This window comes from Thiobacter subterraneus (assembly GCF_055379455.1).
The window spans coordinates 1,576,440-1,634,110 of record NZ_AP042402.1; the positions used below are offsets into that span (position 1 = coordinate 1,576,440).

The following is a 57,671-nucleotide window of genomic DNA, read 5'->3' on the forward strand; positions in this document are numbered from 1 at the left end:
CTCCGAGATCGCGCGCAAGCAGCAGGAGCTGGAGCGCAGCCGGCAAGTCGCCGCCGACGGCAAGAGCGAGAATGATCGCCTACGCGCCAAGGCTGACGTGGCCAGGCTCGAGGCCGAGCTGATCACGCTCAACAATCGCCGCACCGACATTGAGCAGGCCAATGCGCGCAAGGCAGCGCAGGCCGAGCGCGAACTGGCCGATGCCTTGGCCACCGCGCGCGAGGAGCTGGCGCAGCTCACCGGCACGGCGACCGACGCCGACAGGCGTGCCGCGATCGAGCGTGGCTACCGCGACCTGCGCGCGCGCCTGCTGGCCGAGAGCGATGCGGACGGCGTGGCGATCATCGACCGGTTGATCGACGTGAAGGCCGCGCAGGCGAACCTGGCGGCGCTGGAGGCCCAGTGGCGGCAGGTCACCGAGCGCTTGCGCAATGCGCAGGACGCGATCGGCATCCAGCAGCAGGCAGGGCTGTTGACCGAGCGTCAGGCGCGCGAGCAGATCGTGGCCTTGCAGCGCGAGTCCGCCACCGAGATGGAGCGGCTGTTGCCGGCGATGGAGCAGGCCGCCGAGGCCATCGGGCCGGAGGCGGTGCTGCGGGTGCAGGCCTGGCGCAACGAGCTGGAACGCACGCGGCTCGTCACCGACGAGCTGGCCCCGGTGTGGAACCGCATCGGCGAGGCCTTCGGTCAGGCCGTGCAGGGCATCGTCAGCGGCGCGCAGTCGCTTCGGGAGGCGCTGGCCAACATCTTCCAGGCCATCTCCAACACGATCCTCCAAGAGATGGTGCTCAAGCCATTCCAGCAGTGGGTGGCGATGCAGGCGCGCATGCTGGCCATGAAGGTGGGCTTCCTGCAGCAGGAGCAGGCCGCAGAGACGGCCGCGGCTGCGCAGTCGGTGGCGGTCAAACAAGCCGAGGCGGCCGCCAAGGTCAGCGCCAACGCCGCCGAAGCCGGCTCCGGCGCGGCCGCCTCGCAGGCGGCGATTCCGGTGGTCGGACCGGGACTGGCCATCGCCGCGATGGCGGCGATGGTGGCCGCCGTGATGGCGCTCTTGGGCAACATCAAAAAGTTCGCGGCAGGCGGTCTCGTCACCGGCCCGGGCACTTCGACGTCCGACTCGATCCCGGCGCGGCTCTCCGCCGGCGAGTACGTGGTACGGGCGGACGCCGTGCGGCGGGTGGGCGTCGCGTTTCTCGATGCGATCAACGGCGGCGTCACCCCGCCGCGCATCATCGGACGCGAGCTGGTATTCGCCGCCGGTGGGCTCGTGCCGCAGGTCCAGATGCAGCCGGCCGCGCCGCAGGTCAACACCGCCGTGCGGATCGTCAACGCCATCGACCCGTCCGTCACCCACGACCACCTGCAAACGCCCGCCGGCGAGCGGGTGATCCTCAACATCATCGGCCGCAACGCCCGCGCGGTGCGCGCCGCCTTGCAAGGATGATGCCATGGCGCTCCTCTTCATCGACGGCTTCGACCACTACGACCCGCAGCAACTGGAGGACTTCGGCCAGCCGTGGCTGGCGCGCGGCAAGGCGGCATATCTGTCGCCTGACGCCACGCGCATCCAGGGCAGGCGGCCTTCGTCCTACGGCTTGCGCCTGCCGGCTGGCCCAGGCAGCGGGTACGTCAAGAACATCGCCGCCGCCAATACGAGTCTGATCGTCGGCGCGGCACTGCGCTTACCGCCATTCCAGAATACAGGGCAGGAACCGGTGCTGCTCGGCGTGCGCGACACGACGGGTAATGTCGCGCATCTGGTCAAGCTCGGCGAGGATGGCCGGGTGAAACTCTACCGCAGGCAGTCTGGCTATGACACGCCGCTCTCGACATCGATCGTCACCGCGCCGGCGCGCGGCTGGCACTATGTCGAACTGAAGGTCGTGCAGGGCACGAGCAACGGCACGCTCGACGTGCGCGTCAACGGCATCCTCGCCATCCAGCTCACGGCGCAGAACACCACCCAAGGCGGCGGTCAACTGGTCACCGCCTTCGTGGGCGCGGTGCCTGGGCAGCCTTGCCCCGTCACGATCGACGTGGATGACTTCTACATCGCCGACACCAGCGGCACGATCAACGACACTTTCCTCGGCGACGTGCGCGTCGATGCGCTCTCCGCACAGGCCAACGGCGGCCTCACCCAGTGGACGGTCGATGGCGCGGAGAGCGCCTGGCAAGCCGTCAGCGATGGCAATGAAGCCAGCGGCATCCGCGCGATGACCGCCGGCCTGCGCCAGAGCTTCGACATCCAGTCGCTGCCGGCCATGAGCAGCCCGGCGATCTACGGCGTGCAGGTCACGATGCTCGCCAGGAAGACCGATGCGGGTCTGGGCAAGGTCAAGGGGCTGGTGGTCAGCGGCGCTGCGACGACTACGAGCAGCGACATCATCCTGCAAGAGCAGCTGGCCTGGCACACGGCGCTGTTCGAGCGCAACCCCAACGGCAACGTCCCGTGGACCGAAGCCGCGTTCAACGCGGCGGAATTCGGGGTTGAGTCCGCATGACCGATCGCGTCGTCGTCGAGGACATCGCGGAAGTCGGCGCCGCGCCGACGCCTGGAAGCGCACTGCCCACGTTTCAAAGCGAGGTGCTCGCTCGCGCGGCCTTCGGCACGGGTGTGGCCACAGTCTCACCCGAGACGGCATCATCCCCGCTTCCGCCAGGGCTTGCGGCCGGTCTGCTGGCGGAATCCCTGGCCCATCCCTGGCCGCCCATCGAGGCGATGACATTCTTGGTCGAGGTACTGCGCCGGGATACGGCTGCCGCTGGCATGGTGGCTACCGGCATGGACGCCTTCGGCGATGCACCTTGGCCGGATGCTGCGCGCGGCGTGTTCGCTTTTCGGCACGACTGGGCCGAGCCGCTCGTCGAACGCCTGGAGTGGAAGACCCGTGTCACCCGGCTTGCGAGCGGCAACGAATCTCGCCAGGCCATGCGGCTCGTGCCGCGCCGCACACTGACCTATTACGTCGGGCATGGGCGGGCGACTGACGCGCTGGTGGCCGACTGGCTGGCCGATCATCTCGGCAAGACGGCGCTGTGGCCCTTGCCACAGTATGCCGTGCCCGTGACCGAAGCCCGCGCCAGCGGTGCGCTGGCGCTGCCCGTCTCATCGGCGGATGATCGCCGGTTCGGGCCGCTCGCTGCGGATTTGCGTGTGCTTTTCGATGGCCTGCACGGCTGGGACGGCGATGCGCGATGGGCGCTGATCATCGCCTCGGATGGGTGGCAGGTCGTCTCGCTCTCGAACGTTTCCGGTAACATGCTGTGGCTGGCCGATCCGCTGGCGCGCCCAATCGACGCGGGCAGCCTGGTGATGCCGCTGGTGCGTGGCATCGCGGTCGATCCTGCGCAATGCGCGCAATGGGTGCCTGGCGTGATCGGTGGCCGAGTCAGCGCCGAGATCGCTTTTTCCCGCCCACCCGAAGTCGAGCCAGGCGACCCGCTGCTCGATGGCATCCCGGTCTGGCCGGATGGCAACTGGAGTGATGATCCTGCGGCGACCGCGCAAGGCGTCGTGACCCGGCAAGACTTCTCCATGGCCGAGCCGTGGGTTCGTCGCGACGATCCGTGGGCGACGACGACTTTCAAGCGCAACTATCTGGCCGGCACGGCCGCGGAGATCGATCTCTGGCGCGCGCGTTTATTCCGCGCCCAGGGGCGGCTGGAGTCCTTCTGGCTGCCGGACGGCCTGGCGCCGATCCTGTGGGTGAGGGCCGACGCCCATCCCGATGATGGCTTCTTGCGTGTGTCGGGTGAGGACGTCTCCGCGTTCTGGCATCGCCCGGCCGCCTGCGTCATCGTGCATCCGGACGGCAGCCGCCAGCACGTGCTGACGGCCGCCTCCCACCGGGACCAGGGCGGCGTGCTGGTGCTGCGGTCGGGCCTGGATTACTCGGTGCCCGCCGGCAGCCGCATCATTCGCCTTGCGCGCTGCCGCCTCGACCACGACGCCATCGACCTCTACTGGCACGGCCCCACATTGGTCGAGATTCCCATCACCGCGCGCCAGTTGCCAGAGCCGCGCTGCAACGATCGTCCACTCTGGATGCCGAGTTAGTCATGATTCCGTTTGTATATGGCTGCCGTACCGGGGCGATCCCCCTGCGCGAGGCCGAGCTCTACGACTTCGCCAGTAGCAGCGGTCAGTTCCATCTGACGCCGCATGAATTCGACGTCGATCTGGGTGGCGTGCTCTATAAGAGCCTGCCCATCGAGCGCAATGCGCTGTCGTTGGGGGCGGAAGCCGCAAAGGCCGCGCTGGAGCTGAAACTGCCGCCCGACTGCGATTTCGTCCGTCATCTGCTTAACAACGCGCTGACCGGTGAGGCGACATCGGTCACCCTGCGCATCGCCCTGCGCGATGAGGTGAACGACAATTGGTGGATTCAAGGCGCGCGCTGGATGGGCCGGGTGCTGGGTATCGAGATCGCAGACGACGTAGCGCGCATTCGCTGCGAGTCCGCGCAGGTGAGCATGAAGCGCATCGGCCTGCGTAGGCTCTACAGCCGCGCCTGCTCGCATGTGCTCTACTCGCCTGCCTGCGGTGCGACGCCGATCACGGCCAGCGCCACCGTGAGCAGCGTCGACGGCCGCAGCATCTGGTTCACCGACGTCGTGCCCGCCACTGTGGCCGGCGGCCTCGCTGGGGGCTGGCTACAAACTCAAGCAGGCGACCGCCACATGATCGTGCGAGAGTTCGCCGTCGGCATCGAGTTGCTCTATCCGGTGGCCATCCCGACCGGCGCCGAGGTGCTGCTGACGGTCGGCTGCGATCACAGCACGGCCACGTGCGCATCACGCTTCAATAACCTCGACAACTACGGCGGGTTTCCCTTCATCCCGACCAAGAACCCGTTCTCGACGGGGGTGTTCTGATGAATTTTTTTCTGCAGCTCTTCCTGTTCGTCGTCACCACGCTGATCCAGTTGGCGTTGCGACCGAAGCCACCCGAGCCCAAGCCGGCCTCGCTCGCAGAAATCGATGCCCCCACAGCCGAGGAAGGAAGACCCATTCCCGTCGTCTTCGGCTCGGTGATCATCAAAGGCGCCAACGTCGTCTGGTATGGCGATCTGGAGGCCGAGCCGATCAAGAAGTCCGGAGGCAAGAAATGACCACCAAGCTACGCATCACCATCGATCACGTGCGCGCCGCAGGGCTCTGCGTGCACGGCACACGCGTCTGGTTTGCGCGCCATGGCATGGACTTCCGCGCATTTCTGCGCGATGGGTGTGACGCCGATACCTTGCTCGCCACTGGAGACGCCATGGTGCAGCGGGTGGTCGAAATCGCCAGCCGTGCATCCAGCCAGCAGGATCGAGTCTGATGGGTGGCCGGAAAAAATCACAAACCGTCGGCTATCGCTACCGTATCGGGCTGCACCTGGTGCTCTGTCAGGGGCCGGTAGACATGGTGCAGGAAATCAAAATCGGCGACCGCACGGCATGGGGTGATGCCAACCGACTGATGACGCCCATACCATGGTTCGTGCCTGGGCGCGTATCGATCAACAAGCCGTCGCTCTTCGGAGGCGACGAACGTGAAGGCGGCGTCGTCGGCGAAATCGACATCATGAACGGCGAGGCTACGCAGGCGCGCAACGACTATCTGGTGAGCCGCCTCGGAAGCGCGATCCCAGCCTTCCGTGGCGTGCTCTCACTCGTGGCGCGCAAGATCATGTACGCCGCCAACAACCACTACCTGAAGCCATGGGCGGTACGCGTGCGGCGCTTCAACGCCGGATGGTCGGTCGTGCCACCTCCCATGGGCAGCGGCTACATGGGGATGGACGGCTATACCGAAGTCCCGGCGTGGGACGACGGTGCCGGAGGGTACATCAGCGTGGGCATGAACCCGGCCCACATCCTGGTGCAGTGCCTCACCGACCCGAACTGGGGGATGGGCTACCCACCGGGTGTCATTGGAAACAGTCTCTGGGGTTGCGCTGTCCAGTTACACTACGAAGGAATCGGGCTGAACTTCATCTGGACGCGCCAGCAGCCGATCGAGCACTTCATCACACAAGTGCTGGACCACATCAACGGCATCCTCTACCTCGATCCATATTCAGGCTTGTTCGAGCTTAGACTCCTGCGTGACGACTACTCGATAGATACATTGCGCACGATTGGGCCTGACCAGATCGTGCGCATGGAGCGCTTCGAGCGGGCCCAGTGGGGCGAACTCCCCAATGAGATCACCGTGGTCTATACCGACTGGGCCACCGGCGGCGAAGCCACGGTCACGGTCCAGAACCTCGCCGCGATCCAGCTGCAAGGCGGTGTCATCAACCAGCGACGCGACTATCCAGGCGTCAACTACGGACCGCTGGCCGCTCGGCTTGCCTTGCGCGATCTGCGCGCACTAGGCTCGCCGCTGGCACGGATCACCATGCTCATCTCGCCACTGGCATTCGATGGCATCCCGCCCATGCCAGGCGACGTGTTTTTACTGCACTGGCCGCGTCTTGGCATCGAGCGCATGGTGGTGCGCATCACCGGTATCGACACCGGGACGCTGGGCGCGGCCGAGTGGCGCATCGAAGCGGTGGAAGACGTGTTCGGGATGAGCGACACCGTGCTCTCGCCCACGCCGCCACGCATCGAAGAGCCCCCGCTCGAACCGCTGCCCCCGGCCCTGGTGTTGGCCATGGAAGTGCCGTATTGGGAACTCGCCCGGCGCTTGTCCCGCGCCGATCTCGCTCAACTCACGGATACAGATACCTACATCGGCGCACTGGCCGCCGCCGGAGGCCAGGGGCAGCTGAACTGGCAACTGGCGACAGGCGCATCAGCCGGCAACCTCGTGCCCGTCGTGGGCGAAGACTATGCGCCCTTGCTGCGGCTCGATGCCGCACTCCCTCTCAGCGAGGTCGATGCCATCGGTTTGCCGGTGACATCCATCAGCCAGCCCGAGCGCCTGGCCGTGGGCGACTATGCCTACCTGGTCGATGCCACAGGCCAGATCCGAGAAGCGGTGGCGGTGCTCGCCTTCGATGCCGGCGCGGGAACGGTCGATCTCGCCCGTGGCGTGCTCGACACCACGCCGCAGGCCCATGCCTCCGGCACGCGGCTGATCGGCGTGGGCGAATGGCTGGCCGCCGAGACCACCGATCGCGCGCCTGGCGAGGCGGTGTACGTCGCCGCCATCCCGCGCACTACATCCGGCCAGGGCGATGCCGTGCTCGCGGCCAACGGCCAGCCGCTGCTGCTCGCGGGCCGCCAGGCGCGGCCCTACCCGCCTGGACGCATCCGGCTCAACGGCCAGCGTGAGCCTGCCGTGGTGGCAGGCAATCTCGACATTGCCTGGGCGCACCGCGACCGTAAACAGCAAACCGCCTACCTGGTCAAGCAGGACGAGGGCGACATCGGCCCCGAGCCTGGCACCACCTACACCGTGCGCATCCGCGATCGCACCGGCACACTTGTGCGCACCGTCACCGGCCTCACCGGCACCGGCTTGACCTGGGACGTGGCGAGCAGCGCGATCGACGCCGGCGTCGCGGGCGATACCGTCACCGTCGAAATCGAAGCCGAACGCGATGGGATCAAAAGCTGGCAGGCGCAGGTGCGCACCGTCGAGCGCGCGGGTTACGGCCTGCGCTGGGGGCAATACTGGGGCGGGGTGTAAAGCCGCCACGAACGAGATTCAAACGCACTTGCAAGGAGACCCGCATGGCACTCACCGATCCGAACCTTGGCCTGTCCTACGGCTGGACGCTGGGCGAATCCGGCTGGAACACCGACATGGACGCGAACCTCAAGCGGCTCGGCGCGATCATTGGCCTATCCGTGATCAGCCGCGCCGTCACCACCCCTCCGGTAAGCCCTGCGGATGGCGACCGCTACATCATCCCGTCCGGCGCGACCGGAGACTGGGCTAGCAGGACCGACCAGATCGCCGTGCGCATCAATGGCGCCTGGGAGTACCACGCCCCGAAGGTCGGCTGGCTGGCCTACATCGAGGACGAGGCCAAGCTCACGGTCTACAAGACGACCGGCTGGAGCGCCGGCATCGCCATCTGATCGCTATATCACCTCAACCAAACTGAACCCGCCCGTGAGGTGGGTTTCGCATTTTTGGGAGACCTGCCATGACCGAACCCGAACGACAACCGCCTGCGCTCGTCGAGACCATGCTCCTCTTGCGCCGTGAGGACTTCGACGAACTGCTCGACCGTGCCGCCGAGCGCGGAGCGGAGCGCGTACTCGCGCATCTCGGCTTGGAGAACGGTCGTGCGGCTCGTGACATCCGCGAACTGCGCGATCTGCTCGAAGCCTGGCGCGATGCCCGCCGAACGGCGTGGCAGACCATCGTCAAGCTCATCACCACCGGCATGCTGGCCGCGTTGCTCGTTGGCGCTGCCATCAAGTTGAAGCTCATGGGAGGCGGCCAATGATCGAGACCTTGCTCGGCGGGCTCCTCGGCGGGGCCTTCCGTCTGGCACCCGAGATCCTCAAGTGGCTCGACCGCAAGGGTGAGCGCGGCCACGAACTGGCGATGCAGGACAAGGCGCTGGAGTTCGAGAAGCTACGCGGCGCGCAGCGCATGGCCGAGATCGGAGCGAGCGCCGACGCAGCATGGAACACCGGGGCCATCGAAGCGTTGCGCGAGGCGGTGACGGCGCAGGGTAGGCCCTCGGGTGTCAAGTGGGCCGATGCCTTGTCCACCACGGTCAGGCCGGTGGTGACCTACCTCTTCGTGCTGATGTACGCCGGAGTGAAGCTCTCGACCTTCATCGGCTCGGTGCAGGCGGGCGTGGGGTTCGGGCCGGCGCTGTTGGCGGCGTGGTCTGAGGCGGATCAGGCCTTGCTCGCAGGCATCCTGAACTACTGGTTTCTGAATAGGACGCTGGAGAAGGCGCGAGGGGGTCTGTGATGGCGCGCACCGGAAGACCCGAGACGCCGATTCGCTGGCGATTCCTGACGAAGATCGATTTCGATCCAGACACCGGATGTTGGCTGTGGACAGGTGCCACCTGCCAGCAGGGATATGGCTTCATCAAGCGCAAGGATGGTGCGCAGCTACGTGCGCACCGTGTGGCCTACGAGCTGGCTTACGGGCATATCCCAGCAGGGTTGCAAGTCTGCCATCGCTGCGACAACCCAAGGTGCGTTCGGCCGGGTCATCTGTTTCTCGGCACTGCCCGGGACAACGCCGCCGATATGGTTGCCAAAGGCCGAGCGGCAAGGAATGCGGGTGAACGCAATGGCGCCGCGCGTCTGACGCGGCTGCAGGTCGCGCAGATCCGGGCAGCCGCTGAACCCTATGCACTTCTGGCCAAACGGTTCGGCGTGACGCCAGCGGCAATCGGCATGATCAAAAGGCATGAACGATGGACGCACGTGTGATTCGCGTGCCGCCTCAAGCCATCGAACTTGCGAAGCGCTTCGAGGGCTTTCACCGCGTGCCCAAACACGATCCTAGTCGCGCCTATCCATACATCTGCCCGGCCGGCTATCCGACGATCGGCTATGGGCACCTGTGCGATCTAAAACACCCGCCGATCACGGAAGACGAGGCCGAGGCCTACCTCGCCCAGGATCTGAGGGTGGCGCTCGCCGCCACGTTGCGCTATTGCCCGGTGTTGGCAACCGAGCCGGAGGGGCGGCTCGCCGCCATCGTGGACTTCACGTTCAACCTCGGAGCGGGGCGGCTGCAGACCTCGACGTTGCGGCGGCGGGTGAACCAGCGGGATTGGGCTGCCGCCGCGAGTGAACTGCGACGCTGGGTCTATGGCGGAGGAAAGGTGCTTCCGGGCCTGGTGGCGCGGAGAGCAGCCGAGTCGGTACTGCTGATAAGCGGAAGGCCCCTGGACTGATGCGGATCACCGCTCCCGCCCCGCCTCGTGCCAGGCCTTCTGCACCGGCGAGAGCAGGTATTCCGCCACCGTGCGGTCACCCAACAGGATTTCCGCCGTGGTCTGCATGCCCACCGACAATGGGTATTTGACGCCATCCATTTCCAGCGCGTTTGCATCGAGCGCGATGAGGGCTTTATAGCGCAACAGGCGTGGCCCAACCCCTTGCAGACCTTTGTCACGCGCCTCTTCTTCGCTCTGGGCATCGGCGCTCACATATTCCACGGTGCCGTGTCCCATGCCGTACTTCTGGAAAGGATAGGCAGCAAACTTGAGCTTGACCGTCTGCCCCGGCCGCACAAAACCGATGTCCTCGTTCGAGACCCAGACCTCGGCCTTGAGTCTCTCTTCACGAGGCACAAGGCTGGCCAACACGGTGCCCGGCTGCACCACGGTGCCAGCGGTGTGCGTGGCCAGCTCCTTGATTACCCCGTCTTGTGGAGCTTTGAGCTCCAGAAGCTCGCGCCGGTGTTGCTGCTTCTCCAGTTCCTTGGCGAGCTTGTCCAGTTGCGCCTGCGTCTCATAGCGCTCGGCGTGCAACTGCCGCATATAGTCGGCCTCGATCTGTTTGAGTTTCTTGTGCGACTGGTCGATGCTGGCCTGGGCAGAGGCGATCAGGTGCTTTTGCGTTTCCAGCTCCTGCTCCTTCTCGATACGCTCACGCCGCTTGTCCGAGCCCATGAGCGCACCGGCGAAGCCGTCCTTGACCAGTTTTTCGTAGGCCTTGTCTTGTTCGCGGTAATGAGGCAGCACGGCCTCCAGCCGTTCCTTTTGCTGGCGCGCGGCCGCCAGTTCCTGTTGCGCCTTGGCCATGCGACTGCCCTCCTCGGCGAGCGCAGCGGCCAGGGCGTCCCGGTTGGCCCGATACTGCGCAGCGGCCTCGCGCAGAAGCTGCGTCGGAGCCTGAACGTCCGGCTGAAAAGGCTTGCCCGCGAGTTCAGCGTCGATGCGGGCAAGCTGAAGGCGTTTGCGGGCATATTCTGTAGTGATGGCGGTGAGATCAGCCTCGGTGATCAGCGCATCCATGCGCATCAGGGTTTGTCCGGCGCGTACCGTCTCGCCCTCGCGCACCAGGATTTCCTTGACGATACCCGCTTCCGAGGGCTGCACGATCTTGAGATAGCTGGCCGGCACCAGCTTGCCGTCGGCCACCGCCACGATATCCAGCCGGCCGAGCAGCGCCCAAAGGATAAGAAAGGCGACCAGCGCCAGGATGGCCCACAGCACCCGCCGCCCCTGCGGATGCGGCGCGCTGTGCTGCAGACGAATCAAGGGCGGATAAAAATCCCGAGGATCGCTGGAAACGTATCGTGCGATGGAGTTCAATGCAGGCATAACGAGAGGCTCTCCTGGAGAGCTAGACAGGTTGGATACAATCCGCCCTCCAGCCGTTGAGAAACCTGGTCTCAGTGAAAACCAGGCGTTGCTCGATCCCACGCTGGGATGAGCTTGCAAAGGCCTGGGGCGAACACCAGCAAACCAGCCGAGGACAGGCCGCGGGGTGAGAAAGCATTCGAACCGGTGCCAATACCATGGTTTCCTTGTAGGCGATCGCCGCATCCGCCAGCCGCCGGCACCGGGCGCGCCGTCCAAAGGACTCACCCGCTGCCGGCGCGATCAGCACCCGCGCCATGGCTTGGCTCTCGGCGTCACCATGCCAGCTCGCGCACCCCTTCGCGCAGGCCGGCGAAGCCTTTGAGTTGGGTGCCCGCGCAGGCCAGCGACACGGCATCGACACCGCCGCGTGCGCCATGGCCACCGCCCTGCAGCCAGCCCACCAAGCCAGAGAGATTGGCTCCTTGGTTCGCATGGCTCCACGCAGGCGCGCCCTGCCGTTCGGCATCGAGCCGGTTCAGGGCCTGGGCCAGTTCCGCCCAGTGGCGCTCCACATCGTGATCGACCTGGCCCTGACCAGTCTGCCCGTAGGCTTGGCTCGGCTCGCCCCATTGCTCGAACCAGCGGCGATCCAGGAGAGGCAAGCTCCAATGGTGCGGCTGGCCGGACTTGTCATCACGCTTGAACCCCTCGAGGAAGCGCACCAAGGGGTCATCATCACGGTCACTGCCGTGCTTGCGATCCGGCTGGCCGGGCGAAGTAGCCGCCCCGTCATTGAGGTTGGCGCTGTGTCCGGGAGGCGGTGCATCCGCGCCGTTGCCCACGCCTTCGTTGCCCTTGGCGGCGGTCGGCACCACCGTCTCGCTGCCAAAGCTCACCTTGAAATCGTCCGAGGCGGTCGAACACTCGCCATGGCCATCGCTGACGGTGACGCGCACATCGATGCTGCCCCGGGCCGAGGCCGGAGCCGTCCCGCTGAAGGTCTGCGTGGCGGCATCGAACTTGAGCCAGCTCGGCAGCGGCTTGCCATTGGACAGGGTGGCCGTGTAGCGCAGCGTGTCGTTGCGGTCGGCGTCACGGAAGCTGCCTGCGGGCAGCTGCCACGAGAACGCCTTGCCCCTGGCGAGTTGAACGTCCGCAAGACGGCGAACGAGTTGCGGCGCATCATTCGTGCCCTGCACAGCCACCATCAATGCACCGCTGCTGCGCTCATTACCGTCGCTGGCGAGGTAGTTGAAGGTCTCCGTCACCGTCTCGCCCGCGCCCAGGCCTTGCACCTTGGGCAGCCAATCGTCGAGCACATAGGTGTAGGTGCCGTCGGACAGCAGGGTCAGTACGCCATATTCGCCGCGCCGGATGCCGGGGTCGGCCACTGAGAGGCGCGCGCCTTCCGGATCGCGGTCGTTGGCGAGCACATTGCCCCAGGCCAGCAGCTTGCGATCCTCGATCACGTTGGCGGCATCTGCTGTGGTGACCGGTGCCTGGTTGCCGTCCTCGACAGTCAGCGCGAAGGTCTGGCTGGCCGAGGCACCCGCCTGGTCGGTGGCAGTGACCCGCAGGGTGTAGTTGCCTGCCGTGGCTGGCGTGCCGCTGAAAGTGCCGGTGGCCGCATCAAAGGCGAGCCAGTCGGGCAGGCTGCTGCCATCGGCCAAGGTCGCCGAGTACACCAAGGTGTCACCCTCGTCGACATCAGTGAAGGTGTCGGCGTCAAACCGAAAACTGAACGCCTGGCCGCTCTGCGCGGATTGTTCGCCGATCTGGCGCGTCACGATGGGGGTGTCGTTCTGGCCGACCACGGCAAGGTCAAGCACAGAGACAGTACTGGCCACACCGTCGTTAGCCGTGTAGTTGAAGACCTCATGCGCCACTTCACCAGCTGCCAGCGACTGCACCGCGATGCTGTCGGTCAGGCGGTAAGTGTATTGGCCGTTGGCCGCGAGTTCCAAAGTCCCGTAACTGCCGACGCGGCTACCCGGATCACCGACTCGCAAGACCGCGCCATTATCGACATCGCTATCGTTATCAAGCACATTGCCCTGCAGCGGCGTTAGGGCATCCTCGCCGATCATTCCTGTATCGGCGACCACGACCGGTGCATCGTTGCTGCCGACGATCTGCACGACGAGGGTGGCATTGCTCGACGCAAGGCCGTCGCTGACGGTGTAGCTGAAGGTCTCAGAGACAAGCTCGCCGGCACCCAACGACTGAACTGCGACCGACTGATTGTCAAGCGCATAGGCATAAGTGCCGTCGACACCCAACTCTAGCCGGCCGTAGGCGCCTACCCGATTGCCGGCATCCACCACCTGCAGAATGCTGTCATGGTCGACATCCTGATCATTGGACAAAACGTTCCCGCTGACCGAGATCACTGCATCCTCCACAGTCTCGGCATGATCGTCGGCTGCCACCGGTACATCGTTGCTGCCGGCAACATTGATGCGCAGCGTACCGGTTGTACGCGCCAGGCCATCGCTGGCCTCGTAGAGGAAGGTTTCGCTGCTCGTCTCGTTCGCGCCCAGTTGCCGGACTGCTGGCAAGGTGCTGTCGAGCGCGTAACTGTAGGAACCATCGACAGCCATCGTCAGCGTGCCATACAGGCCGACCTGAACGCCAGGGGAGGCAACCGCCAATACGGTGCCTTCATCAATGTCCCGGTCGTTGGCCAGAACATTGCCTCGCGCCGTGCCGCTCGTCCCTGCAGACACGAAAGCAGCATCGTCGACGGTCTCGGGCGCGTCGTTGACACCCTGAACCACGATAGTGATTTCGTTGACCACGCTTGCATCGCCATCGCTCACCATGACGGCAAAGCGCTCAACCCGGCTTTCTCCGGTGCCCAGCGCCTGCACGGCTGAATTGCCATTGTCGAGACGATAGGAGGCTGTGCCGTCCGGCGCCACGTCCAGACGGCCGTAACTGCCGGTTTGTGACCCCGGATCGGCGATACGCAGCGTCGTGCCGTGATCGATGTCGCGATCATTGGCGAGCAGATCCAACTCGAGGGCCGCATGGTCGTCTTCACTGATCACGCCTTCGTCGGCCTGGACCTCGGGCAGATCATTGTGCCCATGGATCCGGATGGAGAGTTCCGCGCCATCGCTTGCCGCACCGTCGGTGACTCGGTAGGTGAAGGTTTCGGTCAGGATTTCGCCGCTCGCCAGGGCCTGAACCTCATCCAAACCACTATCCAGGGCATAGCTGTAACTACCATCGGCGTTCAGCTCCAAGTTGCCATAGCGACCGGCATAAGTACCCGCCGCGACGACCTGGAGATTCGTTCCCAAGTCCACATCCCGATCGTTGGCCAACAGCGATCCCGTCACCGGAGTCGCGGCGTCCTCATCGATGGATGCGCTGTCGGATACCGCCTGCGGGGCGTCGTTGACCGGATCGACATCCAGGGTGAGAACCCCTGCGTTTGCAGAAACCAGACCGTTGTCCACGCGGAATTCGATGCGGCCGTAGGCGGCGCCATGGGCATCCGCGTCCGGCGTGAAGACCAGCAGACCCGCATCGAGTTGGCTACGCAGGACGACTGTGCCGTCGGCAACTATCGCGCCATCTAGGAGCAGGCGTCCAGCCACCGGCGCCGCGACGATGACGACAGCCTGCAGCGCGTCGGGGCCATCGGGATCGGCAAAAGCAAAGTCCGCCGCCGTCAGGATGCGTGAGGAGTCTTCCGCCAAGGCAATGTCACCATCGAGCGCCACTGGCGCGCTGGCGACCTGCACGGGTGTAACATCGATTTGGACATGGGCCGTGGTGTTACCGCCTTGGCCATCGCTGACCGTATAGGAGAATCCGGCTTTCCCGGCATAGCCCGGTGCGGGAATGAAGCGCACGCGGCCGTCCGCCATCAATTCGACGGAGCCGTGCTCGGCATTGCCGACCGCGCTGATAGTCAGCGGGTCGTGGGTCGGATCGATGTCGTAGTCATTAACGAGCAAGGTCTCGCTCGCCAGATCGAGCACGCCATTGGCGTCCAGTGTGTAGCTTTCTCCTGTGGCCACCGGCGCATCGTTGACGTTCTGCACGGTCAACTGGAAGATATCCGAGGCGGTGCCGCCGTCCGGCTCGGTCGCGGTAATGCGAACCTGCAGGGCGCCGATATCACCATTGCCTGGCGTTCCCGAGAACGTGGCGGTGGCGGCATCGAAAGATAACCAGGCAGGCAAAGGCCGGCCGTCCAAAAGAGTGGCCGATAGCGTCAAGCCGCCGCTGGGCTCCGGATCGGTGAACACGCTGGCGGGCAGGCTCAGGCCGAACGGCTCATCTTCGAGCGCGATCTGGTCCGCCACTGGCGTGGAAACCACCGGCGGCAAGGTCTTTTCGTCGATGCCGATCGAGAAGACATCGGTGGCTTCCGCGCCCTTGGAGTCGGTCGCCACGATGCGAATTTCGGTCGGCGCCCGTTGTCCGGCGGGCACATGACCCGAGAAGGTCAGCGTGGCTGCATCGAACTGGATCCAGCTGGGCAGCGGGCTGCCATTGTCTTGCAAGGCACGGTAGCTCAGGGTATCGCCGGTGTCGATATCGCTGAAGGTATTGCGCGGCAACTGGAAGGAGAAGGTCTGGTCGCGTCGATAGATCTGGTCTGCAACCGGCATCGCCAGCCGCGGCGCGTGATTGCGCTGGGCCAGGGTCACGGCAAGATCAAAATCGTCGGCAACACTGGTGCCGACCAGGTCAGTCGCGGTGATCCGGATCGAATAATTGCCGACCTGATCGGTACGCGGCACGCCGGAGAGCACGCCTGTGACCGAATCGAAGCTCAGCCAGGCGGGTAGCGGGTCACCGTTGCTCAGACTTGCCGAATAGCGCAGGGTCTGGTCCCTGTCCACCTCGTAGAAGGCATTGCTGGTGCTGAGGTAGAGCGATTGATCTTCTTGCACGCTCAGGTCAGACAACGGTGCCACCAGGCGTGGCGCGTCGTATTCGTTGAGAACGGTGATCTTGACCTGCTTGGTCGGGTTCGGGACCCAGGCATTCGCGTCGCCATCCGGTTCACGTCCGCCGGCCGAGAAAGAATCCGATGCCGTCAGCGTCAGGTAGAACGTGCCGACCCCGAAATCACCTGCCTGACCGAGGATGGTTTTGGTGGAGGGGTTGTAGTAGGCCAGGGTTTCGTACTGCCGGCTCAACGGGTTGTAGGTTTGGATAGCACTCCCGATGGTCGAGACGGCGTCACCGTCCGGGTCGGAGAACGTCGAATCCGGCAGCGTAATCGAGAAGGCCTGATGCTCGCGCACCACGATTTCCGGAATGTCCTCGATGACCGGCTTGCGATTGGCCACCACGGTGAACTTGGTGAGCGAGCGGCCGCCGCGACCATCGTCGGCGATGATGTCGAAGACCTGGTTGCGCGGAAGCGGCGCAGCGCCTTGGTATTGCAGAGTACCCGTGCCTGAGTTGTAAACCCATCCATCGGCAGTGGCTGAGCCTTGGGGAAGGATGGAGATGCTCAGGGGGTCGCCATCCACATCGACGAAGCTCGGCAGGCTGACGTGCATGCTGTCGCCCATGGTCACGACCACCGATTTCTGTTCGGCGTAACTCCACTGCCAGACACCTCGGTTGGCGTCCCAGACCTGGCCGTAAACATTCCACGGCTGGCTGGGACTCGTTGCGACCACCGGGATATGGTTGATGCCGGCAGCTTGCACATCGACCGTGAATTCGGTACTCGTCTTCAGGCCCAGACGGTCCTCCGCCGTGAGCTTGAATGTCCAAGTACCGATATCCCAGTAATCCAGACTGCTGTAGACAAATGGGCCGTAATAGCTGTTGGGCGTCGTCGAGCGCAGCGTCAAGGCACCGTTGGTCGAATCCAGCGTGAAACTGGATTTGGCGTACGTAGGCGCTGACAGGCGTTCAAGGCTGTAGGTCAGCGTGTCGCCGCGATCCGGGTCGGTAAACAAGCCCGTCGGCAAACTCAGTACTGCGCCCAGGCCTTCCCGGGCAGTTAGATTGCCCACCGCAGCGGTCAGAACCGGCGCATCGTTGACGTCACCCACGACGACATCGAAATCCTCGTATGCGGCCAGCCCGTGGCTGTCGGTGCAGGTGATCCGGATCGTCGTGATGCCGACACTGTCGCTCTGCGTCGTCCCGCTGATGCGGGCCGTGTCCGGGTCGTAGGACAACCAAGCGGGCAGAGGATCTCCGTTGGCGAGGGTAACCTGGATGGAAACGGGATCGCCTTCCCGGTCGACGAACAGGTCTGCGGGCAAGGCCACATCGATGGACTGCCCCTGCCAGACAATCTGGTCCGTGACGAGTCGTTGAACACGTGGCGGATCGTTGACGTCCTCGACCACGATGTCGAAGACGTCGCTCACCGTGCGGCCGCGCGAATCGCGCGCCGTGACTGCAACCGCCAAGGTGCCCACATCGTCCTTGCCCGGGGTGCCGGAGAACGATTTCCGTACCGGGTCGAAACTCAGCCACCTGGGCAGGGCGGCACCCCCGGCCAGCGTTGCGGAGTAGGAGAGCGTGTCGCCGACATCGAAGTCCTTGAAGGCATCCTCGGGCAGGCTGAAGGACAAGGCCTGGTCTTGCCGGCCCTGTTGATCGGCCAGCGGCCGGAACACGATCGGCGAGGTGTCGTTCGGGTTACGGATGGACAGGTCGAACTGGTCGGAAACCACGCGATTGGCGCTATCCGACACCTGCACGACGATGCTGATGGTGCCGACATCGCCCTCACTCGGCGTTCCCCGGAAGGTGCGTGTGACCGCATCGAAGCTCAGCCAGCGCGGCAGCGGGTCACCGTTGGCCAGGGTCACCTTGGGAATCAGCACATCGCCGGCATCCTGGTCGCCGAACACGTCCGCCACGCTGAACTCGAAGCTGTGCCCGACATCGACCGTCTGGTCGGCCGCTGCGGCGATGACCTCCGGATCGGTGTTGGCCGGCGTCGCCGCCAAGGCAGCCTCGACTTCGGACTGTCCCCAAGTCGTGCCATCGGCGAATTCTATGGTTTCGACCAGGCTCGCGGTTTGCCAATAGTTGCGCACCGTCAGGCGGTCGCTGGTATCGCGTACGGAGATCAACAGGTCGTCGCCGTTGCGGCGCAGTAGCAGGTCGGTCGGCGCCAAACCGGCGCCCAGTAGCAAACGATCACCCGCCGAGGCGGCGCCGTTTTCAAGGACCAGGTCCTGGCCGTAACCGCGCCCAAACACATAACTGTCGTTGCCGGCCCCGCCATAGAGCGTATCGTTGCCGGCGCCACCATCGAGCAGGTCATTGCCGGCACCGCCTGCCAGGGTGTTGTCGCCTGCGTTCCCGCGAATGCGATTGTCTCCGGCATTGCCGGTGCCGTCGATATTCGCCGAACCGCCCAAAGTGAGATCCTCGACGAATTCCGGGAGCGCGAAACTTGCCGTGGCGAGAACGCTGTCGTGACCTTCGCCGGTCAGTTCGATCACAGAGTCGCCGGCATCGTCGACCCGATAAAGGTCGTCGCCCTGACCGCCATAGAGGACGTCGGCGTTGCCGCCGCCATCCAGGGTATCGTTGCCGCCCATGCCGCGGAGGACGTTACGGCCGGCATTGCCGATCAGGACGTTGGCCCCTTCATCGCCGGTGGCATTGAGATTGGCTTCGCCCAGTAGTTCGACATTCTCGATGTTGCTGCCGGCGGTGATCGTCCAGCTGATGGCGGCCGCAACGGTATCGTTGCCTTCGCCGGCCAGCTCGACAACGGTATCGGCAGCATTGTCGACCACGTAGCGGTCGTCGCCCGCGCCCCCGATCAGGGTGTCCGCGCCGGCGCCGCCGTCCAGGATATCATTGCCGGCGCCGCCCTCGATCCGGTTGTTGGCGCTATTGCCCACGAGCCGGTTGTTCGCCGCGTTGCCAATCAATTTGACCGGCGCCGTTCCGAGCACTTCGAAATTCTCGATTTCGCCGGTGACAATGATGTCTTGCGTCGTGGTGAGACGAACCGTGTCGCTGCCCCCGCCGGGCAGTTCGACGACTTCGCTCAAGTCATCGACGATGTACAGATCGTCGCCGTCGCCTCCCACCAAAAGATCCGTGCCCATGCCGCCGATCAGCACATCGTTGCCGTCGCCGCCCATCAGGACGTCGTCGCCATGGCTGCCGACCAGCGTATCGTTGCCCGCGCCGCCGGAAACATGGGCCGGGAAGCCGGCGCCGGCCACCAGATAGTCGGCGCCGTCCGTGCCGATCAAAGCGGAAGCCCGGCGAGAAAGATCCTCGGCGCTCCAGACCGTGCCGTCGGCAAAACGTGCTTGCAATACCGGCTGGCTCACCGAGTCGTTGAACCAGGCTGTGAAACGCACGCCATCGGCGCCGCTGCGCACCACCAGATCGGCTCCCTCGCGGCTTGCAGTGACCGTGTCGGGGTCGATGCCTGCACCAAAGCGCAAACTGTCATAGCGCATATCGCCCGCGACCTCACGCAGACCGTCGCCGACGTTCACAACGAGGTCATTGCTGCGCGCGGCCCACGTAATGGGGTCAAGAATGGTGCCGTCAGCAAAACGAACACGCTCGATCGCCATCAACGGGCGATCAAAGCCCATGATCGTGATGGAGTCGTCTCCCCCGGCAATATGCAGGACGAGGCTGCCGTCGACGATTTCTCGCGACACATCGGCCGGCGTGATGCCGGCGCCGAACTCGATCGTATCGACATCCTTGAGCCCGAAACCAAAGTCGCCCACGACGTCCTGGCCGTCGCCCCGTTCGAATCGGTACACATCGCTACCATTGCCGCCAATCAGCATGTCCTGGCCACGGCCTCCCTGCAGGAGGTCGCTTCCCGCGCCGCCGGTCAGTTGATCGTCGCCATCGCCGCCTTGCAGTCGATCCTTGCCGTCACCACCGTCGATCAAATCATTGCCCACGCCACCGAGCAGGACATCATCGCCTTCGGCGCCATTGATGACGTCGTCACCTTCCTGCGCCGCGATGTAATCGCTGCCGGTCGATCCCTGCAAACTGTCATTGCCGGACGTTGCCACCAGCAAGCGGGCAGCGATGTCCGCCGATTGCCATGTCGTTCCATCCGCGAAGCGGATGCCGGCAAGATTGAGCGCTGAACCGCTGCTGCCGTAGCCAGTGGCCCAGCCATTCTCGATGCGAACCTGGCTGCCAGAACCCGGCACGTCAAGAACGAGGAAGCGCCGCCAGGGGGAAGCGGTTTCGTCGAATCTGGATACGACGACATCCTCCGGGCGTATCCCCTCGCCGAATTCGATGACGTCGAGCAACCCCGCGTTGCTCGGCACCTGAATGGTGTCGCGCCCAAAGCCGGCTTCGAAGCGATAGATATCGCGCCCCTCGCCGCCAATCAAAGTGTCGTCCCCGGCGCAGCCCACGAGAACATCATCGCCCCGGCCGCCCAGCAGCCGATCCGCGCCCGCGCCACCATCCAGATAGTCGCGGCCGCTGCCGCCGCTCAGAGTGTCATTGCCGGTGCCGCCGAAGACCCGGTCGTCACCGGTGCCGGCCAGCACCACATCGCTGCCGGCGCCCGCGTCGATGACATCATCACCGCTCGTGTCCACCAGATAGTCGCTGCCTGCGGTGGCTGCCGGACGGTACAAGGTTTGCAACACATCCTTGCCCTCGATGACGGTTCCGTCGCCAAAGACCAGGCGGCTGGCGATGGTCGGGTTGCCATCCTGATCCAGCTCGATCTGGAAACCGCTCAGCGTGGCGGGAGATCCCTTGAGACCCAGCGAGAAGCTGCCGCCGTTCTCGTTGAACCACACATCCTTGATCAGCACGTCACCGGGCTGGACGTTGCTTTCGAGGCGGATGGTTTGCGGCTGGTAAGCGGAGTAGCTGCCGTAGAAATAATCCTGCCCGGCGTTGAAGCCGAACACCAGGGTGTCGCTGCCGCCGGTCAGGTAATACGTGTCGTTGCCAGCACCACCATCGAGCACGTTGCGGCCATAACCCCCGGCAAGGAAGTCATTGCCGTTGCCGCCGTGGATCACGTCGTCGCCATAGCCGCCGTAGAGCGTGTCATTGCCGCCTTGCCCGTACAGACGGTCGTCGAACGGGCTGGCCTCGGCGTCGGTGATGGTGTCTGCCGCCTCACTGCCAATCACGACGCCTGAGGGTGACGCCCGCAGATCGAGTTCGCTGCCATCCGCGAAGCGCAGGGTCGAGACTCTGTCCGAAGCATACGTCCATCCGGAAATCCGCAGCGTGTCGCTGCCGCCCGCCAGACGGATCTGCAGTTCACTGCCGGATACCTTGATCTCGACGTCCTGCTGGCGCACCCCGTCGCCCAGTTGGATCACATCGCGGCTATCGCTGCTGGCCAGCGTGTCCTCGCCGCTGCCGAAGCCGAGCACAATGATGTCGGCCGAGGCTTCCGAGTAATAACCCCCATCCCCGCCATAGATGACATCCTTACCCGCGCCGCCGTCCAGCAGGTCGGCGCCCGAACCACCATTCAGGGTGTCGTTGCCGTCACCGCCAAACAAGGCATCCGCACCGTTGCCTCCGTCGAGCTGGTCATTGCCATCGCCGCCAAAGAGCGCGTCGGCGCCGTCTCCGCCGCTCAGATAATCATCGCCGGCATCGCCGGAGAGGCGGTCGTCGCCCGAGGCGCCAGACAGATAGTCGCCACCTGCAGCACCAGAGATGTCGTCGTTGCCGCCGTATCCCTCGATGGTCTCGCTTTGGTTGCTTCCGGTCAGCGTGTTGTCGCGGAAATCGCCCAGCCCTTCGGGCAGCATGGAGAGCACGGCATCGGTATGCCACACGGTGCCGTCGGCAAAGCGCACTTCCAGTGCCGAGGCGGGTTGTGCCTGAGCCAGCCAATAGCTCATGTTGAGGGTGTCAGCGCTGCCTGTCACGGAGAACTGCAAGGAGGCGCCAATGCGTGCGACGGAAATGTCCCCGGGCAGCACATCCGCGCCCATTTCAATAATGGTCAGCGGTGAGCGCGCGCCATCGACTCCCCCGCTGAACGTATCGTAGCCAGAGCCCCGGCCGAAGCGGATCGTGTCGATGCCGGCACTGCCTTCGTAGTAATCATTTCCGGCGCCACCGTCGAGGACGTCGTTGCCATCGCCCCCATTCAGGGTATCGCTGCCTGCCCCACCAAAAAGCTGGTCGTCGCCAGCGCCTCCGGTCAGTTGATCATTGCCGTCGCCGCCATCGAGGACGTCCGCACCCGCGCCACCCGCCACGCGGTCATCCCCTCCGCCGGCGGCAAGCAGGTCGTCTCCCGCACTGCCCAACAAAGTATCATTGCCGCTGGTTGCGACGGGTTGCGGCATCCGCGTTTGGGCCGCGATGTCCGCGGCCGACCAGACGCTGCCATCGGCAAAGACAATGCTGGCGGCACCGTTGATGCCCGTCAGAGTTTCGCCGGTGGCCACGATACGCAGGGTCAGCGGCACTTCCAGGCCATCGAGCAAGCCGCCGACGATCTCGACCTCGGTCGCTTCTACATCGGTGCGGACGACAAAGCCCTGGGCATAGGCTGCGTTCTCGATCACATCGTTGCCGCTGCCCGTGCCGAACAAAATCACCGCGCCGCTGTTGACATTGAGGCGGTCATTGCCGGCGCCGCCGTCCAGAATTCCGTCGCCACTGAGGGCGTCATCGCCCGCTCCGCCCGACAGGTAGCCCCGCCCGCTCAGCGTGTCATTGCCGGCGCCGCCATCGATGAAGTTATCACCCTCACCATCCTCGATGGTGTCGTCGCCGGAATCGCCGAACAGGCGATCATTACCTACACCGCCGCGCAGCGAATCGCGCCCGGCACCGCCGTGAATCACGTCATTGCCGTCGCCTCCGTAGATGCTGTCCGGCCCCAGGGTACCGGTCAGCACGTCCGCATCGGACGTGCCCGAGGTCGACGTCAAGCGATAGCGATCGAAGTCGGCGGCGGTAATGACCACGCCGTCGGCCGACTCGATTAGGTCGATGCGCGAGCCCGCATCGACATAGACGGCGCCCGAGCCAAAATCGATCTCCGTCTGGCCAAAATGCCCCCAACCGCTGGCAGCCGAGATGATGACGTTTTCAGCCGACAGCCCCGCGCCCAGCACGATACGGTTGGTACCCTCTGCGTCTGAAATCTGGTCATAGCCGCTGTCGGCATTGATGACGTAAGTGTCATCACCGGCGCCGCCCGCGAGCCGGTCGTGGGCGCTGTTGTACCAAGAGCCCCACCTGTAATTGCCCTCCCGCTCCAGATCGCTGGCCGTCGAGGCGCCGCTGATCAGCGTGTCGTTGCCATCGCCGCCCTCGATTTGATCGGCACCGGTGCCGCCGTCCAGCACATCATCACCAGCGCCGCCTTCCAACCAGTCGTCGCCGGCAAGCCCATTGATGGTGTCGTTTCGCCCCGATCCATAGATATGGTCGTAACTCGCCGTGCCTTCGGGCACCGCCAGGCGCAATTCGACGTCCGAGAGATTCCATTCGGTACCATCGGCAAACACGAAACGCTCGATGCGATTGCCGGTGTTCCCGCTACTGAACTGGGATTCGACGCGGACGCGGTCATCCGTGCCGGCAACCTCGAGGACCAGACTGTCATACTCGCGGCGCACGACCAGATCATCGGGCGCGATGCCTTCGCCGAACATCAGGGCATCGCCGCCGCCATTGTCCCAATCGTTGTCGCTGATGGTCAGCTGCCCGTAGCCCCGCTTGAACACATAGCGATCGTCTCCCTGGCCGCCGCTCGCATAGTCGTTGCCGCCGAGACCATCGATGATTTCAGAGCGATCGGAACCGCGTAGCCAGTCGCTGCCGGTCGTGGGTTTCGTCATCGCGTAGGCGGCCACATCGTCCGCCGTCCATGCCGTGCCATCGGCAAATTCGATGGATTCGATCAGCGGTTGCACGCTGATATCGCCCCATTGGTTCGAGACCCTGGCCGGGATGCGTACCCGGTCCTCGGTGCCGTAGCGTTGCAGCACGATGGCGCCGCCGGGGTCGGCGAACACCTGGAGGTCTTCCGGTGCAATGCCATCGCCAAAGCGCAGGCTGTCATACCCCTCGATGTCCACGACCCGGTCGCTGCCGTCCCCGGCGTTGAACACATAGACATCGTCGCCGCGTCCGCCGTCGAGCAGATCCGATCCCGTGCCCCCGACCAGGGTGTCGTTGCCGTCCAAACCCTGGATGACGTCGTCGCCGGCTAGGCCGTCGATGAAATCGTCGGCACTATCACCCACGATGAAGTCGTCGCCATCGCTCGGGGTGTTCGCCAGCGTTTCGATGGCTTCGGCATCCCACGTCGTCCCATCGGCGAATCGCACCGCTGCCAGCCGGTTGGCCGCATCGACGAACCAGTTCTCGACGGTGATCGTTTCGCCATCGGGCAACTGCAAATAGAGGTGAGCGGCATCTCGCTTGACGACCACCTGTTCCGGATCGATGCCGTGGCCCAGGCTGAGGATGTCGGTATCGTCCCGGCCTTCGTCGGCGATGATGTCGCTGCCGTCGCCAAGCACGTACGCGTAGGTGTCGTCGCCCGATCCGCCCCAGAGTAGATCGTTGCCCGTGCCGCCGCTGAGACGGTCGTTACCGGCCAGGGCGTGGATTTCGTCGTTGCCGGCCCCGGCGTCGATCACGTCGTCCGCATCGCTGCCGACCAGGAAGTCATCCCCGCCGCTCGGCGCCACCGGGGCCAGGGCCCAGGCCGTCAGCTCCGCCGGCGACCAGACCGTGCCGTCCGCGAAGACCACGGATTCGATGCTCGGCCCGGTGTTGCCGAACCAGCCCTCGACGATCACGCGTTCTCCGCTGCCGCGCAGCACCAGCAGCAAGTCGGATTCGTTGCGGGTCACCGCCACATCGGCCGGCAGAATGTCCGCGTCGAAGCGAAGCACATCCTCGCCCGCCGTTCCGCTGTCGGCGATGACGTCGCGGCCGTCGCCGCGCGCAAAAACGTAGGTGTCCGAACCGTCGCCGCCATCGAGGCGATCGTTGCCGGCGCCGCCGGACAAGGTATCGTCCGTCGCATAGCCAATGATGTTGTCGTTGCCCTCGGTGCCGAGGAGCAGCTCGGCACGCACCTCGTCCGCCGAGAAACTCCCATCGTAGAAATCGAAGAACTCGACAACCGCCGTTTCATCGGCAAAGAAACTCCGAATGGTCAGGCGATCCTCCGTGTCGACGATGCGCACCAGCAGGTCATCGCCCGCCCGTTCGAAACGTACTTCATTCCGATATCCCTCGACAACGATGCGGTCGGCATTGTGGATGTCGTCGGATTCGACCACCAGATCGTCGCCGGAGCCCCGCCGGAACACGTAGCTGTCGTCGCCGCTGCCGCCATAGAGCGTGTCGCGGTCGGCGCGATCACCACCGTCCAGCCAGTCGTTGCCAGCTCCGCCGTGGAGTTCGTCATCGTCGGCGAAGACGCCGCCGTAGCCGCCTTCGCCGCCTCCGTAATACCCTTCGCCGCCTCCGTAACCCTCGCCGCCGCCATTGCCCGACCACCAGGCGTCGTAGGTATAGGCGCCATACAGGCGGTCATCCCCACGGCCGGCAATGATGACGTCGTTGCCGAAGCGGCCGACGACCGTATCGTCACCGTCCTGATCCGTCAGGACATCGTCGCCGTCCGTTCCCTCGATGTATTGCGGGGCCGGCGCCACGAATTCGGCGCGCGCGGCCAGTTGATCCGCCAGCCAGGTCGTGCCATCGGCGAACTCCACCTGTTCGATGCCACGGCCTTCGCCATCGAGTTGGCCGATCAGGGTGACCGAGCCGCCGTCGATGAAGGTCAGGGTGATGTCGTGGTAGTTGCGCGTGACGGTGACTTCATCGATGTGGATGCCGTCGCCCAGACGCAGGCGGTCCCGGTTGTCCGTCGTCGTGTCGTCGTCGAGCACGCGGTCGTTGCCATCGCCGAGCTGGTAGAGATAGCTGTCGTCGCCCGCCCCGCCCTGCAAGTCGTCGTTGCCGGCATTTCCCGTCAGGCGGTCGGCGATGTTGGTGCCGCGAATCGCATCGTCGTCTTCGCTGCCTTCGAGATCGAAGCCGCGCTGGAGCAGTTCCTCATAGGTCAGCACCGTGCCGTCGGCGAATTCGAACAGGCCGATGGAGGGATTGGCAAACACGTCGGCAGGGTTGAAGTTATCGATGTGGATGACGTCGTTAGGGTCGGCGCCCACCTGGATTGCCAGCGAGCCCAGGTGCAGCGTGAGCATGTCAGGCGTGATGCCGGATCCGAACACGATGCGATTGGGCGCGGGGTTGCCGCTGGCATCCACGTGGCCGCCGGTGTCCACGATATGATCAGTGCCGTCGCCCAGTTCGTACAAATAGGTGTTGCCGCCGCCGTCGCCGGTGAGGGTGTCGTTGCCCTGCCCGCCCGACAGCACGCTGGTGCCCCCGGTGGCGCTGAGGGTGTCCGCGCGCTTGCCGCCGGCGATGTAGGCGCCCGCCACACTGGTGGCGGAGGTAACTGTGTCGTCGAGCGTGCGCCCGAGCAGTTTGGCCCAGCTCATGCTTTCACCGCCGGCAAAGCGGTACTCGCGGACCGCCCCGGCCATGCCGTTCAGGATCACCACGCGGTCCTGGGCGCTGTAGTCGATCTGGATATCCCCCTCCCCTGTCCGCGCCACCTTGAGCGTGGCAGCGTCGATGCCCGCACCGAATTCGACGACGTTGAGATCGGCCGAGGTGTCCTCGATGGTGTCCGCCATCATGTCCGGCCACGTGCCGTCGCCCAAATTCAGGCGATAGACGTCCGCACCTTCGTTGCCGGCCAGGTAGTCCACGCCGGTGCCACCGATAAGAGTGTCGCGCCCCTTGCCGCCCAAGAGGGTGTCGTTGTCCGCGCCACCGTCGAGAAGATCGTCGCCCTCGCCGCCTTCGAGATAATCGATGCCCTCGCCCCCAGTGAGCTGGTCATTGCCCCCGCCGCCCCACAAGCTGTCGGCGCCCATACCGCCATCCAGCACATCGTTGCCCATATAGATCGGGTCGAGCATGGCGTCCGCGGCGTTGTCGCCTATCAGTTGGTCATCGCCGTCGCCGCCGCTGAGCGTGTCCGCGCCGCCGTCGCCGATGAGGCGGTCGTTGCCTTCGCCACCGTCGAGGGTATCGTTGCCGTGGAAGTCGCCTGCCAGTTTTGCGCCGTCTCCTTCCAGATAGTCATCGCCGTCGCCGCCGCTGAGCGTGTCCGCGCCGCCGTCGCCAAAAAGGCTGTCATCGCCTTCGCCGCCGTCGAGGGTATCGTTGCCGTGGAAGTCGCCTGCCAGTTTTGCGCCGTCTCCTTCCAGATAGTCATTGCCGCCACCGCCAAAGAGCTCATCGTTGCCGCCATCACCCCACAACGAATCGTTGCCCAGCCCACCCTCCAAATAGTCGTTACCGTGGAAGTTGCCGGGCGTCACGCCGTCGTCACCGGATAGCTGGTCGTTGCCGTCGCCGCCGTAGAGCTTGTCATCCCCGCCATTGCCGGAGAGCGCGTCATTCCCCGCCCCCCCATCCAGCATGTCCGCCCCATGCAGCCCGCCCGGAATACCGCTACCGTCGCGGTCCTGGATGCTGTCTCCGGAGAGCACGTCGTCTCCCTCCTGCCCGTACAGCAGGTCGTTGCCCTCCTCGCCGAACAGCACGTCCTGGCCGATGCCGCCCAGCAGCACGTCGTTGCCCAGCTGCCCGAACACCCAGTCGTCCCCCGCTCCGCCATACAGCACATCCGCCCCACCCGCGCCGTCCACCCAGGAGCTGGCGTCGGCGTAGATGCGCTTGTAGAGCGTGACCCCGTCCGCCCGCGTGCTCACTTCCCGCGTGATGCGCCAGTCCGGATTGACGCTCATGTACCTGAAGTCGCTCCAGGTGTCGGCGGTCTCGTCGCCCATGAGGAAGTCGTCGCCCTGGCCGCCGATGAGGATGTCGTTGCCTTCTCCACCCAAAAGCGCGTCATGGTCCAGGCTGCCCACCAGGGTGTCGCGGCCCTCGCCGCCATCCAGCCAGTCGCCGCGCGCGCCGCTGCCGGGACCGGTCTCGCCGCCGGCAATGGCACTGTCGATGGCTTCCGCGCGGGCGGCGTAGAGTTGGTCATCCCCCGCGCCGCCAAACAGGCGGTCGGCACCCGTGACGCCTTCCACGGTGTCGTTGCCCGCCCCGGCAGTGGCCAGGTCGTCGCCGCTGCCAGTGTCGAGCCAGTCGTGGCCGCCCCGGTCGGCGTGGAGGATGTCGTTGCCGCCGGCACTGATGAGTTTGTCGTTGCCGGTGCTGTCATAGAGGGTGTCGATGCGGTCTGGATCATTCACCGCCGGGTCGGTGATGACGTTGCCCAGTTCGTCGACTTGCATTTGCACGCCGGGGGTGGCCGGGTCGAAGTCGATCGGGGCAAGGTCGCCCTGGATCACGCGGTCTTCGGGTGGGGGCGGGGTGACGGTGGGGGCGTCGGGAAGGGCGATGCCCAGGTCCCCGGCAGCGAAGTTCTCGACGGTGATGTTACCGGCATCACTGGTGACGGTGAGGGTGCCGCGGCCGGTGGCGTCGGGGGTGAAGGTGTAGGTGGTGGTGCCCTTTTGCCAAACACCGGGGGATTGATAATCGCCGCCGTCGAGCACGCTGCCATCGAGCATGATGACGCCCAGGCCGTCGCTGTCGCGGATGACGTCGTTGGCTTTGTTGGCGCTGGTGAGGAGATAGATGTCGCTGCCCGCGCCGCCTTCGAGGCGGTCGGCACCCTTGCCGCCTTCGAGGGTGTCGTTGCCGGCACCGCCGATCAATGCATCCCGGCCATCCTCGCCTTTGAGGGTGTCATCGCCCAGTTGGCCTTCGAGGGTGTCGTTGCCCTGGCCGCCTTCGAGGGTGTCGTTGCCTCCGTCACCGTAGAGGTGATCCGCGTTGTCACCCCCGGTGAGGGCGTCGCCGCCCGCGCCGCCGAATACGAGATGCCGCAACTGCGGGCTGCGCTTCACGTCGTACGGGTTGCCCACCCACAGCTCGGCACCGCCGGCTTCGTCCTTGAAGTGCCAGGCACTGCCGTCGTAAACCCGGCCCACGTCGGTGTCTTCGGTGTAGGTTTTGTTTTTCCAGGCAAGGAAGGCGGCACGGTCTTGCAGGTAGAGGGTGGTGAGGGTGCCCGTGCCAGTGGCGGGATCGTACAGATCGAGTTCACCGTTCTGGTTGTGTGGGGCATAGTCCGCGCCCAGGACAACGAAGGGGTTGAGTTCCTTGAGGGCGTAGCGGTAGGCCAGCCCAGTGGCGTCGGTGCGTTGGGCTTCGGTGACGAGGGTGTCGCGGGAGGCGGTGGCAAGGCTGACAAGTTGCAAGGCCGGATTCGCCTTTACTACGGCCTCCAGTTCGAGGAATTTTTCATAGTAGGCATTGCGAATGTTGAAGTCGCCGCCGTCGATCATGAGCGGCCCCGGCTCAGTGCGAACCAGTGTAATAGGCGCGCCTTTGATTGTGCGATAGAGCTTCTCAAGCAAGAGCTCATAGGTTTCTCCCGTCCCCGCAGTCATTGCCATGAGAACGGCTCCGGCCTGTTCGGGAGTGAGCGCCGCGTTCATCCGCCCCATCAGCGACTGCAAGGCCAAGCCGTCCATGAGGTGGCCGATGTCGTGCGTAACCTTTTCCGTGGTGATGTAGTGCTCGGGGCTGAACGGTGTGCCGGTCGCATTGCTCGACACGCCTTCACTGTCGTCGCCGGGGATGGCATCCTCGCTCTCCAAGGTCGTTACGCGATTGACGATACTCGATACCGCCAGCGGACTTGCACCGAATTGACTAAACAACGATAGTGCGGCATCGGCGCCCGGCGCTTGCGCGAGCAGCGCGGTTGTCGCGGGATTGTAGCCGGGAGCGTTGAAGGTATAGGCATTGGTGAAGAGATCGGGAAATAGGGCAACCGCCAAAGCGGCCAAGTGGCCGCCGAGACTATGGCCGGTGACGGTGAGCGTTTCTCCGGCTGCGATCGCCCCCGTGCCAATCCCGTCATATTTGGCTTCGAGCCACCAATACTGGACATACGCGGGAAAGATCGTCACCGTCTGGGTCACGTATTGCACCCCAGCCGGGGGCGGGCTGCCAGTCACCTTCACTTCGAGCCGCAACACATTGGTGGCACCCTGCGGCGCTTTCAGCTCCTGCACGTAGTTGAACAGCGATACCAATTGCTTGAAGGCCACACCGAGCAATCCGATTTGGCCGATGTCGGCTTCGATCAGATCTTGGGCGGTCTGGCCTGGCTGGCCGGGTTCGGTGCCCGCGATCGCCAGCACCTTGCCATAAGTGGGATTGGACAACAGCATCGCGGCGAAGCCGCTCGCCGGGTCGCTGTGGCCGGTTGCAACGCTACTACGGTAGTAAGGGGAGAGCATCGTCCAGGCGTCGGGACCTATGAACATCTGATTGCCAAGGAACTGTGGCAACCTCCCTTGATTATTTCCTGTGTTCGCAATAGTTTGCCCGTCCCCTGGCGTAGCCTCTCCACTGAGGTCGATATACGCAGCTTGTGACAACTTGGCATAGGTGTAGTAGGTTTCAAGAATGTTCATTGCGGTCTCCTCGTGGATATTCGATTTTGATTGCGCAAATTATTTCGGTGGTAGCGCTTCATATGCGATAGGTGTACCCGCTGCGGGACCATGACACCCATGAAGCGTGGCGCCAAACCACCGGTTCAACAGGTATCGATCCACCCAACCGTGGAATGGGTTAAATAACAACCGCTCGGCAATAATCTCGCCGGTGACTCGATTTCGTACCAAATCTCGAAGGCGACTAACACGAGCCGTTTTATCTGGCTGCCATCCTTCATAAACCACCTCGTACTCGGCTGTAGGCTGATCTAGTTCAGTTTTCTTGATACTTCCATCTGACTGCCGCTCATACCGAATCACCTTGGTGCCAGGGCGTTTGGTTTCTACAAAACGATAAGCATAGTGATAGGGATGGTTCAGTAGCGTATTTTCGCTAGCCCCTTGGTCGAAATATCCCTCCACCTGAACTTTTTTGTAGATATGCAGGCCCGCCTTCGGACACACCTTTGTCATGGCAATTGAATTCAGCGTGACATCGCCCAACGGAATCGCGTAGGCCAAGATCAACACCACCAGCACTGCGAATACTTTTTTCAAGCCAGCCAACTTTGGGCTGCGCACCACCCTCCACAGCACCCAGATGACAAGCGGCAGATAAAAAATCGCCAAGACAAGCAACGACAGGTCCGAGATATAGAGTTTCATCTATGCTGCCTCCTTCCAACGCCGCTTTAACCGGTTCCCGCGACAGCCCAGAAACATCATGCTATGCGCATAGCCGGCTTTTGACATATAATCCGCTCGGGCCATATCCAATCCGTCCCCAACATTTCCAAACAGCATGTCATCGCCACCATTGCCCCACAGGGTGTCATTCCCCGTTCCCCCATCCAGCATGTCCGCCCCATGCAGCCCGCCCGGAATACCGCTGCCGTCGCTGTCCTGGATAACGTAGACATCGGTGCCCGTCCCGCCTTCGAGACGGTCGGCACCCTTGCCGCCGTCGAGGGTGTCGCTGCCCGCGCCGCCAAATACGAGATGCCGCAACTGCGGGCTGCTCTTCACGTCGTACGGGTTGCCCACCCACAGCTCGGCACCGCCGGCTTCGTCCTTGAAGTGCCAGGCACTGCCGTCGTAAACCCGGCCCACGTCGGTGTCTTCGGTGTAGGTTTTGTTTTTCCAGGTAAGGAAGGCGGCGCGGTCGGCTAGATACAGCTCGCTCAGGGTACCGCTGCCAGTGGCGGGGTCGTAGAGATCGAGTTCGCCGTTCTGGTTGTGTTGGGCATAGTCCGCGCCCAGGACAACGAAGGGGTTGAGTTCCTTGAGGGCGTAGCGGTAGGCCAGCCCGGTGGCGTCGGGGCGCTGGGCTTCGGTGACGAGGGTGTCGCGGGAGGTGGTGGCAAGCGGAATAAGCGTGGTAGTCCCCGCCACCGCGTTGCGGATGAGAACGATCCGCTCGTAGAGTTTTTGGCGGTCGTCCGTCGCGGCAATCTTCGCACCCACCTTGAACAGATCGCCCAGGGCATTAACCAGATTCTCCAGGCTCATGTTGCGGGTAGGGCTGGCTGCTTCAAACACCGGCTTGAGCTGGGCCAACACCGCACCCGCCGTGGCGTTCTGTAGGTTTCTGGCGATGCGAATCAAGAGGTCATAGACCGCCGCGCTGTCCGCCATCTGCCCCACGCCGTGACCGAAGGTGCTGGCATACACTGTATCCTGCTCAATGAACAGGGATTGGTGATCGCCGGGCTGCATCAACCCGAAGAAACTGTTCATGGTTACGATCTCGGCATTCTTGTCGCCATAGAGATTGACGATGTCCGATGGCCTGAAATCGGCTTCGCCGCCGAGCATGGAGAACAGATTCGGTATGTTCGCCTGCGCGGTCAGGCTCAGGCCGGGGATCAATCCAGTCGGATAGCCCGCGCCGTTGAAGGTGACAGCTCGTTTGCCCCAGGCTGGAAACAAGCGGGTGAAGGCGGTCGCAAGATGGCCGCCGAGGCTGTGGCCGGTGGCAGCCATGAGGTTGTCGCTGAGCCCTACCTTGCCGAGCCCGGTTGCTCGGTAGCCAAGGTCTATCGTCCATTTGATGCCGCTCTCATCAATGAGTTGGCTATCAGGTGTCGATGATGACGCCGGCACCAATGTCGCCTGCTTCGCCCACTCTCCAACCGGCGTGATCAACCGCTGCCAGTAGTTGTACATGTCGATGATCTGACGGAAGGCCAGCCCATTTTTGACGAGTTCGTTGAAGCAGGCCTCAAATAAGTCCATGCCAACTTGCTCGGTGCCGCGCAAAGCAAACACGAGATCGCCCGCCTTCACGCCGGTCAGCGGATCATTGTCGATACGTTTGAACAGGGTCGCGGAAAAGCCGCTGGCTGTGTTGGGGAGGTGATCGACTACTGCCCAGTGGGTTGCGAAGTCGGTGGCTTGAGAGTTACTGAACCCTTCTGTGACCAGAGCGTCTCTCGTCCCCTGCTGATCAAATTTAGCGTAGCTCGCCTCAGCCAACTGAGCCAGATCAAACAAAGTAGTGGAATTCGTCGTCATTCCCAGTCTCCTTTTTGCATCTGCAGTTTTTTGCGGAACTCTCTAGCCATTGACGCATGTCGAACTCGCTGCTCATCACCACACGAATCAGAACGAAGCCAGAACTTCCAAGAGCCTTCCCCACCTATCGCTAGAAGGTTATACCCACTACGAAAATCAACGTCTCTGATAATGACATCTTGTGTCTCAATATCGACGATCTCGCCTTTCATCCGCGTTATTGGAAACAAACCAACCGGTTCAATGACAAATCGCCACTCAAATCGCTCATTCATTTTCCTGACGTTGCCCACTTCTAGTTGCACCTCCGTCGGAGCGCTGTATGGTTTCAACGTCTCCATCACCCCCGGATTCTCTTTCATCCACTCCTCCGGCGTCTTGTAAACCCAGAACCCCGCTTGCGTGGCGCAGTAGTACTTGTGCGCAACCAGCGTCGGGATCCAGTCCCAAAACACCAGGTTGTACATGACCAGCGCCGCCAGCCCACCCCACACCCACGGCCTGCGGTTGTGTTTCTTTGCCCATTTCGTGGCGGCAAGAACTACGCCCGTGGAAACAGCGAGGTAGATCACAAAGAAGAACAGGATCACCAGGAAGATCATTTACGCCGCCTTCTTCCAATCAACGCTCCACCGGAGCCCATCCGCGCAACATCCCCGGCACATTATGCTATACGCATAGCCGGCTTTTGACATATAGCCCGTTCTGGCCATATCCAATCCGTCCCCAACATTTCCGAACAGCGTGTCGTCGCCGCCATTGCCCCACAGGGCGTCATTCCCCGTTCCCCCATCCAGCAGTCCGCTCCATGCAGCCCGCCCGGAATACCGCTGCCGTCGCTGTCCTGGATGCTGTCGCCGGAGAGCACGTCGTCTCCCTCCTGCCCGTACAGCAGGTCGTTGCCTTCGCTCCCGAACAGCACGTCCTGGCCAATACCGCCCAGCAGCACGTCGTTGCCCAGCTGCCCGAACACCCAGTCGTCCCCCGCTCCGCCATACAGCACATCCGCCCCACCCGCGCCGTCCACCCAGGAGCTGGCGTCGGCGTAGATGCGCTTGTAGAGCGTGACCTCGTCCGCCCGCGTGCTCACTTCCCGCGTGATGCGCCAGTCCGGATTGACGCTCAGGTACCTGAAGTCGCTCCAGGTGTCGGCGGTCTCGTCGCCCATGAGGAAGTCGTCGCCCTGGCCGCCGATCAGGATGTCGTTACCTTCTCCACCCAGCAGCGCGTCATTGTCCAGGCTACCCACCAGGGTGTCGCGGCCCTCGCCGCCGTCCAGCCAGTCGCCCTTGAGGCCGCTGCCGCTTCCCATCTCGCCGCCGGCAATGGCGCTGTCGATGGCTTCCGCGCGGGCGGAGTAGAGTTGGTCATCCCCCGCGCCGCCAAACAGGCGGTCGGCACCCGTGACGCCTTCCACGGTGTCGTTGCCCGCCCCGGCAGTGGCCAGGTCGTCGCCGCTGCCGGTGTCGAGCCAGTCATGGCCGCCCCGGTCGGCGTGGAGGATGTCGTTGCCGCCAGCACTGATGAGTTTGTCGTTGCCGGTGCTGTCATAGAGGGTGTCGATGCGGTCTGGATCATTCACCGCCGGGTCGGTGATGACGTTGCCCAGTTCGTCGACTTGCATTTGCACGCCGGGGGTGGCCGGGTCGAAGTCGATCGGGGCAAGGTCGCCCTGGATCACGCGGTCTTCGGGTGGGGGCGGGGTGACGGTGGGGGCGTCGGGAAGGGCGATGCCCAGGTCCCCGGCAGCGAAGTTCTCGATGGTGATGTTGCCGGCATCACTGGTGACGGTGAGGGTGCCGCGGCCGGTGGCGTCGGGGGTGAAGGTGTAGGTGGTGGTGCCCTTTTGCCAAACACCGGGCGATTGATAATCGCCGCCGTCGAGCACGCTGCCATCGAGCATGATGATGCCCAGGCCGTCGCTGTCGCGGATGACGTCGTTGGCTTTGTTGGCGCTGGTGAGGAGATAGATGTCGCTGCCCGCGCCGCCTTCGAGGCGGTCGGCACCCTTGCCGCCGTCGAGGGTGTCGTTGCCGGCACCGCCGATCAATACATCCCGGCCGTCTTCGCCTTTGAGGCTGTCATCGCCCAGTTGACCTTCGAGGTAGTCTGAGCCTTTGCCACCGGATAGGACGTCGTTGCCTCCGCCGCCGTAGAGGTGATCCGCGTTGTCACCCCCGGTGAGGGTGTCGCTGCCCGCGCCGCCAAATACGAGATGCCGCAACTGCGGGCTGCGCTTCACGTCGTACGGGTTGCCCACCCACAGCTCGGCACCGCCGGCTTCGTCCTTGAAGTGCCAGGCACTGCCGTCGTAAACCCGGCCCACGTCGGTGTCTTCGGTGTAGGTTTTGTTTTTCCAGGCAAGGAAGGCGGCACGGTCTTGCAGGTAGAGGGTGGTGAGGGTGCCCGTGCCGGTGGCGGGATCGTAGAGATCGAGTTCGCCGTTCTGGTTGTGTGGGGTATAGTCCGCGCCGACGACAACGAAGGGATTGAGTTCCTTGAGGGCGTAGCGGTAGGCAATGCCTTCGGCGTCGGTGCGCTGGGCTTCGGTGACGAGGGTGTCGCGGGAGGTAGCGACGAGGGATACGACGGTGCCGGTACCGAGAGCCGCTTGCAGGTCGTAGAGGTGGGTGTAGAAATCGTTGCGGTCGGTCTCGATGGCGGAATAGGTCTTGCCGTAAATCTTGCCCAATGCGGCAAGCACGGCTTCCAGGCTGTTGGCGGCGATGTTGGACGATGCCTTGAGTATGCTGGTGATTGCGTCCACCCCACCGCTATTCAAGGCCGGGTCAAGTTGCGCAAAGAGTGCGTAGACGGCGAGTGAATCTGTGAGGCCCACAATGCTGTGATTGTCGATTGGATTAAGGCGACTTTCCGTTTCGATGAACAGAGGCGGCGCAAGTTGGGCACCCAGACCGGAGATCAACGAAACTCCAGCCGAGCCTCGAATACTTGTAATGCCTGGCACCAGTGCGGTATTTGAGAATCCAAAAGCAGCGCGGAAGGCATCCAGTGCGTTACCAATTGGGCCGCCAATACCAGGTGCGTTATATAGATAAATCTCGCCAGACTGCCCAGAAAACCAGGTGCCGATCGCTGCGGCCAGATAGCCGCCGAGGGAATGGCCGGTGATGGCAAACCCACTGGGCAACGTGCCGTTGGATATCCAGCTTGCGACCTGCGTGCGAAGCTGAATGAACTGCGGATTTAGGTAGGGCGGAAATCCCAAGGCGAGGATGTAGTCGGCATTGAAGTCGCCTGGGCTTTCGGTGCCACGAATCGCCAGGTATTTCTTGCCGGTGGCGTTCTCCTGAAACACCGTGGCGGATACCCCAGAGGCGTCGGTGTAGCGATCGATGGCCGTCCAGTTCGAAATAAAATCGGCAGCTTGAATGCTTGTCATGCCAATATTTACTAAATCAGCCGATAACATACCATCGGCGTAGGCCGCCATAGCCAAAAGTCCTTGAGTATTCAGCGTATTAATCTGCGTCATTTTCTATTCTCCAGATATCGTGATTACTGTTTGACGAAAACATTGCTCGGGAAGCCATCCTTTGGGCATGTGTGATGTGACGGATGCCAAGGGCCTATCGGGTCGCCACCTCTCCGGGTATAGGAGACAAGTTTGGCCATCACTTTTTTATCACTAGCCCGGACTATCTTGGTTTCGCTTCTCCAGATGACCAGATCATTTATATGGACGCTACCTGAGTTTCCTTTGATATTCCTTGTTGAAAAATCGTAGTAGTAACTATCCTTGGCCTGAGCATATTTAATGCTTGGTGGCAAAATGGCTTGCCCATTGAGGTCAAATTTCTCTGCTGGCAACTTGACCACTTCGTAAATTTCGCTTCCTCCATCCTTCGCGCAAAGCTCGTCCACCAGTTTGTCTGCTCGCCATTTGTTGAACGCGGGGATACCCCACCAAACCGAGAAAAAAATGGTAAACGCGACCCACCCCCATAATTTCGAGCGAGAAAACATTGATGCTGGAAATTTCTTGCTCATGCCGCCGCCCTCCACTCATCGCGAATTTCCACACTGCCTTTCGGCTCTCCGGAAACCCAATGACCCTCGATGTAATTGCTGTCATCACCCCGCTCACCCAGGCAGCCGTGACCCGTACTGCCGTAGAGCTTGTCGTTGCTGCTGCCGCCATACAGCCGATCCTCAACCCCCGGATGCGCGCTGCCGTCGGTCTCCACATTGCCGAGTGCGTCGTAGTGGTAGCCTCGGCTCGGCGGGCCGTATTCGATGGGGTTTAAGTCGCCCGCGACGGTGAGCGTGCTCGCCACCGGCGGGACGGCGAGATTGTTCAGCTGGACGCCGAGGTGGCCGTTCTGGAAGCGGCGCACGAACAGGCGCTCGCCGCTCTGGTTGCCGCCGGTCAGCGCGTGGCCGTCGCATTCGATGCGGCCATGGCTGTATTGGTCGAGAAGGGTGTCGTTGCCGGCACCGCCGATCAATACATCCCGGCCGTCTTCGCCTTTGAGGGTGTCATCGCCCAGTTGACCTTCGAGGTAGTCTGAGCCTTTGCCACCGGATAGGACGTCATTGCCTGCGCCGCCGTAGAGGTGATCCGCGTTGTCACCCCCGGTGAGGCCGACATCGTCCTGGTCGGAGCCGAAGAGGATTTTGGCGGGCGTGCTCAACGCGCCCCAATAGCTGCCTTGCACCTGCAAGGTGGTGTTCCGCGCTTCGTCCCTGAATTCCCAGTTCTGGCCGAGGCTCTTGGAGGCCTGCACCGCGACGCCGGCCGCGAGGTCCTGGGTGTTGGCGACGTTCTTCCAGGCAAGAAAGGCGGCACGGTCTTGCAGGTAGAGTTCGCTCAGGGTACCGCTGCCAGTGGCGGGGTCGTAGAGATCGAGTTCGCCGCTGGCGTTGAAGCTGCTGTAGTCCGCGCCGACGACAGCGAAGGGGTTGAGTTCCTTGAGGGCGTAGCGGTAGGCCAGCCCAGTGGCGTCGGGGCGCTTAGCTTCGGTGACCAGGGTGTCGCGGGAGGTGGTGGCGAGGGATACGACGGTGCCGGTACCGAGAGCCGCTTGCAGGTCGTAGAGGTGGGTGTAGAAATCGTTGCGGTCGGTCTCGATGGCGGAATAGGTCTTGCCGTAAATCTTGCCCAATGCGGCAAGCACGGCTTCCAGGCTGTTGGCGGCGATGTTGGCGGAGGCTTGCAGAATGGCGGTGATTTTGCTGAGGCCGTCTGCGGCGGTGTTGAGCCTCGGGTCGAGCTTGGCAAACAGGGCGTAGAGGGCGAGGGAGTCGGTCATCTGGCCTGCGCCGTGGCCGCCGTAGATTGGCGGGAGTGGCGAGGCGCTTTCGATGAACACGCCGTCGTAGCCGTCCGGCTGTTGCAGGATGAGGTTGTTCATGGCGGCGAATTCGAGGCCGGCAGTGCCGTAAACGTTCTGGATCAAGCCCGCATCGAAGCTACTGGCGCCGCCCAGCGCCGTGAACAGATTGTTCACGGTGGGGTTGTCCAGTTTGAAACCCAGACCATTGATGGCGACGGCCTGCGCGCCCCAGGAGGGAAACAACCGGGTGAAGGCCATGGCCAGGTGTCCACCCAGGCTGTGTCCGCTCGCCGCGACGGTAGCGGTCAGAGGGTTCACCGATCCGGTAGCAACGCGGAGGTCTGGCGCCGAGAGCCGGCTTGAATCCACAAATTCGATGCCGTAGGTGACCCCGGCAATCTGAATCGGGTTGGGGAAGAAGCTCAGCGAAGTCGTAAGTCGGGCCGCAGTATAGGTCGTTCCCCGCGGCGTGGTGGCCCGCTGCCAAAAGTTGTAGAGGTCAACCAGTTGCTGCACGGCAATGCCGTCGTTGACGATGAGCGCGGCATCGGCGATGAAGTCCACCGCCTCCAGCGAGCCACGGATCGCCAGGGTGTACTGGCCAGGATGGTCCAGGCTCTCGAAGATCGTCGCGGAGAAGCCGCTGAGCAAATCCGGCACGTGGTCGACGACTTTCCAGTGTTGTGCGAACCCCGTCGCCTGGGCGAGGGGGAATGAGCCACCGAACACGGGCTTATTGGCAACATCAAGAGCTTGTTGAAGCGCGGCCTGATCACCTATCGCTGAGGCAAGATTGGCGTATGCAGCTTCAGCCAGTTGTGCTTGGTCAAACAATGAAGTGATGGTGCTCATTTTCTTCCCCTCATCTGTTCAAGTTGTGCCGCGCGGATTCAAGTTTGAAGTGCAATTTTGATTAACTGGAAGGTGAGTCAGAATGCGTAAGCATTTTGCCCCATCAACCGCCAAGTCGAAGTTGCCCAATGAACTACACGCATCTGACCCAGAACGAACGATACCAAATTTACGTCCTGCTCAAAGCCGGCCATACACAGCGCGAGATCGCCCAGTTGCTCGACCGTCACCCTTCCACCATCAGCCGCGAGCTTGCCCGCAACAGCGGATTGCGCGGCTACCGGCCCCGGCAGGCGCAGCGCCTGTCCGAGGTGCGGGCGGCCAATAGCCGCAACGCGCCGCGCATCTCCCCGGAAGTCTGGGAGGAAGCCCAAAGACGACTTGTCCTGCAACACAGTCCCGAGCAGATCGCCGCGCATCTGCCGATCAGCCATGAGGCGATCTACCAGCGCATCTATGCCGACAAGCGAGCCGGCGGCGAGTTGTGGCGCAACCTCCGATGCCAGAAACAGCGCCGCAAACGCTATGCTTCGGGCCGTAGCCTGCGCGGCCAAATCCCCGGCCGCAGACCGATTGCCTCACGCCCGCAGACTGTTGAGTCGCGCCACCAGATCGGCCATTGGGAGGGCGACACCCTCATCGGCGCTGGCCGCAAACAGGCCATCGTCAACCTCACCGAGCGCAAGTCCGGTTTCTGCCTGCTGGCCCACGTGCGCAACAAGACCAGCGAGGCGGTGAGCGAGGCCATCATCCGCTTGCTCTCACCCTTCCAGGCCAGAGTGAAGACGCTCACATTCGACAATGGCCTGGAATTCGCCCGACATGGCGAGATTGACCGAGCACTCCAGTCCACATCCTATTTCGCCGACCCTTATGCCTCCTGGCAGCGCGGCACGAACGAGAATACCAATGGCCTCATCCGCCAGTACCTGCCCAAGTCCAGGGCCTTTGACACCGTCACCCAAGAGGAGTTGGCCATGATCATGGACCGCCTGAACCACCGGCCCAGAAAACGCCTGGGCTGGAAAACCCCTCATCAGGTTTTTATGCAATCATTCAACCGCGTTGCACTTCGTGGTTGAATCCGCCCCGTAAAGTTCCAAAATTCCATCGCGGCACATGGTTTCTGGTTTAGCCAGAACTTCCATCCTCCACCAGTGGCGATATTCCCAACGCCAGAACCGACATCAACAGCCCGTTCCAAAACCTCGCCGGTCTTTGCGTCTAGTAATCGTCGCTCTGATATAGTTGTCGACAAAAATGGGATTGGTCGCCGGCGACGTGTTTCGATTGCGAACCTGTCGTCTAAGCGGTCTACCTCCCCGAAAGGCGTGCTTTGATGCGGTTTCAGCTGTAGTTTCAACGTCTCCATCACCCTCGGATTCTCTGCCTTCCACTGATCCAGCGTCTTGTACACCCAGAACCCCGCCTGCGTGGCGCAGTAGTATTTGTGCGCAACCATCGTCGGTATCCAGTCCCAGAACACCAGGTTGTACATGACGAACGCCGCCAGCCCACCCCACACCCACGGCCTGCGCTCGCGCTTTCTTGCCCAGCGTGCTGCGTAACGCACCACGCCGACGGACACCAGCAGATAGAGTCCCAGCACAACGAGAATGACCAAGCCCATCACGCCCCCTTCCATTCATTATTCATTGGGTGATTCAGGTTCATCATGGTCTGTGTCACGGCAGCGTCTGGCGCAACACCGATGCCAAGACCTTGCGCAAAAGCGCCGAAGCTACCGGTTGATGCCATTGCGGCAGCACCAGCGGCCACCGCCGCCACAAATGAAGCCTGGTTCGCCGGCGTGCTCATGCCCCCTTGGTAAGCGCCGTACGCATCCCCTGCGGCGGCAGCCACTTCCTCCCCGTCACAATACCGCTCATCTCAAGCTCCTATCCTGAGGAAAAACGCAAATACGCCACAAAAAATCAACCAGATCGTCGTCCCGGCTGCGCCGAATGCAATGCCGACTCAAAAAATGGCTTCTTCTTTCTTGGTTTGTGGATATAACTCCATTGCCACAACCTGCCTCGGGTTCGGAAACCCCCACTGTTTCGTGGGATGCCATCCACCTGGATAGTCTTTGACCTTCCAATTTAGCATGAGGAACATCGCCATTAGGCTTAGGAATAGCGCCATTGCCCAGCCGCTGAGTGTGGAAAAGTCGCGGAATAAATGGCCCGCTATTGGGGTGTTTTCGATGACGGCGCGCCAACTCTTCGAAAAGGTGGGAAGTAGTACGATCACAAAGCCGCTAATGGCAAAAATGACTTGTAGTGGGTACGACCACTTCGCAAGCCACCTTGCTGCTCGTTCGTGATATTTGCGGCGGGCGATGACGGCAGGTTCCGCCTCTCCTCGCGGCTCTGTCAGCCCATGAATCTTTCGCATTTGCTCTTTGCTCAACGCCATCACATCTCGTCTTTCACCAAACTCATGTGCATCGCATGCTGCCCCATATTCACCACCTCATCCACCTGCAAGCCCTTGGGCACCTGGTGCGTGATGAAGATCATCGTCACCTTACCTTTCAAGCGGTTGATCGTCTGGGCGAAGTGTTCGGCGGTCTGTTGATCCAGGTTGGAAATCGCCTCGTCGAAGATCAGCACCTTGGGGCGTTTCAATAGCGCCCGGGCAATGGCGATGCGCTGGCGCTGCCCGCCCGATAGCCCGGTACCGCGCTCGCCGATTTCAGTTTGATAGCCCTGAGGCAGTTTCTCGATCACTTCGTGGATTTCCGCCGCTTTGCAGGCGGCGATCACGTCCTCGAAACTGGCGTGGGGATGCGCCATGACCAGGTTGTCGTACACCGTGCCGGAGAACAGCACCGTCTCCTGCGGCACCACGCCGAAGGCGGCTCGGAGTTCGTTGGCGGCGAGTTGCCGGATGTCGCGCCCATCAAGCAGGATTTGCCCTTCCTGCGGCCAGTAGAAGCCCAACATCAATTTGGCCAGCGTGCTCTTGCCGCAGCCGCTGGGCCCCATCAGCACGGTGAGCTTGCCGGCAGGGATGATGAGGGTGAGGTTACGGTAGAGCCAGGGATGCTGCGCGGAGTAACGGAAGGAAAGGTCCTTGATCTCGATCCGGCCTTCCCCGCCCGCGGCCCGCTGCGGCGTGAGGGTGAAGGGCTCCTGCGGCATGTCCAGAATGTCACCCAGGCGCTTGACGGAAATGCTGGCCTGCTGGAATTCCTGCCACAGTCCAACCAGGCGTAACAGGGGCTGGCTCAAGCGGCTGGCGAACATCTGGAAGGCGACCAGCATGCCCACGGTCATGCCCGCTTCGGGTTGCATCACCAGCCAGGCCCCGACGATGAGGATAGAGAGTGTCATCACCTGCTCCAAGCCGTTGGCGACGACGTTGTAGGTGTTGCCCACCTGTTTGGTGGCAAAGCCCGCCGAGAGGTATTGGGCCAGATAGGTGCCGTAGCGTTTGCCCACGTCCGGCTCCAGTTGCAGGGATTTGACCGTGGCCATGCCCGCCAGGTATTCGGTGAGGAAGGCCTGATTGCGCGCGCCGAGCAGGAACTGCTTGTCCAGCCGCTCGCGGAAGACGGGCACCATGATGAGGCTCGCCAGAACGATCAGCGCCAGGATGCCCACGGCAATCAGCGTGAGCTGCCAGCTGTAGGAGAACATCACCGCCAGGAAGATGAACAGGAAGGGCAGATCGAGCACCAGACTCACCGCCGCGCCGGAAATGAACTCACGCAACTGCTCCACGCCGTGCAGGCGTGCCACCAAGGTGCCGGTGGGCCGCGCCTCGAAATACGGTAAGGGCAGGTGCAGCAGATGCTTCAACACCTGCTCACCCAGTACGGCATCGATGCGGCTGCCGGTGTGCAGCACCAGATACTGCCGTAGCCAGCTCATGCCGCTGCTGAAGAGCATGAACACCACCAGGGCAACGCCCAGCACGATGAGCGTGCTTTCCGAATGATGGGCGATGACCTTGTCGATGATGACCTGGGTAAAGAGCGGCGTGGCCAGGCCCACCAATTGGATGGCGAGGCTGGCCAGCACCACATCACGCCAGATGTGCTTGTGGCGCAGTAGTTCCGGCACGAACCAGGAGAAGCCGAAGGGCTTTTTCTGGGACTCGGGGGATTTCCCCTGGCTGACGGATTCCGACACGGGCGGATCGGCCTGCGCCACCAGCAGCAGAACCGGCGCGGCTTGAGTGCGGGCGATGTCGAGCGCCACGGTTTCCGGTGCAGACTGGCCGGGCTTGACCCAGGCCAGGGTGTCATCACCGTGCCGGACGATCAGCGCCGGGGTGAGCGGAGCGCGGGATAACGGCGGAGGAGAGACGGCAGTTTCCGTTTCGGTAGAAGTCGTGGGTGTGGATTCATCTCTTGGGGCAGCCAGCAGCGCCACGGCAGGCAGCGGCAAAGATGAGAGCCCCGCTTCGGGCCAGTGCGCGAATCCCGCCTCGAGGCCGAGCGCGCCCAAGGCCTCGATCAGCGTGGGCAGATCGATTGGCGGCGGAAAACGCTTGATCACCAGCTCGGCATCGAAGGGCTGGCGGTAGAAACTGGCCAGGCTCGCCAGGAGCCACAGCGCGGACTGTGTGTCTACGTATTCTTCCGGATCGGCAGCCGTGTCCTGATGCACTCCCTGCATGCTTTGTTCTTCTTTGTCATGGATTATTTATGACAAATGGATGATGTCATTGTAATTGGGGGGGCTGTCAATAGCAAGATGGCATTTTGTCGCGGAATTTTTTCAGAAGTGTTGCTGGCGGCGCACACTTGCCCACCCGCACATGCCCGCACAAACACGCCGAAACGCGCTTATGCTCGGAGAATCGGTTTGGTTTCGGTCGCGACCGCTCCACCAATATATAAAGGTCAACCGTTCTCGGTTGGCCTTTTTTCTTGCGCACTCGCGCGTGTTCGCGGGGACTCCTGCGGATTCCTGCGGACTTCCTTCCTCCGGTCGTCTCGCCCATCTCGGACCCATTTCGCTCTCTCCGCGCCGTTTTTCTCTCCGGCCTCATCCACTGTTGAAGGGCCGAAGTCCATAAAGGCCGTCGTGGGCGCTGTTCAATATCAATGAGTTACAAGTTGACCGCTCAAGTGGTTGGATTATGGCATCGCCCAGCCGAAGGAAACTACCTTGAAGCGGGACATCTAAACGTTCCGTTATGTCGGTCATTATTGACAACTACCTGCGTAATGAAACATCATGCCGACATGGAAACGAGCCCCCAAGCCATCCTCGACCTCGCGCGCAAACGCGGCCTCATCCGGCCGCGCGACCTGGAGCCGCTGGGCTTGCCCAGGGTCACGCTGACGCGTCTCGTCCGCCAGGGTGCGCTCACTCGGGTCGCTCGAGGGCTCTACGCGCTTCCGAACCGGTCCATCTCGGAACACACAGCGCTGGCCGAGGTAGCGCGCAAACATCCTCAAGCGATCGTGTGCCTGCTCTCGGCGCTGCGTTTCCACGAGCTCACCACCCAGTCGCCCTTCGAGGTCTGGCTCGCCATTCCCAATAAGGCCCGTGCGCCCCGGATCGACTATCCGCCGCTGCGCATAGTCCGCTTCTCTGATCCGCTGCTCAGCGAAGGCGTCGAGGAACACCTAATCGACGGCGTTCCGGTACGCATCACCAGTGTCGCAAGGACGGTGGCCGACTGCTTCAAGTACCGCAACAAGATCGGCCTGGATGTCGCGCTGGAGGCGCTGCGTGAGGCCTGGAAAGGAAAGCGCGTCGGCATGGACGAACTGTGGCAGTTTGCCAAGCTGTGCCGGGTGGCCAACGTCATGCGCCCCTACCTGGAGAGCCTGACGTGAGCAGCCGGAACACCGCCGCCTCGGTCCGTGCGCGACTGCTCGCCAAGGCCCGCACCGACAAGCAGGACTTCAACCTCGTCCTCACCCGCTACGCCCTGGAGCGGCTCCTGTATCGCCTGAGTGTTTCCGCTCATGCGGATCATTTCCTGCTCAAGGGCGCCTTGCTGTTCGATTTGTGGTTCGACATCCCGTATCGTCCGACACGCGACGCCGATCTGCTGGGCGTAGGCATCGCCGAGATCCCGCATGTCGAGGCGGCGTTTCGGGACATCTGTACGGTGGAACTGGACGACGGCATACGCTTCCAGCCTGACTCGGTACACGCGGAGGAGATCCGCAAGGAGGCCAACTACTCGGGTGTCCGGGTCACGCTGATCGGCCTGTTGGACGGTGCCCGATGCCACGTGCAGGTCGACGTGGGCTTCGGCGACGCCGTGACGCCCGGCCCCGAGGCCGTCGACTACCCGGTGATGCTGCCGGACATGCCAGCCCCGAAGCTGCGCGCCTACCCCCGGTACACGGTTGTCGCCGAGAAGCTGGAGGCACTGGTGTCGCTCGGCATCGCCAACAGCCGCATGAAGGATTACTTCGATCTCTGGATCTTGTCGCGCTATACCGACTTCGACGGCGCGCTCCTGTGCAAGGCGATCCACGCCACCTTCGAGCGCCGCAGGACACCGCTGCCGGAAGACGTCCCTTTCGGATTGAGCGACGAATTCGCGCAGGATCGGCAGAAGCAGACCCAGTGGCAGGCCTTCCTGAGGAAGAACGCCCTGGTCGAGCTTGCGCTTCCCGAGGTCGTGGCCGGTCTGCGTGCCTTCCTGTCATTCCCGCTGGATGCGCTCCAGCAAGGCGCTGCATGTCCGCAAACATGGCTTGCCGGAAATGGGTGGACGTCGAGTAGCGAGGAATCCAGCCGATGACCTGGAATCCCGATCTGCTCTTGGAGGATTTTCGCCGTGTCGCCGGCATGGCTGGCGTCTCGCTGGCGCTTAATGCCGTCGCGATCCAGCGGTGCCCTGCGCCGCACGTGCCGCCCAAGACATTACCGCCCGGCACCATGGCGGTGTACGTCTTCTCGTTTGGGCCTCATGTGCTGAAGGTCGGGAAGGTCGGCCCCAACAGCGCTGCTCGCTACACGGCTCAACACTACAACGCCGGCAGCGCGAAGAGCACCCTGGCAGCCTCCTTGATCAAACACGGCGAGCGCATCGGCATCAAAGGCCTGAACGAAACGAACGTCTCCGGCTGGATCAGGGAGCACACCGATCGGGTGAACTTCATCCTCGATGCGTCGCTCGGTGTCCACGTCCTCAACCTCCTCGAGGCATTTCTGCAGTGCCGCCTCCGGCCTGAGTTCGAGGGATTTGCCAGCCAAAGGATCGATCCCGAGGGAGGACAGGCATGAAGGAAGACATTCTCGAACAAATGGTGGACGAGTACCTGCAGCACAAGGGGTACTTCACCCGGCACAACATCAAGTTCCGGCCCGCCGGCGATCACGTGGAGTACGACACCCGCCAAGATGCCGTGCATAGCGACATCGACGTGATCGGCATCCATCCGCGACTCGACGGCGCACGTCGGGTGATGGTGGTGAGCTGCAAGAGCTGGCAGGGTGGCTTTCGTCCCGAATACTGGATCGATGCGATCGCCAAAAACAAGGTGGTCTCGGGGCGTGAGGCCTGGCGCGGGTTTCGCGAACTGACCAGGGAGAAGTGGGCCGCAGCGTTCAGGATGACGGTCGCCGAACTGACGGGGTCGTCCTCGTTCACCTACATCACGGCCGTCACGAAAGTCATCGGCAGCCGATCGGTGTGGGAAGACAACGCGGCGTTCCGTGAGCATCTCGGCGGCAACCCCATCGAGATACTGACCTTCGGCGACATGCTGAAAGAACTCTTTCCGTCCATCGACACGACCCTTGCCTCATCCGAAGTTGGACGGGTTCTGCAGCTGATCAAGGCGTCAGGCTGGTCTTTCGACAAGCAATCCAACCCGAAGGATGCCCGTGCGACGGGCATCAGCGATCGATGATGGCCCGCTGCTCCTCCCACAACAACGGCGTCCCCGACGCCAGGTCGAACAGGGTCACCTCCGGCGGCAGGGTCTCGTCGAGGATCGCGGCGACGATATCCGGCGCCAGGGTGGTGAGATTCACCATCCGGCTCACGTAGGCGCGATCCATCCCCTCGCGTTCGGCCACCTCGGACAGCGTGCGCGCCTCGCCGGACTCCACCATCGCCAGCCAGCGGTGGCCGCGGGCGAGCGCGAGCTGGATCGGCGTCGGCGTGTCGTCCCACGGGCGTGGTTGCACGGCGCTGCCATTCGGCAGGGTCACGGCCTTGCGGCTGCCGCGGCGCCTGATCCGGATCGGCACGGTGACGGTGAGACTGCCGTCGCTCGCGGTGATCACCTCGGGCTGACCGGTCTTGTCGATCAAGATCTCGCTGCGGGCTCCATCCCTGGAGCCCGCCCCTTCGGGGCCAGCCTTGCGGCTGTCCAAATTCGTTCCCGACGAATTTGTCATGCCACGGCCTCCTCAAGGGTTTCCGGGGCGGGCTGGGGGCGCAGCTCGTGGGCGAGCACCTCGATGCCATTGGGCCGGAACCGCACCTCGATGTCGTTCGGCGAGACGATCACCTTGTCGATGAGGAGCCGCACGATGCGCTGCTGCTCGGCCGGAAAGAGCTGATCCCAGATCGCATCCAGCCGGGTCATGGCCACCGTAACCTGGGCCCCGTCCAGGGAGGGATCGAGCCGGGCGGCGCGCTCGGCCACCCCGGCGACCATGCCCGGTGCGCGCAGCACCCGACGCATCTGCTCCAGCACCGCGGCCTCTAGGTCACCGGCCGGCAAGCGCGGCAGCCCGGAGGCGCCGGCGTGCTCCTTGTTCTCCCGCGTCGGCAGGTAGTAGCGGTAGATGCGTCCGTTCTTCTTGCGCGTGGACCAGGGCGTGAGTGCCCGGCCATCGATTCCCACGACGATCCCCTTGAGCAGGAACGGTACCCGGGCGCGGGTGTTGTTGCCTCGCACCCGGGAGTTCTGCGCGAGGATCGACTGGACAGCGTCCCAAATCTTGCGCTCGACGACGGGCGGGTGCTCGCCCGGATACCACTGATCGCGGTGGCGGATCTCGCCCAGGTAGACCCGGTTGTTGAGGATCTTGTAGACGAGGCTCTTGTCGATGGGCTTGCCTTCATGCACGCGCCCATTCTGGGCAACCCATGCCTTGGAAGTGACGCCGTCGAGGCGCAGCTCCTTCACGAGCATGGTCGAGGACCCGAGCTCGACGAAGCGCTGGAAGATGGGCGTGCGGGGATTTGGGGTCAGGGATTTGGGGTCAGGCCTTTACTTTATAGTCCACATCGCGCTTCCGGAGGTTTGTCGTCGAGCAGGCGCGGACGGTTGGGGGGCTTGTTCAGGGCTTCCAGCGGCTGGCCTCTGCGTTGCCATCGGCGCAGTTGGCAAAGGGGAACGGTGCACTGTCAGGGGCCGCCCAAGGAAGGCGAATGCGCGTTCAACCCCGCGGGTGGAGATTCGCCAGGCGGGTTGCCCTGGGGCCTGCATGCATCCGCTTCTGAACCTGCCCCATGTCCGCGCAACGCACAATCAGGCGGGAGCGCGTCGCTTCATCGCATTCTGACTGCGAGGACGCTCGTTCAGCCGAAGCGAAACGCGCTTTGCACCGCGCCCAGCACGCGGTCCTCGAAAATCTTCACACCCGGTTCGCTGCCGGCCGCACCTGCGGCAACGAACAGGGGCATCAGGTGTTCCTCGCGCGGCGCCGCTGCGCGTGCGCCGGGGGCGGAAGTCCAGTCGAGAAGGCGCCGCTCACGCTCGGCGGCATCGGGATGGGTCACCGTCTCCGTGAGCCACCGGTCGAAATCCAGCCCGTGCGTGTCTGTCGCCCCCGTCTGCCAGGCCCGCATCATCACCTGCATGTTGTGATAACTGTTGCCTGAGCCGAGGATTAGCACGCCTTCCTCCCGCAGGGGCATGAGCGCCTTGCCGGCGGCCAGGTGCGCACCGGGATCGAGATCGGCACGCAGGGAAAGTTGCAGGCAGGGAAGGTCGGCCGCGGGGAAGGCGATCTTGAGCGGCACGAACACGCCGTGATCGAAACCGCGCTGTCCGTCGAAGCCGCAGCCAAGCCCCGCAGCCTGCAGCAGCCCGGCCACCCGCTCGGCGAGCCCCGGCGCGCCTGGCGCGGGCCAGGTGAGCTGGTAGGTGTGGGGTGGGAAACCATAGTAGTCGAACAGCAGCGGCGGCGCAGGATGCTTCTGCACGGTGAACTGCGGCGCTTCCCAGTGGGCCGAGATCACCAGCAGGGCACGCGGACGTCCCGGCAGGGTGGCGGGCAGGCCTTCCAGAAAGGCGCGATGCCGCGCCCAGGTGTCCGGCGGGTCCCAGTCCATGAAGAAGCAGGGCCCGCCGCCATGGGGAATGAACAGCGTGGGCTGGCGCATCAGAACTCGGTGTAGCCCTTGGCGTCCGGCGTGTAGAAGGTGGCGGGATCGGCGGGTCTGATCTCGCCGCCCGTCTTCAGTTTCTGCACCAGATCCGGGTTGGCGATGAAGGGGCGGCCGAAGGCGACGAGATCGCCCTTGCCTGCGGCGAGGTCCGCTTCGGCGCGCGCCGCATCGTAACCGCCGGAGAGGATGTATTTGCCCTTGAAGGCCGCGCGCAGTTTGGCTTTCAGTTCCTCGCTCACCGGCGGCGCACCCATGGAACTGTGGTCCACCACGTGGAGATAAACGAGGCCGATGTCGTTGAGCGCCTCGGTGAGACGCAGATAGAGGGCATCCATCTCCCCATCCGGCGCCATGCCGTTGAACACGCCGTAGGGCGAGATGCGCATGCCGACGCGCCCGGCGCCGATGGCACCGGCCGCCGCGCGGGCGACCTCCACCGCGAAGCGGATGCGGTTGTCGATGCTGCCGCCCCAGCGGTCGGTGCGGTGGTTGGACGCGGTGTTGAGAAACTGGTCGATGAGATAGCCGTTGGCGCCGTGCAGCTCGACGCCGTCGAAGCCGGCCGCGATGGCGTTGCGGCACGCGGCGGCATATTCCCCGATCGCGGAGGCGATGTCATCCTCGGACATCTCGGTCGGTACCGGATGCGGCTGCATGCCCTGGCTGTCCGTCCACATCTCGCCCGGTGCGGCGAGGGGCGAAGGCGCGAGGATGCGCGCGCCCGCCGGCAGATTGGCCGGATGGGCGACCCGCCCGCAGTGCATGAGCTGCACGAAGATGCGCCCGCCCGCCTGATGCACCGCGTCCGTCACCTTGCGCCAGCCGGCGATCTGCGCTTCCGAATACAGCCCCGGAATCCGCGCATACCCCAGACCGTTGGGTGAGGGCGAGGTGCCTTCGGTGATGATGAGCCCCGCCTCGGCGCGCAGGGCGTAATACCGGGCCATGAGGTCGTTGGGCACATTCCCCAGCGCCCGGCAGCGGGTCATGGGCGCCATCACGATGCGGTTGGGCAGGTGCAGGGGGCCGAGCTGAAGCGGGGTGAACAGGATCGTCATGGGCTTGCCTCATAGGGAATTGATATTGCGACAGTCCGCAGCGGTATCGGTCTGCTTGCTTTGCGGATCCAGGCGCTCCAGCCGGAAATCGAAGCCCCCCACACGCAGCACGACGTGCCGCGAGGGCGAGCAGGCGCCCGAGCTGTAATCGGGTTTCATGGTTTCGCCTCCTGGTCACGGGCAGGTCTTGGTCTTATAAAGTAACCTGGCACTTGCCACAAGAAGGCATCCTCATCGCCCTCGGTGCGCTACGGGCTCACCCCGCTCGGCAGCTCGCTGATGCCACCGCTGACCGCACTCATTGCCTGGGCGGAACAGCACCAGCCCGAGATCGCCGCCGCCCGCGAACGCTTCGATGGGCGGGTCGGCAAGCGCTGAAGCCGGGGCAGTCACGCTTCTGCGCGCAGCCCTGGCGGGAGCCAGGCACGAGCACACGCATCCCCGCGCCGGAATGCCCGGGAAATGAACCGGGAGAGGGCGGCCCTGGCTTTGGGCACAAAAAACCCTCCCGCATGGGGAGGGTTTTTGCCGGATGGGGCCCGATCAGTATTCCATCTCGGGCATGGCCGGGGTGCTGGCCTTCTCCTCCTTCGGCGCCTCGGCAATGGTGGCGTCGGTGGTGAGGATCAGGCCGGCCACGGAGGCGGCGTTCTGCAGGGCAGACCGGGTCACCTTGGTGGGATCCAGCACGCCCATCTCCATCATGTCGCCATACTGGCCGGTCTGGGCGTTGTAGCCGAAGTTGCCGGTGCCTTCCATGACCCGGTTGACCACCACGGACGGCTCCTCGCCGCAGTTGGCCACGATCTGGCGCAGGGGCTCCTGCAGGGCACGCAGCACGATCTTGATGCCGCAGTCCTGGTCGTGGTTGTCACCCTTGAGGGCCGCCACGGCCTTGGAGGCACGCAGCAGGGCCACGCCACCACCGGGCACCACACCCTCTTCCACCGCCGCGCGGGTGGCATGCAGGGCGTCTTCCACGCGCGCCTTCTTCTCCTTCATCTCGACCTCGGTGGCGGCACCCACCTTGATCACCGCCACACCGCCGGCGAGCTTGGCCACCCGCTCCTGCAGCTTCTCCTTGTCGTAGTCGCTGGTGGCTTCCTCGATCTGGGTGCGGATCTGTTTCACCCGCGCCTCGATCTTGTCCTTCTCGCCCGCGCCGTCGATGATGATGGTGTTCTCCTTGTGCACCTCGACGCGCTTGGCGCGACCCAGGTCGGCGAGTTTCGCCTTCTCCAGCGACAGGCCGACTTCATCGGAGATGACCGTGCCGCCGGTGAGGATGGCGATGTCCTGGAGCATGGCCTTGCGGCGGTCGCCGAAGCCCGGGGCCTTGACCGCGGCCACCTTGAGCACACCGCGCATGGCGTTCACCACCAGGGTAGCCAGCGCCTCGCCCTCCACGTCCTCGGCGATGATCAGCAGCGGCTTGCCCGCCTTGGCCACTTCCTCCAGCACCGGCAGCAGGTCACGGATGCTGGAAATCTTCTTGTCGTGGATCAGGATCAGGGCGTCATCGAGGACGCAGGTCTGCTTGTCCGGATTGTTGATGAAGTAGGGGGAGAGATAGCCCCGGTCGAACTGCATGCCCTCCACCACTTCCAGCTCGTTTTCCAGGGACTTGCCATCCTCGACGGTGATGACGCCTTCCTTGCCCACCTTGTCCATGGCGTCGGCGATGATCTTGCCGATGGACTCGTCGGCATTGGCGGAAATGGCCCCCACCTGGGCGATTTCCTTGCTGGTCGTCACCGGCTTGGAGATCTTCTTGAGCTCCTCCACCACGGTGTGCACGGCCTTGTCGATGCCGCGCTTGAGGTCCATGGGGTTCATGCCGGCGGCGACGTATTTCATGCCTTCCTGGACGATGGCCTGGGCCAGCACGGTGGCGGTGGTGGTACCGTCACCCGCCACATCGGCGGTCTTGGACGCCACCTCCTTCACCATCTGGGCGCCCATGTTCTCGAATTTGTCCTTGAGCTCGATTTCCTTGGCCACCGACACGCCGTCCTTGGTGATCACCGGCGCGCCGAAGGAACGTTCGATCACCACGTTGCGGCCCTTGGGACCCAGGGTGACCTTCACCGCATCGGCCAGGATGTTGACGCCCTTGAAGATGCGGGCGCGGGCGGAATCATGGAATTTGACTTCTTTCGCGCTCATGTGCTTCTACTCCTGCAGACAAACCAGAGGGATCACGCAGCCTTCCGGGCGCCGGCGGCATCCTGCTCGATGATGCCGAGCACGTCTTCCTCGCGCAGCACCAGCAGTTCCTCGCCTTCCACCTTGACGGTCTGGCCGCCGTACTTGCTGAACAGGACCCGGTCACCGACCTTGACCTCCAGCGGCCTCACGGTGCCGTTGTCCAGCAGCTTGCCGGGCCCCACGGCCAGGACTTCGCCCTGCTCCGGCTTCTCCCCGGCGGTGTCCGGGATGACGATGCCGGAGGCGGTCTGACGCTGCTGCTCGATCCGCTTGACGATAATCCGGTCGTAAAGGGGACGAATGTGCATCTTCAGATCTCCTTTGCGATTGCAGATGATCGGGATGAACCAGGGCCGCGCCCGGCCCGCGCAGGCGCTCCGCCAGGGGGCAACGCGGGGTCCGCCGCGGCCGGCGGGGCGGAAGGTGGGGGCATGCCCCCGGATTTCAAGAGGGGGTCAGGGGAGAATCAGGCGGGTGATGCGTCCCAGCCGGTACACGGTACGGCGCACGGGCCGCTCCACGCGCGCGTTGGCCGCCGGGGGGCGGGGCGCCACCGGACAGGGGGGCAGGCGGCTGCCATCGGCGCACAGGGTCTCGTCGCCGGGGGTGCCCGCCCACAGCCCGCCGCGCACGGGCCGGAACTGCCAGCGCACGTAGCCCTTCTCGGCGCCTGCCTTGAGCAGGGCCTCCCGGTCCGGCGCCTCGGCCAGAAGCAGCGCCTCGGCCGCGCGCCGGTCGGTGTGTTCGCCGAAGGCCTGCAGGCATTCCAGGGCTTCGCGGCTGCTCGCTCCCACATGGTTGCAGGCGCGGTGTTCCTCCCGCTCCACGTCCCAAGCCCCCAGGCGCCAGCCCGCCTCCAGCATGGCCCGGTCAATCTCCTCCAGGGCCTGCCAGCGTTCGTTGAGCTGCAGCGCCGAGCCCGGCACGGGCCGCAGGGAGGAACGCGCGCCGGCGCGCCGGAAACCGTGCCAGTGCAGGAACAGGAGCACCGGCGTGTCGGCCCGGGGCACGGCGGTGAGGCTCACCGCATACAGCGGCAGCGCCACGGCCGCCATCTGGGCGGCGATTCGCTGGAAGATCTCCATGCGCGGTCCTCCTTTGCCAGACACCAAAAATCTACGCCAGGCTGATAGCGGCAGACAATCCCGCCCGGTTTAGAATCGGGGCAGCCCATCCCGAGGAACCGCCATGTCCAACGCCCAATGGCTTGCCCGCAGCCGCCACGCCGTCTGGCATCCCTGCACCCAGATGAAGGTGCACGAGACCCTCCCCATCATTCCCATCGCCCGGGGCGAGGGGCCCTGGCTTTATGACTTCGACGGCCGCCGGTATCTCGACGCCATCAGTTCCTGGTGGGTGAACCTGTTCGGCCACGCCAACCCGCGCATCAATGCCGCCCTCACCGACCAGCTCAGGCGCCTGGAACACGTGATCCTGGCCGGCTTCAGCCACCGCCCGGTGGTGGAGCTGTCGGAGCGGCTGGCGCAGCTTGCCCCCGGGGAACTGGGCCACGCCTTCTACGGCTCCGATGGCGCCTCGGCAGTGGAAATTGCCCTCAAGATGAGCTTCCACTACTGGGCGAACCGGGGAAGACCGGAGAAAACCGGCTTCGTGAGCCTGGAAAACGGCTACCACGGCGAGACCCTGGGGGCACTCTCGGTCACCGACGTGCCCCTGTTCAAGGCCACCTACGCGCCCCTGCTGCGTCCCACCCACCAGGTGCCCACACCGGATTTCCGGCGCGCCGCCCCGGGCACGACCGCCCAGGCCCACGCCCGCGCCGCCGCCCAGGCCCTGGACGCCTGGCTCGCCCAACACCATGCCACGACCGCCGCCCTGATCCTGGAGCCCCTCATCCAGTGCGCCGGGGGGATGGGCATGTATGACCCGGAATACCTGCGCCAGGCCCGCACCCTGTGCGACCGCTACCAGGTGCACCTGATCGCCGACGAGATCGCGGTGGGCTTCGGCCGCACCGGCACCCTGTTCGCCTGCGAGCAGGCGGGCATCGCCCCGGATTTCCTGTGCCTGTCCAAGGGCCTCACCGGGGGCTATCTGCCCCTGTCCGTGGTGCTCACCACGGACGAGGTCTATGACGCCTTCTACGACGACGAAACCGCCCGCGGTTTTCTGCATTCCCATTCCTACACGGGCAATCCCCTGGCCTGCCGGGCCGCGCTGGAGGTGCTCAACATCTTCGAGGAAGGCCGGGTGATCGAGGCCAACCGCAAACTCGCCCAGACCCTGAACGAAGCCGCCGAACCCCTGGCGCGCCACCCGCGCGTGCGGAATTTCCGCCATCTGGGCATGATTTGGGCCTTCGAGGTGGAAGACGCAGGCCCGGGCTTTGCCCGCCGCTTCTTCGAGCGTGCCCTGAACCGGGAACTCCTGCTGCGCCCCCTGGGAACGACGGTCTATTTCATGCCGCCCTACGTGATCGGCGAGGGCGAGATCGCCCATCTGGTCAAGGGCACCCTGGCCGTCCTCGATGAACTGTAGCCTCAGGGCGCCGCCTCGAGCAGCTCGCGCACGAAGGTCACCGGGATCACGTAGCTGATGCCCGAAGGGTCCCTGATGGCCGCCTCCTTGGACTGCTTGATGAAGACGCTGTTGAGCACGCCCAGCACTTCGCCGGTGTGGGGATCGTAGAGGGGGCTGCCGCTGTTGCCGGGATAGGCGGTGGCGTCGAGCTGGAACACGAAGAACGGGCGCTTCAGACGCTCGATGGACTGGGGACTGAGGTCACGGGCGTTGCCCATGCGGGTGGCCACCGGGGTGATGGCGGAGACGATGCCGCGATGGGTGACGGGACGCAGTCCCAGTGCCATGCCCAGGGGAAAGCCGGTGAAGGCCACTTCCATGCCCTCACGCACGCGCGCGGCATCGCCCAGGGCGAGGGCCGGCAGGGGCGGGCCGTCGATGGCCAGCAGCATGAGATCGTGCTCCAGGTCCACGCGGGCGATGCGCGCCCCGCGCACCTGGGCGCGTCCCGCCACTTCCGCCAGCACGATCAGCCGCTCCTGGCGCGCCGCATCCAGCGTCTTGGGGACCACATGGGCGTTGGTGATGACGGACAGGCCCTGGGCCACGACGAAGCCGGTGCCCTGGAACACGTGCTGGGGCGAACGCGTGGGCTGGAAGGTGCCCACGGCCACCACTGCGGGCTTGACCCGGCTGATGGTCTCCACCAGATCGGCACGGGCTGGCATGAAAGCTGCAATGGCGAGGAGCGCGCCCAACAGGAGAAATCGCATACCACCCTCTTCCGTCATGGGGAGAGTCCATTAGGGAGCGTCCCCATGGACAATCCGGGATTATAGGCGCGCCGCGGCCCGGTCATGCAGCGGTCATGACCGGCCTGCCGGCTGGGGTACAATGCGTCGGAAACTCGAGCAGAAAGGGGAATCTTCAACATGAGCATCGTGGGTGTGGTGGGTCTGGGCTACGTGGGCCTGCCTCTGGCCGTGGAATTCGGCAAGAAATACCAGACCATCGGCGTGGACCTGTCGGAGGAGAAGGTCGCCAACTATCGCCGCCATTGCGATCCGACGGGTGAAGTCTCCAGCGAGGACCTGAAGGCAGCGGTCCATCTCACCTGCACCACCGATGCCTCCCAGCTCGCGGTATGCGACTACATCATCGTTGCGGTACCCACCCCGGTGGACGCCGCCCACCAGCCGGACTTCGGCCCGCTGATCGGCTCCTCCACCTCGGTGGGTCGGCACATGAAAAAGGGCGCCATCGTCGTTTACGAGTCCACGGTCTATCCCGGCGCCACGGAGGAAGTGTGCATCCCCATTCTGGAGCGGGAATCCGGCATGAAATGGAAGCAGGACTTCTTCGTGGGCTATTCGCCGGAGCGCATCAATCCGGGTGACAAGGAACACACCCTGACGCGCATCCTCAAGGTGGTCTCCGGCGACACACCGGAAACCCTGGAAAAGGTGGCGGCACTCTACGAATCCATCATCACCGCTGGCGTGCACCGCGCCTCCAGCATCAAGGTGGCGGAGGCCGCCAAGGTGATCGAGAACACCCAGCGCGACCTGAACATCGCCCTCATGAACGAGCTGGCGCTAATCTTCCACAAGATCGGCATCGACACCCTGGAGGTGCTGCGCGCCGCGGGCACCAAGTGGAACTTCCTGCCCTTCCGCCCCGGCCTGGTGGGCGGCCACTGCATCGGCGTGGACCCCTACTACCTCACCTACAAGGCGGACATGCTGGGCTATCACCCCCAGGTGATCCTGGCCGGCCGGCGCATCAACGACGGCATGGGCAAGTATGTCGCCGAGCAGACGGTGAAGGAAATGATCGCCGCCGGCAGCCAGATCAAGGGCGCCAAGGTGCTGGTGCTGGGACTCACTTTCAAGGAGAACTGCCCGGATTTGCGCAACTCGCGGGTCATCGACGTGATCCGGGAGCTGGAAAGCTATGGGGTGGAGGTGCACGTGCACGACCCCATCGCCGATCCCCGCGACGCGGTGCACGAATACGGCGTGACCCTCGAGCCCTGGGAGGCACTGCCCACCGCCGATGCCATCGTGGTGGCCGTGGCCCACAGGCAGTTCGCCGAGCGGCCGCTGGACGATTACCGGGCCAAGGTGAACGGGCGCGGTGCCCTGATCGACGTCAAGGGTCTGTTCGATCCGGACGCGGCGCGCGCCCGCTTCGCCCGCTTCTGGCGGCTGTGATCATGGACGCGCCCCAGTATCAGGCCGTGCGCGCCCGCCTGGCGCGGGAGCCCCACGTCTGGCTGGTCACC

41 protein-coding genes (2 of these 41 cut by a window edge) are annotated in these 57,671 nt (G+C 63.8%); 20 read left to right on the plus strand and 21 right to left on the minus strand.

The window, feature by feature from the left end:
- The 12 genes from ACZ42P_RS07965 to ACZ42P_RS08020 all read left to right on the plus strand — a co-directional run.
- Positions 1-1,444, plus strand: the 3' portion of a protein-coding gene (locus ACZ42P_RS07965) for a phage tail tape measure protein (protein WP_464897020.1). 1,262 nt of this gene lie to the left of the window's left edge; the window shows 1,444 of its 2,706 coding nt (coding positions 1,263-2,706); its start codon lies beyond the left edge, outside the window; its stop codon occupies positions 1,442-1,444.
- 4 nt (positions 1,445-1,448) lie between these two features.
- A complete protein-coding gene (locus ACZ42P_RS07970) occupies positions 1,449-2,504 on the plus strand; it encodes a hypothetical protein (RefSeq protein WP_464897021.1) in 1,056 nt (351 codons plus the stop codon).
- Entirely contained in the window at positions 2,501-4,060 is a 1,560-nt protein-coding gene (locus tag ACZ42P_RS07975) for a hypothetical protein (RefSeq protein WP_464897022.1), read from the plus strand. The genes ACZ42P_RS07970 and ACZ42P_RS07975 overlap by 4 nt, the downstream gene beginning before the upstream one ends.
- 2 nt (positions 4,061-4,062) lie before the next feature.
- Positions 4,063-4,878 carry a phage BR0599 family protein gene (locus ACZ42P_RS07980; RefSeq protein ID WP_464897023.1) on the plus strand — a complete coding sequence of 272 codons (816 nt, stop codon included), beginning with the start codon at positions 4,063-4,065 and terminating at the stop codon, positions 4,876-4,878.
- The gene (locus tag ACZ42P_RS07985) at positions 4,878-5,114 is read left to right on the plus strand and encodes a hypothetical protein (protein ID WP_464897024.1); all 237 of its coding nucleotides are present in this window, start codon (positions 4,878-4,880) and stop codon (positions 5,112-5,114) included. Before ACZ42P_RS07980 ends, ACZ42P_RS07985 begins: the two co-directional genes overlap by 1 nt.
- A complete protein-coding gene (locus tag ACZ42P_RS07990; protein WP_464897025.1) occupies positions 5,111-5,326 on the plus strand; it encodes a hypothetical protein in 216 nt (71 codons plus the stop codon). Before ACZ42P_RS07985 ends, ACZ42P_RS07990 begins: the two co-directional genes overlap by 4 nt.
- On the plus strand, positions 5,326-7,629 hold the full coding sequence (locus ACZ42P_RS07995) for a phage tail protein (RefSeq protein WP_464897026.1): 2,304 nt from the start codon (positions 5,326-5,328) through the stop codon (positions 7,627-7,629). Before ACZ42P_RS07990 ends, ACZ42P_RS07995 begins: the two co-directional genes overlap by 1 nt.
- A 44-nt stretch (positions 7,630-7,673) precedes the next feature.
- Positions 7,674-8,024, plus strand: coding sequence for a DUF2793 domain-containing protein (locus tag ACZ42P_RS08000; protein ID WP_464897027.1), 351 nt, complete (start codon positions 7,674-7,676; stop codon positions 8,022-8,024).
- 68 nt (positions 8,025-8,092) lie between these two features.
- Positions 8,093-8,398: a DUF6127 family protein gene (locus ACZ42P_RS08005; RefSeq protein ID WP_464897028.1), complete on the plus strand. Its 306-nt coding sequence runs from the start codon at positions 8,093-8,095 to the stop codon at positions 8,396-8,398.
- Positions 8,395-8,877: a hypothetical protein gene (locus ACZ42P_RS08010; RefSeq protein ID WP_464897029.1), complete on the plus strand. Its 483-nt coding sequence runs from the start codon at positions 8,395-8,397 to the stop codon at positions 8,875-8,877. The genes ACZ42P_RS08005 and ACZ42P_RS08010 overlap by 4 nt, the downstream gene beginning before the upstream one ends.
- The gene (locus tag ACZ42P_RS08015; protein ID WP_464897030.1) at positions 8,877-9,350 is read left to right on the plus strand and encodes an HNH endonuclease; all 474 of its coding nucleotides are present in this window, start codon (positions 8,877-8,879) and stop codon (positions 9,348-9,350) included. Before ACZ42P_RS08010 ends, ACZ42P_RS08015 begins: the two co-directional genes overlap by 1 nt.
- The gene (locus ACZ42P_RS08020; protein ID WP_464897031.1) at positions 9,335-9,820 is read left to right on the plus strand and encodes a lysozyme; all 486 of its coding nucleotides are present in this window, start codon (positions 9,335-9,337) and stop codon (positions 9,818-9,820) included. The genes ACZ42P_RS08015 and ACZ42P_RS08020 overlap by 16 nt, the downstream gene beginning before the upstream one ends.
- A gap of 6 nt (positions 9,821-9,826) precedes the next feature.
- Here the strand turns inward: ACZ42P_RS08020 and ACZ42P_RS08025 are convergent, their stop codons facing one another.
- The 8 genes from ACZ42P_RS08025 to ACZ42P_RS08060 form a co-directional block, all read right to left on the minus strand.
- The gene (locus ACZ42P_RS08025; RefSeq protein ID WP_464897032.1) at positions 9,827-11,185 is read right to left on the minus strand and encodes an HlyD family type I secretion periplasmic adaptor subunit; all 1,359 of its coding nucleotides are present in this window, start codon (positions 11,183-11,185) and stop codon (positions 9,827-9,829) included.
- A gap of 323 nt (positions 11,186-11,508) precedes the next feature.
- Positions 11,509-30,678, minus strand: coding sequence for a putative Ig domain-containing protein (locus tag ACZ42P_RS08030; RefSeq protein WP_464897033.1), 19,170 nt, complete (start codon positions 30,676-30,678; stop codon positions 11,509-11,511).
- A 39-nt stretch (positions 30,679-30,717) separates the two neighbouring features.
- Entirely contained in the window at positions 30,718-31,368 is a 651-nt protein-coding gene (locus tag ACZ42P_RS08035; protein ID WP_464897034.1) for a hypothetical protein, read from the minus strand.
- Positions 31,369-33,216: a calcium-binding protein gene (locus ACZ42P_RS08040; RefSeq protein WP_464897035.1), complete on the minus strand. Its 1,848-nt coding sequence runs from the start codon at positions 33,214-33,216 to the stop codon at positions 31,369-31,371.
- Complete coding sequence (locus ACZ42P_RS08045) at positions 33,213-33,818, minus strand: hypothetical protein (RefSeq protein ID WP_464897036.1); 606 nt, start codon at positions 33,816-33,818, stop codon at positions 33,213-33,215. Before ACZ42P_RS08045 ends, ACZ42P_RS08040 begins: the two co-directional genes overlap by 4 nt.
- A gap of 62 nt (positions 33,819-33,880) precedes the next feature.
- On the minus strand, positions 33,881-36,712 hold the full coding sequence (locus tag ACZ42P_RS08050) for an alpha/beta hydrolase family protein (RefSeq protein WP_464897037.1): 2,832 nt from the start codon (positions 36,710-36,712) through the stop codon (positions 33,881-33,883).
- Between the two features lie 23 nt (positions 36,713-36,735).
- A complete protein-coding gene (locus ACZ42P_RS08055) occupies positions 36,736-37,227 on the minus strand; it encodes a hypothetical protein (RefSeq protein ID WP_464897038.1) in 492 nt (163 codons plus the stop codon).
- Positions 37,224-39,365 (minus strand): calcium-binding protein, encoded by a 2,142-nt coding sequence (locus ACZ42P_RS08060; RefSeq protein ID WP_464897039.1) that lies wholly within the window; start codon positions 39,363-39,365, stop codon positions 37,224-37,226. Before ACZ42P_RS08060 ends, ACZ42P_RS08055 begins: the two co-directional genes overlap by 4 nt.
- Before the next feature lie 128 nt (positions 39,366-39,493).
- Here ACZ42P_RS08060 and ACZ42P_RS08065 point away from each other — a divergent pair, with 128 nt between their 5' ends.
- Positions 39,494-40,447, plus strand: a complete 954-nt coding sequence (locus tag ACZ42P_RS08065; protein ID WP_464897040.1) for an IS30 family transposase — start codon at positions 39,494-39,496, stop codon at positions 40,445-40,447.
- On the opposite strand, the gene ACZ42P_RS08070 is transcribed toward ACZ42P_RS08065, so the two are convergent.
- The 4 genes from ACZ42P_RS08070 to ACZ42P_RS08085 all read right to left on the minus strand — a co-directional run bounded on the left by ACZ42P_RS08070 (position 40,402) and on the right by ACZ42P_RS08085 (position 43,993).
- On the minus strand, positions 40,402-40,998 hold the full coding sequence (locus tag ACZ42P_RS08070) for a hypothetical protein (RefSeq protein WP_464897041.1): 597 nt from the start codon (positions 40,996-40,998) through the stop codon (positions 40,402-40,404). The genes ACZ42P_RS08065 and ACZ42P_RS08070 overlap by 46 nt on opposite strands.
- Positions 40,995-41,183, minus strand: coding sequence for a hypothetical protein (locus ACZ42P_RS08075; protein ID WP_464897042.1), 189 nt, complete (start codon positions 41,181-41,183; stop codon positions 40,995-40,997). Before ACZ42P_RS08075 ends, ACZ42P_RS08070 begins: the two co-directional genes overlap by 4 nt.
- Before the next feature lie 159 nt (positions 41,184-41,342).
- Positions 41,343-41,783 carry a hypothetical protein gene (locus tag ACZ42P_RS08080; RefSeq protein WP_464897043.1) on the minus strand — a complete coding sequence of 147 codons (441 nt, stop codon included), beginning with the start codon at positions 41,781-41,783 and terminating at the stop codon, positions 41,343-41,345.
- Positions 41,783-43,993 carry a peptidase domain-containing ABC transporter gene (locus ACZ42P_RS08085; RefSeq protein ID WP_464897044.1) on the minus strand — a complete coding sequence of 737 codons (2,211 nt, stop codon included), beginning with the start codon at positions 43,991-43,993 and terminating at the stop codon, positions 41,783-41,785. The genes ACZ42P_RS08080 and ACZ42P_RS08085 overlap by 1 nt, the downstream gene beginning before the upstream one ends.
- Before the next feature lie 572 nt (positions 43,994-44,565).
- Between ACZ42P_RS08085 and ACZ42P_RS08090 the strand changes: the two genes are divergently transcribed.
- The 4 genes from ACZ42P_RS08090 to ACZ42P_RS08105 are packed head-to-tail and all read left to right on the plus strand — an operon-like array spanning position 44,566 to position 47,202.
- Positions 44,566-45,165 carry a type IV toxin-antitoxin system AbiEi family antitoxin domain-containing protein gene (locus ACZ42P_RS08090; protein WP_464897045.1) on the plus strand — a complete coding sequence of 200 codons (600 nt, stop codon included), beginning with the start codon at positions 44,566-44,568 and terminating at the stop codon, positions 45,163-45,165.
- Positions 45,162-46,088, plus strand: coding sequence for a nucleotidyl transferase AbiEii/AbiGii toxin family protein (locus ACZ42P_RS08095; protein WP_464897046.1), 927 nt, complete (start codon positions 45,162-45,164; stop codon positions 46,086-46,088). The genes ACZ42P_RS08090 and ACZ42P_RS08095 overlap by 4 nt, the downstream gene beginning before the upstream one ends.
- On the plus strand, positions 46,085-46,573 hold the full coding sequence (locus tag ACZ42P_RS08100) for a hypothetical protein (protein WP_464897047.1): 489 nt from the start codon (positions 46,085-46,087) through the stop codon (positions 46,571-46,573). The genes ACZ42P_RS08095 and ACZ42P_RS08100 overlap by 4 nt, the downstream gene beginning before the upstream one ends.
- On the plus strand, positions 46,570-47,202 hold the full coding sequence (locus ACZ42P_RS08105) for a hypothetical protein (protein ID WP_464897048.1): 633 nt from the start codon (positions 46,570-46,572) through the stop codon (positions 47,200-47,202). Before ACZ42P_RS08100 ends, ACZ42P_RS08105 begins: the two co-directional genes overlap by 4 nt.
- Here ACZ42P_RS08105 and ACZ42P_RS08110 read toward each other — a convergent pair.
- The 8 genes from ACZ42P_RS08110 to ACZ42P_RS08145 all read right to left on the minus strand — a co-directional run bounded on the left by ACZ42P_RS08110 (position 47,189) and on the right by ACZ42P_RS08145 (position 53,991).
- Positions 47,189-47,608 carry a LacI family transcriptional regulator gene (locus tag ACZ42P_RS08110; protein ID WP_464897049.1) on the minus strand — a complete coding sequence of 140 codons (420 nt, stop codon included), beginning with the start codon at positions 47,606-47,608 and terminating at the stop codon, positions 47,189-47,191. The genes ACZ42P_RS08105 and ACZ42P_RS08110 overlap by 14 nt on opposite strands.
- Before the next feature lie 83 nt (positions 47,609-47,691).
- Positions 47,692-48,498, minus strand: coding sequence for a recombinase family protein (locus ACZ42P_RS08115; RefSeq protein WP_464899388.1), 807 nt, complete (start codon positions 48,496-48,498; stop codon positions 47,692-47,694).
- 329 nt (positions 48,499-48,827) lie between these two features.
- Positions 48,828-49,634, minus strand: coding sequence for a DODA-type extradiol aromatic ring-opening family dioxygenase (locus tag ACZ42P_RS08120; protein WP_464897050.1), 807 nt, complete (start codon positions 49,632-49,634; stop codon positions 48,828-48,830).
- Complete coding sequence (locus ACZ42P_RS08125) at positions 49,634-50,692, minus strand: alkene reductase (RefSeq protein ID WP_464899389.1); 1,059 nt, start codon at positions 50,690-50,692, stop codon at positions 49,634-49,636. The genes ACZ42P_RS08120 and ACZ42P_RS08125 overlap by 1 nt, the downstream gene beginning before the upstream one ends.
- Before the next feature lie 15 nt (positions 50,693-50,707).
- Positions 50,708-50,857, minus strand: coding sequence for a hypothetical protein (locus tag ACZ42P_RS08130; protein WP_464897051.1), 150 nt, complete (start codon positions 50,855-50,857; stop codon positions 50,708-50,710).
- Positions 50,858-51,241: 384 nt separating this feature from the next.
- Positions 51,242-52,864 (minus strand): chaperonin GroEL, encoded by a 1,623-nt coding sequence (gene groL, locus ACZ42P_RS08135; protein ID WP_464897052.1) that lies wholly within the window; start codon positions 52,862-52,864, stop codon positions 51,242-51,244.
- A 32-nt stretch (positions 52,865-52,896) separates the two neighbouring features.
- On the minus strand, positions 52,897-53,214 hold the full coding sequence (gene groES, locus ACZ42P_RS08140; protein ID WP_464897053.1) for a co-chaperone GroES: 318 nt from the start codon (positions 53,212-53,214) through the stop codon (positions 52,897-52,899).
- 147 nt (positions 53,215-53,361) lie between these two features.
- Entirely contained in the window at positions 53,362-53,991 is a 630-nt protein-coding gene (locus ACZ42P_RS08145; RefSeq protein WP_464897054.1) for a diguanylate cyclase, read from the minus strand.
- A gap of 103 nt (positions 53,992-54,094) precedes the next feature.
- Here ACZ42P_RS08145 and ACZ42P_RS08150 point away from each other — a divergent pair, with 103 nt between their 5' ends.
- The gene (locus tag ACZ42P_RS08150; RefSeq protein ID WP_464897055.1) at positions 54,095-55,405 is read left to right on the plus strand and encodes an adenosylmethionine--8-amino-7-oxononanoate transaminase; all 1,311 of its coding nucleotides are present in this window, start codon (positions 54,095-54,097) and stop codon (positions 55,403-55,405) included.
- A 2-nt stretch (positions 55,406-55,407) separates the two neighbouring features.
- Here ACZ42P_RS08150 and ACZ42P_RS08155 read toward each other — a convergent pair whose 3' ends face one another.
- The gene (locus ACZ42P_RS08155; RefSeq protein WP_464897056.1) at positions 55,408-56,160 is read right to left on the minus strand and encodes a S1 family peptidase; all 753 of its coding nucleotides are present in this window, start codon (positions 56,158-56,160) and stop codon (positions 55,408-55,410) included.
- 159 nt (positions 56,161-56,319) lie between these two features.
- Between ACZ42P_RS08155 and ACZ42P_RS08160 the strand changes: the two genes are divergently transcribed.
- Both ACZ42P_RS08160 and ACZ42P_RS08165 read left to right on the plus strand, forming a co-directional pair.
- A complete protein-coding gene (locus tag ACZ42P_RS08160; protein WP_464897057.1) occupies positions 56,320-57,600 on the plus strand; it encodes a nucleotide sugar dehydrogenase in 1,281 nt (426 codons plus the stop codon).
- 2 nt (positions 57,601-57,602) lie between these two features.
- Positions 57,603-57,671, plus strand: partial view of an SDR family oxidoreductase gene (locus ACZ42P_RS08165; protein ID WP_464897058.1) — the 5' portion only. 975 nt of this gene lie beyond the right edge of the window; only the first 69 of its 1,044 coding nucleotides appear in the window; its start codon is at positions 57,603-57,605; the stop codon falls past the right edge of the window.

Excerpts from the sequence above, each read along its gene's own strand:
- ACZ42P_RS07970 (WP_464897021.1), top strand. The coding sequence starts at position 1,449 with ATGGCGCTCCTCTTCATCGACGGCTTCGACCACTACGACCCGCAGCAA.
- ACZ42P_RS07975 (WP_464897022.1), top strand. The coding sequence starts at position 2,501 with ATGACCGATCGCGTCGTCGTCGAGGACATCGCGGAAGTCGGCGCCGCG.
- ACZ42P_RS07980 (WP_464897023.1), top strand. The coding sequence starts at position 4,063 with ATGATTCCGTTTGTATATGGCTGCCGTACCGGGGCGATCCCCCTGCGC.
- ACZ42P_RS07985 (WP_464897024.1), top strand. The coding sequence starts at position 4,878 with ATGAATTTTTTTCTGCAGCTCTTCCTGTTCGTCGTCACCACGCTGATC.
- ACZ42P_RS07990 (WP_464897025.1), top strand. The coding sequence starts at position 5,111 with ATGACCACCAAGCTACGCATCACCATCGATCACGTGCGCGCCGCAGGG.
- ACZ42P_RS07995 (WP_464897026.1), top strand. The coding sequence starts at position 5,326 with ATGGGTGGCCGGAAAAAATCACAAACCGTCGGCTATCGCTACCGTATC.
- ACZ42P_RS08000 (WP_464897027.1), top strand. The coding sequence starts at position 7,674 with ATGGCACTCACCGATCCGAACCTTGGCCTGTCCTACGGCTGGACGCTG.
- ACZ42P_RS08005 (WP_464897028.1), top strand. The coding sequence starts at position 8,093 with ATGACCGAACCCGAACGACAACCGCCTGCGCTCGTCGAGACCATGCTC.
- ACZ42P_RS08010 (WP_464897029.1), top strand. The coding sequence starts at position 8,395 with ATGATCGAGACCTTGCTCGGCGGGCTCCTCGGCGGGGCCTTCCGTCTG.
- ACZ42P_RS08015 (WP_464897030.1), top strand. The coding sequence starts at position 8,877 with ATGGCGCGCACCGGAAGACCCGAGACGCCGATTCGCTGGCGATTCCTG.
- ACZ42P_RS08020 (WP_464897031.1), top strand. The coding sequence starts at position 9,335 with ATGGACGCACGTGTGATTCGCGTGCCGCCTCAAGCCATCGAACTTGCG.
- ACZ42P_RS08030 (WP_464897033.1), bottom strand. The coding sequence starts at position 30,678 with ATGAACATTCTTGAAACCTACTACACCTATGCCAAGTTGTCACAAGCT.
- ACZ42P_RS08035 (WP_464897034.1), bottom strand. The coding sequence starts at position 31,368 with ATGAAACTCTATATCTCGGACCTGTCGTTGCTTGTCTTGGCGATTTTT.
- ACZ42P_RS08040 (WP_464897035.1), bottom strand. The coding sequence starts at position 33,216 with ATGACGACGAATTCCACTACTTTGTTTGATCTGGCTCAGTTGGCTGAG.
- ACZ42P_RS08045 (WP_464897036.1), bottom strand. The coding sequence starts at position 33,818 with ATGATCTTCCTGGTGATCCTGTTCTTCTTTGTGATCTACCTCGCTGTT.
- ACZ42P_RS08050 (WP_464897037.1), bottom strand. The coding sequence starts at position 36,712 with ATGACGCAGATTAATACGCTGAATACTCAAGGACTTTTGGCTATGGCG.
- ACZ42P_RS08055 (WP_464897038.1), bottom strand. The coding sequence starts at position 37,227 with ATGAGCAAGAAATTTCCAGCATCAATGTTTTCTCGCTCGAAATTATGG.
- ACZ42P_RS08060 (WP_464897039.1), bottom strand. The coding sequence starts at position 39,365 with ATGAGCACCATCACTTCATTGTTTGACCAAGCACAACTGGCTGAAGCT.
- ACZ42P_RS08065 (WP_464897040.1), top strand. The coding sequence starts at position 39,494 with ATGAACTACACGCATCTGACCCAGAACGAACGATACCAAATTTACGTC.
- ACZ42P_RS08075 (WP_464897042.1), bottom strand. The coding sequence starts at position 41,183 with ATGAGCACGCCGGCGAACCAGGCTTCATTTGTGGCGGCGGTGGCCGCT.
- ACZ42P_RS08080 (WP_464897043.1), bottom strand. The coding sequence starts at position 41,783 with ATGGCGTTGAGCAAAGAGCAAATGCGAAAGATTCATGGGCTGACAGAG.
- ACZ42P_RS08085 (WP_464897044.1), bottom strand. The coding sequence starts at position 43,993 with ATGCAGGGAGTGCATCAGGACACGGCTGCCGATCCGGAAGAATACGTA.
- ACZ42P_RS08090 (WP_464897045.1), top strand. The coding sequence starts at position 44,566 with ATGGAAACGAGCCCCCAAGCCATCCTCGACCTCGCGCGCAAACGCGGC.
- ACZ42P_RS08100 (WP_464897047.1), top strand. The coding sequence starts at position 46,085 with ATGACCTGGAATCCCGATCTGCTCTTGGAGGATTTTCGCCGTGTCGCC.
- ACZ42P_RS08105 (WP_464897048.1), top strand. The coding sequence starts at position 46,570 with ATGAAGGAAGACATTCTCGAACAAATGGTGGACGAGTACCTGCAGCAC.
- ACZ42P_RS08120 (WP_464897050.1), bottom strand. The coding sequence starts at position 49,634 with ATGCGCCAGCCCACGCTGTTCATTCCCCATGGCGGCGGGCCCTGCTTC.
- ACZ42P_RS08130 (WP_464897051.1), bottom strand. The coding sequence starts at position 50,857 with ATGAAACCCGATTACAGCTCGGGCGCCTGCTCGCCCTCGCGGCACGTC.
- groL (WP_464897052.1), bottom strand. The coding sequence starts at position 52,864 with ATGAGCGCGAAAGAAGTCAAATTCCATGATTCCGCCCGCGCCCGCATC.
- groES (WP_464897053.1), bottom strand. The coding sequence starts at position 53,214 with ATGCACATTCGTCCCCTTTACGACCGGATTATCGTCAAGCGGATCGAG.
- ACZ42P_RS08145 (WP_464897054.1), bottom strand. The coding sequence starts at position 53,991 with ATGGAGATCTTCCAGCGAATCGCCGCCCAGATGGCGGCCGTGGCGCTG.
- ACZ42P_RS08150 (WP_464897055.1), top strand. The coding sequence starts at position 54,095 with ATGTCCAACGCCCAATGGCTTGCCCGCAGCCGCCACGCCGTCTGGCAT.
- ACZ42P_RS08155 (WP_464897056.1), bottom strand. The coding sequence starts at position 56,160 with ATGCGATTTCTCCTGTTGGGCGCGCTCCTCGCCATTGCAGCTTTCATG.
- ACZ42P_RS08160 (WP_464897057.1), top strand. The coding sequence starts at position 56,320 with ATGAGCATCGTGGGTGTGGTGGGTCTGGGCTACGTGGGCCTGCCTCTG.